The sequence below is a fragment of the Blautia massiliensis (ex Durand et al. 2017) genome (assembly GCF_001487165.1).
Taxonomy (GTDB): domain Bacteria; phylum Bacillota; class Clostridia; order Lachnospirales; family Lachnospiraceae; genus Blautia_A; species Blautia_A fusiformis.
The window spans coordinates 2,851,967-2,909,637 of record NZ_LN913006.1 but is presented as its reverse complement, the minus strand read 5'-3'; the positions used below and the strand labels follow the sequence as shown (position 1 = coordinate 2,909,637).

At 44.7% G+C, this 57,671-nt stretch carries 50 protein-coding genes and 1 riboswitch (1 of these 51 cut by a window edge); of the genes, 6 read left to right on the top strand and 44 right to left on the bottom strand.

Features of this window, described 5'->3' with window-relative positions:
- Positions 1-136 precede the first annotated feature (136 nt).
- From BN3261_RS18420 to BN3261_RS14320, 10 genes are all read right to left on the bottom strand, one after another.
- Positions 137-1,348 (bottom strand): TatD family hydrolase, encoded by a 1,212-nt coding sequence (locus tag BN3261_RS18420; RefSeq protein ID WP_110925827.1) that lies wholly within the window; start codon positions 1,346-1,348, stop codon positions 137-139.
- A gap of 374 nt (positions 1,349-1,722) precedes the next feature.
- The gene (locus BN3261_RS14360; RefSeq protein WP_015526380.1) at positions 1,723-2,211 is read right to left on the bottom strand and encodes a MogA/MoaB family molybdenum cofactor biosynthesis protein; all 489 of its coding nucleotides are present in this window, start codon (positions 2,209-2,211) and stop codon (positions 1,723-1,725) included.
- Positions 2,212-2,214: 3 nt separating this feature from the next.
- The gene (gene moaA, locus BN3261_RS14355) at positions 2,215-3,204 is read right to left on the bottom strand and encodes a GTP 3',8-cyclase MoaA (protein ID WP_059086611.1); all 990 of its coding nucleotides are present in this window, start codon (positions 3,202-3,204) and stop codon (positions 2,215-2,217) included.
- The gene (moaC, locus tag BN3261_RS14350; RefSeq protein WP_059086610.1) at positions 3,204-3,683 is read right to left on the bottom strand and encodes a cyclic pyranopterin monophosphate synthase MoaC; all 480 of its coding nucleotides are present in this window, start codon (positions 3,681-3,683) and stop codon (positions 3,204-3,206) included. Before moaC ends, moaA begins: the two co-directional genes overlap by 1 nt.
- A 12-nt stretch (positions 3,684-3,695) precedes the next feature.
- Positions 3,696-5,675 (bottom strand): methionine--tRNA ligase, encoded by a 1,980-nt coding sequence (gene metG / locus BN3261_RS14345; RefSeq protein WP_015526383.1) that lies wholly within the window; start codon positions 5,673-5,675, stop codon positions 3,696-3,698.
- 313 nt (positions 5,676-5,988) lie between these two features.
- Positions 5,989-6,198: a hypothetical protein gene (locus BN3261_RS14340; RefSeq protein ID WP_059086609.1), complete on the bottom strand. Its 210-nt coding sequence runs from the start codon at positions 6,196-6,198 to the stop codon at positions 5,989-5,991.
- Positions 6,171-6,617 (bottom strand): threonine/serine exporter family protein, encoded by a 447-nt coding sequence (locus BN3261_RS14335; RefSeq protein WP_021653090.1) that lies wholly within the window; start codon positions 6,615-6,617, stop codon positions 6,171-6,173. The genes BN3261_RS14340 and BN3261_RS14335 overlap by 28 nt, the downstream gene beginning before the upstream one ends.
- Before the next feature lie 145 nt (positions 6,618-6,762).
- Positions 6,763-7,518: a threonine/serine exporter family protein gene (locus BN3261_RS14330; protein WP_021653091.1), complete on the bottom strand. Its 756-nt coding sequence runs from the start codon at positions 7,516-7,518 to the stop codon at positions 6,763-6,765.
- A gap of 252 nt (positions 7,519-7,770) precedes the next feature.
- On the bottom strand, positions 7,771-8,196 hold the full coding sequence (locus BN3261_RS14325; RefSeq protein ID WP_059086608.1) for a flavodoxin: 426 nt from the start codon (positions 8,194-8,196) through the stop codon (positions 7,771-7,773).
- A 30-nt stretch (positions 8,197-8,226) separates the two neighbouring features.
- Positions 8,227-8,820, bottom strand: a complete 594-nt coding sequence (locus BN3261_RS14320) for a DUF3793 family protein (RefSeq protein ID WP_022426572.1) — start codon at positions 8,818-8,820, stop codon at positions 8,227-8,229.
- 381 nt (positions 8,821-9,201) lie between these two features.
- On the opposite strand from BN3261_RS14320, the gene BN3261_RS14315 reads away from it, so the two are divergent.
- Both BN3261_RS14315 and BN3261_RS14310 read left to right on the top strand, forming a co-directional pair.
- Positions 9,202-9,606 (top strand): Fur family transcriptional regulator, encoded by a 405-nt coding sequence (locus tag BN3261_RS14315; protein ID WP_015526389.1) that lies wholly within the window; start codon positions 9,202-9,204, stop codon positions 9,604-9,606.
- 107 nt (positions 9,607-9,713) lie between these two features.
- Positions 9,714-10,259 (top strand): NADH peroxidase, encoded by a 546-nt coding sequence (locus BN3261_RS14310; protein ID WP_015526390.1) that lies wholly within the window; start codon positions 9,714-9,716, stop codon positions 10,257-10,259.
- 71 nt (positions 10,260-10,330) lie between these two features.
- Here BN3261_RS14310 and BN3261_RS14305 read toward each other — a convergent pair whose 3' ends face one another.
- The 4 genes from BN3261_RS14305 to BN3261_RS14290 all read right to left on the bottom strand — a co-directional run bounded on the left by BN3261_RS14305 (position 10,331) and on the right by BN3261_RS14290 (position 15,909).
- Positions 10,331-13,414, bottom strand: a complete 3,084-nt coding sequence (locus BN3261_RS14305; RefSeq protein WP_199874129.1) for an Ig-like domain-containing protein — start codon at positions 13,412-13,414, stop codon at positions 10,331-10,333.
- A gap of 15 nt (positions 13,415-13,429) precedes the next feature.
- The gene (locus BN3261_RS14300) at positions 13,430-14,380 is read right to left on the bottom strand and encodes a hypothetical protein (RefSeq protein WP_059086606.1); all 951 of its coding nucleotides are present in this window, start codon (positions 14,378-14,380) and stop codon (positions 13,430-13,432) included.
- A 232-nt stretch (positions 14,381-14,612) separates the two neighbouring features.
- Positions 14,613-15,272 (bottom strand): hypothetical protein, encoded by a 660-nt coding sequence (locus tag BN3261_RS14295; protein ID WP_059086605.1) that lies wholly within the window; start codon positions 15,270-15,272, stop codon positions 14,613-14,615.
- A gap of 70 nt (positions 15,273-15,342) precedes the next feature.
- Positions 15,343-15,909 carry an HD domain-containing protein gene (locus BN3261_RS14290; protein ID WP_059086604.1) on the bottom strand — a complete coding sequence of 189 codons (567 nt, stop codon included), beginning with the start codon at positions 15,907-15,909 and terminating at the stop codon, positions 15,343-15,345.
- Between the two features lie 291 nt (positions 15,910-16,200).
- Between BN3261_RS14290 and BN3261_RS14285 the strand changes: the two genes are divergently transcribed.
- On the top strand, positions 16,201-16,695 hold the full coding sequence (locus BN3261_RS14285) for an HD domain-containing protein (protein ID WP_059086603.1): 495 nt from the start codon (positions 16,201-16,203) through the stop codon (positions 16,693-16,695).
- Between the two features lie 99 nt (positions 16,696-16,794).
- Here the strand turns inward: BN3261_RS14285 and BN3261_RS14280 are convergent, their stop codons facing one another.
- Complete coding sequence (locus tag BN3261_RS14280; protein ID WP_059086602.1) at positions 16,795-19,257, bottom strand: glycogen/starch/alpha-glucan phosphorylase; 2,463 nt, start codon at positions 19,255-19,257, stop codon at positions 16,795-16,797.
- On the bottom strand, positions 19,257-22,421 hold the full coding sequence (gene ileS, locus BN3261_RS14275; protein WP_059086960.1) for an isoleucine--tRNA ligase: 3,165 nt from the start codon (positions 22,419-22,421) through the stop codon (positions 19,257-19,259). Before ileS ends, BN3261_RS14280 begins: the two co-directional genes overlap by 1 nt.
- A 791-nt stretch (positions 22,422-23,212) precedes the next feature.
- Here ileS and BN3261_RS14270 point away from each other — a divergent pair.
- A complete protein-coding gene (locus BN3261_RS14270) occupies positions 23,213-24,502 on the top strand; it encodes a D-alanyl-D-alanine carboxypeptidase family protein (protein WP_059086601.1) in 1,290 nt (429 codons plus the stop codon).
- Here BN3261_RS14270 and BN3261_RS14265 read toward each other — a convergent pair.
- From BN3261_RS14265 to BN3261_RS14160, 22 genes are all read right to left on the bottom strand, one after another.
- Positions 24,479-25,435 carry a 3'-5' exonuclease gene (locus BN3261_RS14265; RefSeq protein WP_059086600.1) on the bottom strand — a complete coding sequence of 319 codons (957 nt, stop codon included), beginning with the start codon at positions 25,433-25,435 and terminating at the stop codon, positions 24,479-24,481. The genes BN3261_RS14270 and BN3261_RS14265 overlap by 24 nt on opposite strands.
- A 70-nt stretch (positions 25,436-25,505) precedes the next feature.
- The gene (locus tag BN3261_RS14260) at positions 25,506-26,468 is read right to left on the bottom strand and encodes a nucleoside hydrolase (protein ID WP_059086599.1); all 963 of its coding nucleotides are present in this window, start codon (positions 26,466-26,468) and stop codon (positions 25,506-25,508) included.
- 404 nt (positions 26,469-26,872) lie between these two features.
- Positions 26,873-27,310 carry an Hsp20/alpha crystallin family protein gene (locus BN3261_RS14255; protein ID WP_015526401.1) on the bottom strand — a complete coding sequence of 146 codons (438 nt, stop codon included), beginning with the start codon at positions 27,308-27,310 and terminating at the stop codon, positions 26,873-26,875.
- Between the two features lie 418 nt (positions 27,311-27,728).
- On the bottom strand, positions 27,729-28,475 hold the full coding sequence (locus tag BN3261_RS14250; protein WP_059086598.1) for a YibE/F family protein: 747 nt from the start codon (positions 28,473-28,475) through the stop codon (positions 27,729-27,731).
- A complete protein-coding gene (locus BN3261_RS14245) occupies positions 28,472-29,572 on the bottom strand; it encodes a YibE/F family protein (RefSeq protein WP_059086597.1) in 1,101 nt (366 codons plus the stop codon). The genes BN3261_RS14250 and BN3261_RS14245 overlap by 4 nt, the downstream gene beginning before the upstream one ends.
- Before the next feature lie 194 nt (positions 29,573-29,766).
- On the bottom strand, positions 29,767-31,239 hold the full coding sequence (locus BN3261_RS14240) for a PTS transporter subunit EIIC (protein WP_059086596.1): 1,473 nt from the start codon (positions 31,237-31,239) through the stop codon (positions 29,767-29,769).
- A 113-nt stretch (positions 31,240-31,352) separates the two neighbouring features.
- Entirely contained in the window at positions 31,353-31,832 is a 480-nt protein-coding gene (locus BN3261_RS14235; RefSeq protein ID WP_015526406.1) for a PTS sugar transporter subunit IIA, read from the bottom strand.
- A gap of 251 nt (positions 31,833-32,083) precedes the next feature.
- Complete coding sequence (locus tag BN3261_RS17805; RefSeq protein WP_022426562.1) at positions 32,084-33,043, bottom strand: AP2/ERF family transcription factor; 960 nt, start codon at positions 33,041-33,043, stop codon at positions 32,084-32,086.
- 75 nt (positions 33,044-33,118) lie between these two features.
- Positions 33,119-33,904, bottom strand: a complete 786-nt coding sequence (locus tag BN3261_RS14225) for a Spy0128 family protein (protein WP_022426561.1) — start codon at positions 33,902-33,904, stop codon at positions 33,119-33,121.
- Between the two features lie 7 nt (positions 33,905-33,911).
- Entirely contained in the window at positions 33,912-34,685 is a 774-nt protein-coding gene (srtB, locus tag BN3261_RS14220) for a class B sortase (protein WP_059086595.1), read from the bottom strand.
- A gap of 30 nt (positions 34,686-34,715) precedes the next feature.
- A complete protein-coding gene (locus tag BN3261_RS14215) occupies positions 34,716-35,696 on the bottom strand; it encodes a DUF7601 domain-containing protein (protein WP_059086594.1) in 981 nt (326 codons plus the stop codon).
- Between the two features lie 105 nt (positions 35,697-35,801).
- Positions 35,802-36,347, bottom strand: a complete 546-nt coding sequence (gene lepB / locus BN3261_RS14210; protein ID WP_110925826.1) for a signal peptidase I — start codon at positions 36,345-36,347, stop codon at positions 35,802-35,804.
- 42 nt (positions 36,348-36,389) lie between these two features.
- Positions 36,390-36,719, bottom strand: a complete 330-nt coding sequence (locus BN3261_RS14205) for a hypothetical protein (protein ID WP_161209597.1) — start codon at positions 36,717-36,719, stop codon at positions 36,390-36,392.
- Between the two features lie 11 nt (positions 36,720-36,730).
- Positions 36,731-38,287, bottom strand: a complete 1,557-nt coding sequence (locus tag BN3261_RS14200; RefSeq protein WP_199874128.1) for a DUF7601 domain-containing protein — start codon at positions 38,285-38,287, stop codon at positions 36,731-36,733.
- 394 nt (positions 38,288-38,681) lie between these two features.
- Entirely contained in the window at positions 38,682-39,824 is a 1,143-nt protein-coding gene (locus BN3261_RS14195) for a tyrosine-type recombinase/integrase (RefSeq protein ID WP_059086590.1), read from the bottom strand.
- 360 nt (positions 39,825-40,184) lie between these two features.
- Positions 40,185-41,153: a PD-(D/E)XK nuclease family transposase gene (locus BN3261_RS14190; protein ID WP_110925825.1), complete on the bottom strand. Its 969-nt coding sequence runs from the start codon at positions 41,151-41,153 to the stop codon at positions 40,185-40,187.
- Between the two features lie 288 nt (positions 41,154-41,441).
- Positions 41,442-43,442 (bottom strand): CHAP domain-containing protein, encoded by a 2,001-nt coding sequence (locus tag BN3261_RS17800; protein ID WP_059086589.1) that lies wholly within the window; start codon positions 43,440-43,442, stop codon positions 41,442-41,444.
- Positions 43,443-43,473: 31 nt separating this feature from the next.
- Complete coding sequence (locus tag BN3261_RS14180; RefSeq protein WP_044960348.1) at positions 43,474-43,995, bottom strand: cysteine hydrolase family protein; 522 nt, start codon at positions 43,993-43,995, stop codon at positions 43,474-43,476.
- A gap of 525 nt (positions 43,996-44,520) precedes the next feature.
- Positions 44,521-45,162 (bottom strand): YczE/YyaS/YitT family protein, encoded by a 642-nt coding sequence (locus BN3261_RS14175; RefSeq protein WP_059086588.1) that lies wholly within the window; start codon positions 45,160-45,162, stop codon positions 44,521-44,523.
- A 341-nt stretch (positions 45,163-45,503) separates the two neighbouring features.
- A complete protein-coding gene (ttdB, locus tag BN3261_RS14170) occupies positions 45,504-46,136 on the bottom strand; it encodes a L(+)-tartrate dehydratase subunit beta (RefSeq protein ID WP_021977663.1) in 633 nt (210 codons plus the stop codon).
- Positions 46,137-46,156: 20 nt separating this feature from the next.
- Positions 46,157-47,062, bottom strand: coding sequence for a L(+)-tartrate dehydratase subunit alpha (ttdA, locus tag BN3261_RS14165; RefSeq protein WP_059086587.1), 906 nt, complete (start codon positions 47,060-47,062; stop codon positions 46,157-46,159).
- A 217-nt stretch (positions 47,063-47,279) separates the two neighbouring features.
- On the bottom strand, positions 47,280-48,545 hold the full coding sequence (locus tag BN3261_RS14160; protein ID WP_059086586.1) for an SLC13 family permease: 1,266 nt from the start codon (positions 48,543-48,545) through the stop codon (positions 47,280-47,282).
- A gap of 331 nt (positions 48,546-48,876) precedes the next feature.
- Between BN3261_RS14160 and BN3261_RS14155 the strand changes: the two genes are divergently transcribed.
- Complete coding sequence (locus BN3261_RS14155; protein ID WP_059086585.1) at positions 48,877-49,776, top strand: LysR family transcriptional regulator; 900 nt, start codon at positions 48,877-48,879, stop codon at positions 49,774-49,776.
- A gap of 171 nt (positions 49,777-49,947) precedes the next feature.
- Positions 49,948-50,055: riboswitch (glycine riboswitch) on the top strand.
- Position 50,056: 1 nt separating this feature from the next.
- Positions 50,057-51,469: an alanine/glycine:cation symporter family protein gene (locus BN3261_RS14150; RefSeq protein ID WP_059086584.1), complete on the top strand. Its 1,413-nt coding sequence runs from the start codon at positions 50,057-50,059 to the stop codon at positions 51,467-51,469.
- A gap of 126 nt (positions 51,470-51,595) precedes the next feature.
- On the opposite strand, the gene BN3261_RS14145 is transcribed toward BN3261_RS14150, so the two are convergent.
- The 6 genes from BN3261_RS14145 to BN3261_RS14120 form a co-directional block, all read right to left on the bottom strand.
- On the bottom strand, positions 51,596-54,115 hold the full coding sequence (locus BN3261_RS14145) for a beta-mannosidase (protein WP_059086583.1): 2,520 nt from the start codon (positions 54,113-54,115) through the stop codon (positions 51,596-51,598).
- A gap of 80 nt (positions 54,116-54,195) precedes the next feature.
- On the bottom strand, positions 54,196-54,753 hold the full coding sequence (locus BN3261_RS14140; protein WP_015526428.1) for an LOG family protein: 558 nt from the start codon (positions 54,751-54,753) through the stop codon (positions 54,196-54,198).
- Complete coding sequence (locus tag BN3261_RS17795) at positions 54,750-54,956, bottom strand: hypothetical protein (protein ID WP_015526429.1); 207 nt, start codon at positions 54,954-54,956, stop codon at positions 54,750-54,752. The genes BN3261_RS14140 and BN3261_RS17795 overlap by 4 nt, the downstream gene beginning before the upstream one ends.
- Positions 54,957-55,171: 215 nt before the next feature.
- On the bottom strand, positions 55,172-56,641 hold the full coding sequence (locus BN3261_RS14130; RefSeq protein ID WP_059086582.1) for a S1C family serine protease: 1,470 nt from the start codon (positions 56,639-56,641) through the stop codon (positions 55,172-55,174).
- A 96-nt stretch (positions 56,642-56,737) separates the two neighbouring features.
- A complete protein-coding gene (locus BN3261_RS14125; RefSeq protein ID WP_015526431.1) occupies positions 56,738-57,535 on the bottom strand; it encodes a metal ABC transporter permease in 798 nt (265 codons plus the stop codon).
- Positions 57,532-57,671, bottom strand: the final stretch of a protein-coding gene (locus BN3261_RS14120; protein ID WP_015526432.1) for a metal ABC transporter ATP-binding protein. The gene runs 523 nt beyond the window's last position; only the last 140 of its 663 coding nucleotides appear in the window; its start codon lies beyond the right edge, outside the window — the gene reads right to left on this strand; its stop codon occupies positions 57,532-57,534. Before BN3261_RS14120 ends, BN3261_RS14125 begins: the two co-directional genes overlap by 4 nt.

The window sequence follows — 57,671 nt, the reverse complement described above, 5'->3', positions numbered from 1 at the left end:
CTTGTTAATTCGAAAAGGAGTCGTTGCTGAACAGCTGATTTATTCATCTGTCACGCAATGGCTCCTTCTTCACTTCATATGCCAAAATCAATCAAGCATTCACTACTTACTCATAGTCCCATAATATCTCTGCGATTTACTTAACCAACCCCAACACCTTCAACGCATTACTCTCCGTCACAGCCACAACCTCCTCGCAGCTGATTCCCTTAATCTCCGCAATGGTCTTCACAACCTCCGGCAGATACAGGGAGCTGTTTCTTTTTCCACGGTTCGGCACAGGTGCCATGTAGGGGCAATCGGTTTCAAGCAGGATCTGATTCAGCGGCGCATACTCTGCCACCTCTTTCAACTTCCGGGAATTCTTAAAAGTAACCACTCCGCCGATTCCAAGATAAAGTCCCATATTCAGATACTCTCTTGCAATTTCTTTGCTATAAGAAAAGCAATGGATAACTCCACCATACATCCCATCCTGCATATATTCTTTCACAATATTCAGCGTATCCTCTGCTGCATCACGGCTGTGGATCATAAACGGGAGCTTTTTCTCACGGGCGATGTCCATCTGCTGGCGGAATACCTTCTGCTGGAGAAGATGCTCCTCCTTCTCCTTATGCCAGTAATAATCCAGGCCGATCTCGCCTACGGCTACCGTTTTTTTCATGTCGCAATATCTGCGGATCTCATCCAGAACTGCTGCATCCACCTTATCCGCATCATCCGGATGAACACCCACTGCGCCATAAACAAAAGGATACTTCTCAACCAGATCATAAACCCGATCAAAATGCCCCACAGAAGCACACACATCCACAATATGCCCGATCACGTTCTCCTGCATACTATCCAGCATGGCAAAACGATCCTCATCAAAAGCCTCATCATCGTAATGTGCATGAGTATCAAAAATCATAGCTTTATCCACAGTCATCTCGTCACCGACGGAAACTTTTCCACCTTTCAGTACTCTTGTAAACACACCTTCACGGGGCATGATGCACTCACCCATCTTCTGAAAAATGGCACAGCCATTGTGGCACTCCTTTCCGATCTGAGTCAGCTCCAGCACAACCTCACCACAGCGAAATCTGGTGCCAACCGGAAGCTTTGCGAAATCAATCCCTTCCACAACCAGATTCTCACCAAAAGCACCATCCTCGACCTCTGCGCCCTTCGCACGAAACGCATCGATCTTTTCACCGGAAAGAAGACTCACCTGCCGGTGCCACTTTCCGGCATGAGCATCCCCCTCAAGCCCCCAGTCCTCCACAAAAACTGCAGACCCAACATTCTTCTTCTGTGTTCCTTTCTTCTCACTGATACAAACCGCAAGTACTTTTCCCATAACAGACTCCTATTAATTACACATCGTTACCAAATTTATTCCTATATCACACCAGCAATATTGATTTCCAAAACCTACCACATGTAACTCTCAAGCCTCAGGAATTATGAATCGCTGGAGATGAATTTTAATCATAAAACCTACCACATTCAACAACCAGCCCAACGGAGGCAGGGCCAGTACGGTGACGTTAGCGGAGCGGCCGTCGAGAGGCGAGTATAGCTGCTGCCACCGAGCGCCCTGTTTGAGCCGCAGGCGAGTTGGCGCGAATGGCAGCAAACCAGCGACGCAGCCGAACAGGCCGCGCAGCGTGTCACCGTACTGGCCCTGCCTCCGTTGGGCGTCCGTTCGTTAATACAAGTATACACCGCACACTACCGTCCGCATTCTCCAGCATCGCCAGTCAAAATCTCAATCCCATGCCCCAACGCCTCAATAATAACCTCCAGGCACTCCCTGACAGCCTTAGGACTCCCCGGCAGGTTAACGATCAACGTCCCCTTCCGGATCCCGGCCGTAGCCCGGCTCAGCATCGCCCGCTTCGTGATCGTCAGACTAAACGCCCGCATCGCCTCCGGAATCCCCGGCACACGCCGCTCGATCACATCCTCCGTAGCCTCCGGTGTCACATCCCTCTGAGAAAACCCGGTACCACCCGTAGTCAGGATCAGCTCCGCAAGCCCCAGATCTGCGATCTCAGCCATCCGGCTTCCAAGCATCCCACGGTCATCCGGCAAAACATCCACAGAAACAACCTCATACCCGGCCGCCTCCATAATCTCCTTCACAGCAGGACCACTAAGATCCTCCCGCTCTCCTCTGTACCCCTTATCACTAGAAGTGATCACAGCAACTCTCTTCATCACTCAACCTCCGATCTGAGCCATACAAAGCTTCTCCGTCTTATCATCCTTCTGTTTCTCCAGGCCTACGCCAAAAGCATGCCCGTCCGGTTTCTCCGCCAGAGCCTCCAGGATCACAGCCTTCAGCACCTCATCCGAACCACCACTGCGGATCACCTCCCGAAGATCCCTTCCCGCCGCATACTGCAGACAGGTCTTCAAAAAACCCTGAGAAGTCAGCCGGATCCGGTTACACTCCCCACAGAACTTATGGCTCACCGCGCTGATAAACCCGATCTTTCCGGAAAAACCATCCACATCATAATAATGACACGGTCCATTCCCAAGGGGCTCCCCAACATACGGCGAAAACCGCGGAAGCTTTTCCCCAAGGATCCGAAGCAGTTCCTCCTCCGACACCCCATGAAATTCTTTTCCCATCCCAATGGGCATCATCTCAATAAACCGCACATGCACCCTATGATCCCTGGCCAAAAGCGCCACCCGGCAAAGATCCTGCTCCTGGATCCCAAGAGGCACACAATTGATCTTCAGTGAAATCTCCGGATACTTCATTGCCTCCGAAATCCCTTCCAGCGTCCGCCCCAGTTCATCCCGCCGCGTGATCCTCCTGCTGCAGGCCTCATCCAGCGTATCCAGGCTGATATTCAATCCGTCCAGCCTCGCCCGGGCAAAATCACTCATCTGATCTTTCAGAAGCACACCATTTGTAGTCAGAGTCACCTTCTCGATCCCCGGCATATTTTTCAGTTTTTCCACCAGCTGAGGCATCCGCGGCCGTACAAGCGGTTCCCCGCCGGTCAGCTTGATCTTCCGGATACCCAGCTCTGCCATCACCCGGCAGATCCTCAAAATTTCCTCTTCCTGCAAAATGAGGGAGCGCTCCACATGCTGCACTCCCTCCTCCGGCATACAATAAATACACCGCAAATTACATCTGTCAGTTACGGAAATCCTGAGATAATCAATATTTCTTCCGCACCTGTCTATCATTATTTTTCCTCAAAACGAAAATCTCCGCTTTTGCCTCCTGTTTTTTCTTCCAGATGGATATCAGACATGACCATGTGCTTGTCAATTGCCTTGCACATGTCATAAATGGTAAGAAGCGTCACCTGAACACCTGTCAGCGCCTCCATCTCCACGCCTGTTTTTCCCTCTGTTTTTACCGTGCAGAATACACGGATCACTCCCGCATCCTCATCCGTCTCAAAATCCACAGAACACTTCTGGATGGGAAGTGGATGACACATGGGGATCAGCTCAGAAGTACGCTTCACACCCATGATACCTGCCACACGGGCCACACCAAGTACATCACCCTTTTTCACATTTCCGCTTTTTACCGCGGCCATGATCTCCGGGCTTACCTGAATGGAACCCGTGGCTGTTGCCGTACGGTGAGTGACCGGTTTGTCGGACACATCCACCATAACAGCATTGCCGTTTTTATCAAAATGATTCAATTCCATATCTGTCTATACTTAGCAGATCTCAGCGCCTGCAGGCATCTCTTTCTCCGGTACCATCAGGGAAAGATTTCCGTCTGCATCCTCTGCACAGAGGATCATACCCTCGCTGAGGATTCCGGCAAGCTTAGCAGGCTTCAGGTTTGTAACGACCATAACCTTTTTGCCCACCATTTCCTCTGCGGAATAATGAGCCTTGATTCCGGATACGATCTGACGAACCTGACTTCCGATCTTAACCTGAGAGCAGAGAAGTTTTCTGGATTTCTTAACCTCCTCACAGGCGATGATCTCACCAACCTGGAACTGCAGCTTCTCAAAATCATCGAAAGTGATCTCCGGCTTTGCCTCGATATCGATCACATTCTCTGTTTTCTCCTCTTCTACCTCTTCCTTCGGCTCTTCTTTCGGCTCTTCTTTCTTCGGATGAAGCTTCTCAACCTTCTCAAGAACCTCTTTCAGGTCAAGTCTCGCAAAAAGGATCTCCGGTTTGTCAGTTACGCGGTTTCCTGAAGGATAAAGACCAAACTGCTCCATCTCCTCAAGAGTTCTCTCGTTTGCGTTGAGCTGTACAAGAATACGCTCTGTTGTACGCGGCATAAAGGATTTCAGAAGAGATGCGCCGATGCAGATTCCCTCAACCAGGTTGTAGAGAACGGTTGCAAGACGATCCTGCTTTGTCTCATCCTTTGCAAGTGCCCATGGCATTGTCTCGTCGATATATTTGTTGCAGCGTTTAAACAGAGAGAATACCTCTGTGATAGCATCTGCCACACGAAGCTTGTCCATTTTTGCGGAAACGTTCTTCGGAACCTGAAGGATGAAGCTCTTAAGATCCTCATCAACCGGCTCAATAACATTCTTATTCTCAACGACTCCGTTAAAATATTTGTTGGACATGGAAATTGTACGGTTTACAAGATTTCCAAGTGTGTTTGCAAGGTCGGAATTCAGTCTCTCAACCATCAGCTCCCATGTGATCACACCGTCATTCTCAAATGGCATTTCGTGGAGTACAAAATAACGGACAGCATCTACACCGAAGAACTCAACCAGCTCATCTGCATAGATTACATTTCCTTTGGATTTACTCATTTTTCCATCGCCCTGAAGCAGCCATGGATGTCCGAATACCTGTTTCGGAAGCGGAAGATCCAGAGACATCAGGAAGATCGGCCAGTAAATGGTATGGAAACGGATGATATCTTTTCCGATCAGGTGAAGATCTGCCGGCCAGTATTTGTTGAATTTATCGCTGCTGTTTCCGTCGCAGTCATAGCCGATACCTGTGATATAGTTTGTCAGGGCATCCAGCCATACATATACAACGTGCTTCGGATCGAAATCTACCGGGATTCCCCATTTAAAGGATGTTCTGGATACACAGAGATCCTGAAGTCCCGGAAGAAGGAAGTTGTTCATCATCTCGTTTTTACGGGACTCCGGCTGGATGAAATCCGGATGTGTGTTGATGTAGTCAATAAGCTTATCTGCATATTTACTCATTTTGAAGAAATATGCCTCTTCCTTGGCAGGTACGCATGGACGTCCGCAATCCGGACATTTGCCGTCTACAAGCTGGGACTCTGTGAAGAAGGACTCACATGGTGTACAGTACATTCCTTCATAATGACCCTTGTAGATATCTCCCTTTGCATACATTTTTTTGAAGATTTTTTTGACCTGCTCTTCATGGTCTTTATCTGTTGTACGGATGAATTTATCATAGGATGTGTTCATCAGATCCCAGATGCGTTTGATCTCACCGGAAACGTTATCTACGAATTCCTTTGGTGTAACACCAGCCTCCTCAGCCTTCAGCTCGATCTTCTGGCCATGCTCATCAGTACCTGTCTGAAAATATACGTCATAACCCTGCTGTCTTTTAAAACGTGCGATCGCATCCGCAAGAACGACCTCATAGGTATTTCCGATATGCGGTTTACCGGATGTGTACGCAATGGCAGTGCTGATATAATATCTCTGCTTTTCCATCTTTTCTTTCCTCCATAAATATAAAATAAAAAACGTCTTCTCATACCATAATGATATGAGAAGACGAGTTATTACCCGTGTTACCACTTCTTTTCGCTCCTGCCTCGCGGCAAAAACCTCATCAGGTACAGCAAGCTCTATACCCTTCCGCTATAACAGGCGGTCCTGTCACTGCCTGCCGGTGTCCGTTAAATCGGACATTCGCACTTCGCTTATCGCGTTTAAACCGGTTCAGCAATGCCTCTCCGAAGCCATCTTCCATCTGTGCCTGCACATCCCTCTCAGTCTCGGAACTCCTGCATAAAGTGAACCTTTACCATTCACTCTGCCGCAGATCTATGACCGCAACTGCGTCACAGCCTGCATCTAAAAAGTCCTCCGGGGATTTCCCTGTAGTACGGTGTACACATGTACTCTCTTCTTCCATGAGTTTTCCATATGGGAAAATCGTAACACATTTCCGATGGTTTGTAAACGGGGAATTTCGATACTGTATTACATTCTCCTCTGCCTGTACATCCACCGCCACGCCATCCGGAACGCAATGGTTGTCAGCGTCATTCCTGCTGCCATGCTCACCGCAAAAAGGATCGTATAGATTCCGTCTTTCTGGAATTTCGCCCAGTCCTTCATCAACATCCAGTTCATTGTCCGGTAAAGTGCTGCTCCCGGAATCAGCGGAATTGTCGCGGAAACCAGAAATACAGTTACCGGCGTTTTATGAATTCTTGCCATACATTCTGCATACAAAGTAATAGCTACTGTTGACCAGAAACCGCACACATACGGACTTGGCGTTATGAACTCTACTGCCAGATATACAGCCCAGGACAGACATCCACCCAATGCCGCAAACCAGAGTTTTTTTCCATGGATATTAAATAATGCCGCAAAGCCGAGGGATCCTGTGAAGGATACAACCAGCTGTATGATTTCCCGCATATTTTCCTCCTGAATAAATCATAACTACTATCAAATGCTCCCATTATCTGCTGCATTTCGCTACTCCGCAATTGATACAGTATGTAAACTCCTCATTCACTGCTTATTGCTTTTCGTAACCTTCAAGAGAACTTCCCTGATTCGGTTAAAACAACAGATTTGCCACCGTAAAACCAAGGCCCACGACCAGTGCCAGCAAAAGTGCCTCCATACATCGGATCAAACCTGTAATGGTATCTCCTGAAAACATATCACGCAATGAATTGGTAAATGCAATTCCCGGTATCAGAAGCATGATATTTCCGATACTGATCAGATCCGCATGATGTCCAAGCCCGATCAGAACTGTAAGATTGGAAAGTACTCCGCCGGCTCCGCAGCAAAGAAGCACTGTCAGCAGCGAGTTTAATGCACCTTTTTTTACAAAAGCCTCAAACAGCTTCAGGGCGATACCAATCAGCGCAGAAGCAATCATATCGTTGACATCTCCTCCGAAAAACACGGAAAAAGAACCTGAAATTACAGCATAGATCAAAATCTGCGTTTTAAAAGAATATCCTTGTTTATCCCGGATCTTTTCCAGCCCCTTCTGGATCTCCTCCGGCTTCGGCCGATACTCACAGATGTATCTGGAAAGCTGGTTCAGGTCATCCAGCCGTCCCAGATCATTGGACATTCCCGGCACACGCCGCGTCTGGGTGCAAATACCGAAATCCTCTCCATAAATAGTCGTCACAATACTGGATGTGATAGAAAAAACATCTGCCCGGGTGGCTCCATATGCCAGGCAGATCCGCCGTATGGTATCTTCCACACGTCCAACCTCTGCTCCGCAGCAAAGAAGCTGTTCACCAATTGTCATCGCATAATATAAATACTGTTCCGCTTCCTCCCGCGTCATCCGGCATCCCTCACTTTCCTGCTTTATTTCATTTTTATCTATTTTAGGACACGTAAATATTAAAATCAACAAGGATTTTTTGTCTTAATATTCATTTCTTCTATATTTCCTCAAAGTAATAAGCAGATATTTTCGCTCAAAATAAAACACCACCCGGACAAAAAAGATATCTATCCCTTCTGTCCGGATGGTGTTTGTGTTTGAAAATCCAATGCTCTGCTCAGTTTTTATTTATTTGAAATCTAATAGATCTTATGCAAGTTTTCCGCCAAGTTCACGGCAAGCTGCAAGTCCTTCATCATCAGGTGTGTTGTTTACAATGAGTCCTTCATCATCAACAAGCTCTGCGCCTGCGTCTTTTGCTCTGCCGCACCAGGTTCTCATCCACTCTCCGTCGCCCCAGTCATAGGAACCAAAAAGCGCAACTTTCTTACCGGAAAGTTTGCCTTCCAGATCAGAGAAGAATGGCTCGAACTCACCCTCCTCAAGCTCCTCATCTCCCATTGCCGGACAACCAAGAGCCAGAACATCAAAAGAAAGCGCTTTATCCACATCCGCATCAGCCACTTCCATAATCTCAACATCCGCACCGGCAGCCTTGGCACCTTCCTCAACAGCCTGCGCCATAGCCTCTGTGTTACCTGTAGAAGACCAGTAAATAATTCCTACCTTGCTCATCTCAAAAACCTCCTGTTTTTAAACTTTATATTATACGCACATCTGAGATGTACAGAGATGCTTCATACCAACAACCTGCAAAATCGAATACCCCGCACGGATCTGCGCCGCAGTAAACTCCCGGCACTTATCATAGCTGTCAAAAATCCTGCGAGCCTGCTCCACATCATCATAAACCTTCCAGTAACCACACATCTTGCAGCCACTGCCTCCGAACTTCCGGAAGCCCTTCACGTCTTCAATGGGATAACCCAGGAAAAGTCCGATCTCATGAGGAAACTCCGTCTTATGAAAAAATCTCTCCTTCAAACGGGCGATCATCTCATCCAAAGAACTATCTATATTATACCCATCCTGAAGCAAAAGTTTCCTGGCTTCATCCTGCTTAAGATATTCCTGCAGCATATCCGGCCGGTACACCAGAAGAAGATAATGCTTCCTGCATCCACAGATGATCTCCATACGGATACCTTCCCGTTCAAGACTCTCCTCATAATCCGAAATGATCTCCGGCAGCTCCGGCATTTTTTCCTTGGAAAAGGAAACAAGATTCGCCGGTTTCATTCCCATTAATACAGGGGAACAATGATAACCCATGACAGATTCAAATTTTTCACAAGTCATTTGCATTCTCCTTTACATATTAGTTAGATTTCTCTAACTGTTGTAAATATACTACTAAAGTTAGTCTCTGTCAACTTATTTTTATAAATTTTCACCGAGAATTTTTACTGATAAAATCCTATCATTAAGGGCACAATATTCCTTATAACAAACACTCTGTCAGACATCCGACTGCCAGTTCTCACCATTTAACTGAATCAAGTAAGTCCTCTGCAGGGTTGCAAATATCTCCTACACCTGCAGCGTAAAAATACTCATTTACATCCAACTCATAAAATGAAAATATTTCAGGATAATCATATCCAAACCTCTTGACAAACCTCCCTCTGTCATGTATTATAATATCAGTAATAATTACTATTACTGATAGGAGGAAACATTATGGCAGCACTTAAATACAGCCGTCAGCGAGAGTCCATCAAGGAATTTCTGAGATCCAGAACAGATCATCCAACGGCAGATACAGTATACGAGAATCTTCGACAGATCTACCCGAATATCAGTCTCGGAACTGTCTACCGTAATCTTTCTCTTCTCAGTGACATCGGTGAGATCCGGAAGCTGACCAATTTCGGAAGCGCGGATCGCTACGATGGAAGGGTCGCACCACACTCACATTTCATGTGTACCAGATGCAACCGGGTGATCGATATGCAGTCAGACAGCCTTAACGGAATTCTTGAACAGGCAGCTGCAGAATTTATCCACGGAAAAGTCTTTGACGTAGATGCAAGCTTCTATGGAATCTGCAAGGAATGCCTGAAAAAAGAAGAAAAACAAGCTTGACAAAACAAAGATCACATGATATTATAAAATAGTAATAATTACTATTATTAATTTAGAAGAAACAAAAACAAACAATATATTTCAAAAAAGAAAAGGAGATCATTACTATGGCTAAATGGGTATGTACAGTATGTGGATATGTTTATGAAGGCGAGCAGGCACCGGAAGCCTGTCCAGTATGTAAAGCACCAGCTTCTAAATTCCAGAAACAGGAAGGCGAGCTCTCATGGGCAGCTGAGCATGTTGTAGGTGTAGCTAAAGGCGTTAGCGAGGACATCCTTGCAGACCTGAGAGCGAACTTCGAGGGCGAGTGCTCTGAGGTTGGTATGTATCTTGCAATGGCTAGAGTTGCTCACAGAGAAGGATATCCGGAAGTTGGTATGTACTATGAGAAAGCAGCTTACGAGGAAGCAGAGCATGCAGCTAAATTCGCAGAGCTCCTTGGTGAGGTTGTAACAGACAGCACAGAGAAGAACCTTCAGATGCGTGTAGAGGCTGAAAACGGCGCTACAGCAGGTAAATTCGACCTTGCAAAACGTGCGAAAGCAGCTGACCTTGACGCAATCCATGACACAGTACATGAGATGGCTAAGGACGAGGCAAGACACGGAAAAGCATTCGCTGGTCTGCTTAAGAGATATTTCGGTAAATAAGAAATCCGCATAAAATAAGGATTTTTTAAGGGGGAATCACAGAAGTGATTCCCCCTTTTTTCGTACAATTTTTATTTAACTGTAACTTTACAGGTTGTCCTCTTTGAGCCGCTTCGGATTGTGATCGTTGCGTTTCCTTTTTTCAGACCTTTGATCACACCACCGGATGTTACTGTCACAATTTTTTTGTTGGATGATGTGTATGTAACTTTTTCCTGGCTGGTTACAGGAGTGACTTTAACTGAAGATGCCAGTTTACGGTAAGTAGTTCCTTTTTTGAGTGTCACAGATTTAGTGCTTACAGTAATTTTCGAAGTTTTTACTACTCCTCTCTGTACGGTAACTTTAAAAGATGCTGACTTTTTGCTTGCAAGAATAACCTTAACTGTAGTACTTCCTGCCTTTTTACCTGCTGTCAGTCTGAAAGCTCCCTTCTTTGTCACAGAAGATACTTTTACGATTCCTGTATTTCCGGATGTCACTCTTGTAACATAATCACCTTTCGCCAGTCCGGCTGCTTTAAATGCAGTGGTAGACTGACCTGCTTTCATTTTCAGGGAAGATGCAGTCAGGGAAATCGTCGGTTTCAGTTTGGCAACTGTAATTTGTTTTCTGAGCACTTTGCCACATACTTTACAATGACTTCCTTCCTTCTTTCCTGCTTTAAATACTGTCGCTGCAACTGCTGCATCTTTTACAGCGGTATGTTTTGCCGGAAGTGTTACGGTTCTTACACCATCACAGGAAGTACATTTATCGGTTCTGCTTCCTTTTGACGTACAGGTTGCCTGAACAGTTTTTACTGCTTTCCAGCTGTGACTGTGTTTTGAACTGTTTTCTCCAATCTCAAAATGTTTTCTTACAAGCCGCTCCCACTCCCCGTTTTTGTTTTTTCGCATGGCAGACAGTGCAAGCCTTGTATTATCATCGGACTTTCTCGTCATGATCGGAAGCTCCTGGCCGGAAACTTTCTGCATGTTCCATGCTTCATCATCGTAATCATATTGCAGTTTACCGGATTCTGTATCCTTCCAGCTCATCACTACGATTTTTATATCATTTCCTGTAATCTCAACGGGATCACCTTTTCCGTTTATATACTGAACCAGTTTTACTTTTAAATTGGCGAGATTAATGGATTCTCCAACAGCCGGATTAAGCAGCTTTCCATTCTTATCTGTCAGATTCTCCGGTAACAGCATAAATTCGCTGACTTCAAACCATATATCTTTTCTGAAGGCTTCTTTATATTCACCGGTTTTATCCAGAAGTTTTACTGCTACATAACAGCAGCCAACACCGGTTTTATCGTTGGATTTAATTATAAGCTTCTTTCCATCCGGAGAAACTGTAGCTTCTGCCAGTTTTGACTGTTCTATGATTTCCAGCTTATAATCTTTTACCGGATGCTGGCCACTGGTTTTATCCAGTATGTCTGTCACAATGGTCGTTTCATTGTTCGGCAGCATGGCTTCATTTCCTGCTGTGCCTTCCAAATCGTATGTCAGATTATAAAAGCTTTTTTCCTCACTATCATCACTGTCATGACCACTGTCACCGAAGTTTCCACTGTCATCGCCATTATAACCGGGCAAAGTATCCAGCTCATACATCCGTCTTGCAATCTGGTGCCAGTTTCCATCTGCACTTTTTTCCATTGCAGTAAGCCCAAAATATGTACCATATCCTGATGTTCTCTCAAGGATTGGGAGCTCCTGCCCTGGAACATCGATCCATTTCCAGACGTCTGTATCATAATCAGGGTACACTGTGCCTGTACTTTCATCTGTCCATGAAGATATTACGATTTTATAATTATCTCCTGTTACCGGAATCGGATCTCCTTTTCCATCTTTGTAACGGACAAGCTGCGGCTTCATGTCTTTTGCTATATCCAACTGCTGACCTACTTCAAGGTTGATTTCATTACCACTTGTATCTGTGATTTTTTCCGGCAGGATCACATACTCACTGACGCTGAACCACATATCTTTTCTGAAGGCTTCTCTGTATCCGCCTTTTCCATCCGGTATCTGTACAGATATGTAACAGCAGCCCTGACCGGTTTTATTGCCAGATTTAATAACAAGTTTTTTTCCATCTGCAGAAACTGAAATATCTGCCAGCTTTGACTGTTCCAGAATTTCCAGTTTATAATCATCTACTCTCTGATAATCCTTTGTTTTGTCCTCCAGATAAGTGGTAGCTGTCATCTGACTGTTCGGCAGCATGGCTCCGTTTCCTGTCGTATCCTGATAATCATATATCAGCCTGTAGGAGCTTTTCTCTTCGCTGTCATCGTTATGACCATTGTCACCGAAGTTTCCACTGTCATCGCCATTATAACCGGGCAAAGTATCCAGCTCATACATCCGTCTTGCAATCTGGTACCAGTTTCCATCTACACTTTTTTCCATTGCAGTAAGCCCAAAATATGTACCATATCCTGATGTTCTCTCAAGGATTGGGAGCTCCTGACCTGGAACATCAATCCATTTCCAGCCGTCTGTATCATAATCAGGGTACACTGTGCCTGTACTTTCATCTGTCCATGAAGATATTACGATTTTATAATTATCTCCTGTTACCGGAATCGGATCTCCTTTTCCATCTTTGTAACGGACAAGCTGCGGCTTCATGTTATTTACAATGTCTACCTGCTGGCCTACTTTAGGAATAATTACATTTCCATTTGCATCTGTGATTTTTTCCGGCAGGATCACATACTCACTGACGCTGAACCACATATCTTTTCTGAAGGCTTCTCTGTATCCGCCTTTTCCATCCGGTATCTGTACAGATATGTAACAGCAGCCCTGACCGGTTTTATTGCCAGATTTAATAACAAGTTTTTTTCCATCTGCAGAAACTGAAATATCTGCCAGCTTTGACTGTTCCAGGATTTCCAGTTTATAATCATCTACTCTCTGATAATCCTTTGTTTTGTCCTCCAGATAAGTGGTAGCTGTCATCTGACTGTTCGGCAGCATGGCTTCATTTCCTGTCGTATCCTGATAATCATATACCAGTCTGTAGGAGCTTTTCTCTTCGCTGTCATCGTTATGACCATTGTCATAATCGTTGCTGATCAAAGAAGTAAGTTCATAATGATGTCGGGTAATATAATGCCAGTCTCCATTTTCTGATCTCTCCATAGCCAAAAGTGCAAACTATGTAGAATTCTCTGTTGTTCTCTCCAGGATTGGAAGATCCTGTCCCGGAACCTCTATCCATTTCAGGCCATCTGCATCATAATCACGAAATTCTTCACCTCCAGGACCTGTCTGTGACATGACGATCTTGTAATTGTCCCCTGTTAACGGAATTGGGTCTCCTTTTCCATCTTTGTAACGGACAAGCTGTGGTTTCATGTCTTTTGCTATATCCAGCTGCTGACCTACTTCAAGGTTGATTTCATTACCACTTGTATCTGTGATTTTTTCCGGCAGGATCACATACTCACTGATGTTAACCCAAAATTCCCTTTTTGCCACTTCAGTTCCATTTATGAATGCCGTTGCGGAAATTCTGGCGTCTCCGGTTTTATTGTAAACATCCAGCACAATATCCTGGCCATCTAATGATACGTCTGCCATTTTGGCACCATTTCCACCCGTTACCGGAGCAACTTTCAATTCATATGCAGAAACATCACTATAGCCAATTGTATCAACCAGACGGGATTTTATTCTGACACGGCTGTTCGGCAGTAAATCCTGGCCTCCACTGGCACCTTCAAATATCAGATTAAGCTGATATTGTTCATTTGCTGCGGCAGACTCTCCAGCTTCTGAACCGTCACTGAAGGCCTCCTGGTTTTCGGTGTTATCCCCGAATAGCTCCGTAATTTCTGATGTGTTTTCTTCTTCTGCAATTTCTTCTTCCGCATTCTCTGCATCATCCTGAAGACTTAATTCCTCCTCGTCTTCCAGATCAGGCACTGAAGCTACTTCCCCTGTTGTTTCCGAACCACCGTTCTTCTGAACTATTTCTTCTGTCTCTGCAGTTTCCTGTCCGGTATCTGCTGTCAGTTCCTCAGCTGCTACCGGTATGACCGCGCCCATACTCTGTGAAAACGTAAGTGTTGCGACCAAAAGCATTGCAATCCTCTTTTTCTTCATATGATTCTCCCATTTTCGTTTTTTCTGCCATAATTATACTATATTCACTGAAGCACTGGCTATCATATTCTTCCTTCTACTGGTTTAAAAAAATATATTCCTAAAAAATCACCCAGTGTGCTAATATAAAGCAAATAAAAACATTCCAAAAAGCCTTGAAATACCAGCACTCAGAGATGTTCTGAAATCACCAAAAAAGGAACCGGTCTCCCGGTTCCTTTTTTCGTCATCTCTACATACTATATCCATCCAGATATACCGATGATACATAATTTTTGCTGGTATTCTTATACAATATCTGCAGATAATGTTCTCCATCCAAAATGACTGTGCTTCCATTTTTGATCTTTCTCTGTCTTCCGGTTCCGTGTTCACTGTAATATATTGCAACTATCTTGTAGCCCTTCTTTGCAGTGATACATACTTTTGCCTTTCTGGGATAACCTTTTGCAACCGGGACCATGGTCTTTTTATCAAAGGATTTTTTATAATCTTTTCTTCCGAATTTGCACACGTTTAACGGATTTGAATAATTATGTACCGTAACTTTAGATTTGAAAGAATATGTTTTTCCATTCTTTCTTTTTACTTTGAAGGATACAATAGAAGTTCCTGTTTTTTTTGCCTTCAGCGTAATGGTATAATCATCCAGAAACGGCATTTTTTTAACTGATACCACACTGGTATTACTGGATTTCAGTCCCAGAACTTTGTCGGATCTGACGGAGTTTATGATTCCATATCCGATTTCCTCACCTTTCATAAGAGCAACAGACTTAGTAAATTTGAGTGTACCCGCCGCCTGCGCTGTGACCGGTGCTACTGCAAGATCTGTCACGATAAATGTAAGTGCCAGAAATAACACCAATAATCTCTTTACTGCTTTTTTCATTACTTTTTCCCCCTTTTATAAGCATTTTGGACTTATTCCATACATATTAGTATACATGAGTTATTCATATTCAACAACCTTTTTTCTGAATTTTCTGTACACTATCTTCCCGAACCTTTGCGCGAAGCTCTGTCAGATATTCTGAGAATTTCACCTGTTCATTTCCGTAAGTCATCTGCAGATCATACTCCAGCGGAATCCAGGTTTTAATATCAGATTCATTGTGCTGGATCAGGGCTTCCAGCTTGTCCAGAGCTTTATAGATCCTAGCCTCCAGAGTCTGCTGCTCTTCCATTTCCTGATAAAGCTCAGCCATTTCTTTATCAAAGGGCTCCGGCAGAGTCTTCACCCATTTTCCCAGCACATCGGCTTCTTTCTCCGAATCCTTATCCGTTTTTTCAAAGGCCGGGATATCACCGGTAAAAGCTTCTCCCAGATCATGGATCAGGCACATTTTCATAATTTTCAGAAGATCTGCCTCAGGAAACTCATCACTGACAAAATATGCCATCAACGTGATCCTCCAGGAATGCTCTGCAATGCTCTCCCGCCTGCCACCGGAAGTATAACTATGACGTACCGCATCCTTTAACCGTTCTGCAACGGAAAGTACTTCGATCAGTTTTTCTGGTTTCATATATAATATTATGCTCCTTTCCCTGCTATTACAGCAGCTATCCTAAATCACCATTTCCAGCCTATCTTATATAGCTGTCCATAAAACCGTTATAGCGTTTTCACTTTACTATACCATAATTTTCCAAAGAACAGACCCCCAAAAAACATTCTCCTTACTTCTGCGCGCTGACATTTCCCATCCCAAATAAATTTGTCCAAGCTAATTTCTAAAAAAACTATAAACCATATTGCATTTTTCTCCATAATCGTCATAATGAAATTATAAACAAAAGAAAGAAGGTGATTGCCGATGGATATCACGGTGTCGGATGAGGTCTCACAGGAATATCATGCGCTTGTGAAGAACATCCTCTGTAACAGAGAGTTCCTGAAGCTGAGCCTGTACACCCACCACCAGTGGACCACACGGCTCATGCACAGTATCAATGTTTCTTACCTCTCCTGGTTCATTGCCAGGAAGCTGGGATGTGACGAGAAAGCCGCCGCAAGGGCAGGACTTCTCCACGATTTCTGTCCCTATGACTTCAAGGCGGAGACACCGACCGGTGAGCATCAGGCGTTTTATCACCCGAAGGCTGCCGCAGACAACAGTGCCGCACACTTTGATGTCACAGACAAAGAGCTGGATGCGATACTCTCACATATGTTCCCTCTGGGACCTCTTCCACGCAACAGGGAAGCCTGGATCATCAGCTTTGCCGATAAAGCCTGCGCCATCGCGGAAGGCTGCCATATCGCCATTGCACTGGCCAGACGGAACCGGATCGTCATCAATCCGGCATAATTTCCACACAAAAAACAGGGCCGTCTCCACTTCTGACGAGCCCTGTTTTTGTGTGAAAATTTATTTTATGGTAATACTTTGCAGATTACTTTCTATATCTTAGTTCTCTTTCACAATAACCTTATCCAGATGCCAGATATCATCTACATACTCCTGGATAGTTCTGTCGGATGTGAACTTACCGCTGCATGCTGTATTGAGAAGTGCCATCTTAGCCCAGCGTTTCTCATCCTTATATGCTTCCTCAACACGCTTCTGTGCCTCTGCATAGGAACGGAAGTCGCCAAGGATGAAGTACTGGTCAGGTCTCGGCATGTTGCGTTTGTCGAGAAGTGAATTGTAGATGTCACGGAACATCTCTGTATCGCTGGAGAAGGTTCCGTTGATCAGCTGCATCAGTACCTGACGGATCTCCGGATCTGTGTTGTAGATGAAGTCCGGATCGTAACCGCCGTTGTTCTCATAGTTGATGATCTGGTCGGAGCTCATACCGAAGATAAATGCATTCTCCTCGCCAACCTCCTGTACGATCTCAACGTTAGCACCATCCATGGTTCCAAGTGTCGGAGCACCGTTCAGCATGAACTTCATGTTACCTGTACCGGAAGCCTCTTTACTTGCTGTGGAGATCTGCTCGGAAACATCTGCTGCCGCAAAGATGATCTCAGCGTTGGATACACGGTAGTTCTCGATGAATACAACCTTCAGCTTACCGTTGATGGAAGCATCATTGTTTACAACATCTGCCACACAGTTGATCAGCTTGATGATCTTCTTTGCACGTGCGTAAGCTGCGGAAGCTTTTGCACCAAAGATAAATGTTCTTGGATAGAAATCCATCTCCGGATGTGCCTTGATCTGGTTGTACAGATAGATCACATGCAGGATGTTAAGAAGCTGACGTTTGTACTCATGAAGTCTCTTAACCTGGATATCGAAGATAGAGTGCGGGTCAACCTCAACACCATTGTGCTCCAGGATATATTTTGCAAGACGCTCTTTGTTCTTGAACTTGATGGTCATGAACTCCTGAAGAGCCTTCTCATCGTCTGCGTAAACTTTAAGCTTGGAAAGCTGGGAAAGATCTGTGATCCAGTCCGGTCCGATCTTGTCTGTTACCCAGTCAGCCAGAAGCGGGTTTCCATGAGCAAGGAAACGTCTCTGTGTGATACCGTTTGTTTTATTGTTGAACTTCTCAGGCATCATCTCATAGAAATCCTTCAGCTCCTGATTCTTGAGGATCTCGGTATGAAGGCGTGCAACACCGTTTACAGAGTAGCCTGCAACGATCGCAAGGTGAGCCATCTTAACCTGTCCGTCATAGATGATCGCCATCTTCTTGATCTTCTCGAAGTTTCCAGGATATTTCTGCTGGATCTCAAGAATGAAACGACGGTTGATCTCCTCGATGATCTGGTATACACGCGGAAGCAGTCTGGAGAACAGCTCGATCGGCCATTTCTCAAGTGCCTCGGACATGATGGTGTGGTTGGTGTAAGCACAGCATTTTGTTGTGATATCCCATGCCTGATCCCAGCCAAGACCTTCCTCATCGATAAGAATACGCATCAACTCTGCAACTGCAACTGTCGGATGAGTATCATTCATCTGGAATACAACCTTCTCATGAAGCTTGGTAATGTCGTCGTGTGTTTTTTTGTATTTGGCAATCGCTGCCTGAAGGCTGGCAGATACGAAGAAGTACTGCTGTTTCAGACGAAGCTCTTTACCTGCCATATGGTTATCATTCGGATAAAGCACCTCTACGATAGTACGTGCAAGGTTCTCCTGCTCTACTGCGTTGTGATAATCACCCTTGTCAAAAGAGTCAAGGTTGAAGTCTACGATCGGCTCTGCATCCCAGATACGAAGTGTGTTTACAACATCGTTGTTATAACCTGTGATCGGCATATCGTAAGGAACAGCCTTAACTGCCTGATATCCTTCATGGATGAATTTATTCTCGTTCTTCACCGGATCCCACTCAACACGTACATATCCGCCGAAATGAACCTCTTTTGCATACTCCGGACGACGGAGCTCGAAAGGATAGCCGTTCTTCAGCCAGTTATCCGGTGCTTCTACCTGATAACCGTCACGGATCTCCTGCTTGAACATACCATAACGGTAACGGATTCCGCATCCGTATGCACAGTAGTTCAGAGTTGCAAGGGAATCCAGGAAGCATGCTGCCAGTCTTCCGAGTCCACCGTTTCCAAGAGCCGGATCCGGCTCCTGGTCTTCGATGCAGTTAATGTCAAGTCCAAGCTCCTCAAGAGCCTCCTTAACCTCACCGTATGCACCAAGGTTGATCAGGTTGTTTCCAAGGGCACGGCCCATAAGGAACTCCATGGACATATAATATACAATCTTCGGGTCCTGTTTTTCATACGCCTTCTGGCTCTTGAGCCAGTTGTCAATGATCACGTCCTTCACAGTGTAGCTTACAGCCTGAAAGATCTGCTCCTGTGTAGCCTCTTCCAGTGTTTTTCGATAAAGGAATTTTACGTTTTCTTTTACACTTTTTTTGAATTCCTCTTTCTCAAACTGCTTGTCAATCATTAGTTTTCCTCCTGTACTTTGGATACTCCCAGTGTTACAGCCTCTTTATTGATGTTCCACTCCTTGGTGTAACCCTCTGCTTCTCCCAGAATAATGTTTTCTGCCAGTACTTCACGTTTGATCTCATCCTGGTTTGCTTTCATGATATCCATGATCTTATCGTTATCTTTTGCATAGACAATGATCTTGTCCATGACTTCGAAACCAGCCTCTTTACGCATGGTCTGAACCTTGCTGATGATCTCGCGGACAAAGCCCTCCTGGATCAGTTCAGGTGTAAGGTTTGTATCAAGGACAACGGATGTCTCACCGTCTGTCTCTGTCACATAGCCCTCGCTCTGGGCTGTTTCGATCAATAAGTCTTCCTCTGCAAGCTCGACTCTGTTTCCGGCAATGTCAAGAACGAGAACACCATTATCTCTCAGCTCTTTCATTGCTGCGGTTCCGTCGATCTCGGAGAGTGCGGTACGGATGCCGTTCAGAAGCTTGCCGTATTTCGGTCCTACTGTACGAAGCTGCGGCTTGAAGCTGTAGGAAATGAAGGACTCTACATCATCTGCGAATTTCACTTCTTTTACGTTAAGCTCATCTGCGATGATATCTGTGTAGAATTTATCCATAGCTTTCTCAGCTTTTACATACATGGTTCCGATCGGCTGACGGTTCTTGATATTTGCGGTATTTCTGCATGCACGTCCGAGAACAACGATCTCAAGAAGCTCTTCCATGTTTGCCTCAAGATCCTTGTCGATCCATGCTTCGTTTACCTCCGGGTAATCGCAGAGATGGATACTCTCCGGAGCGTCTGCATCAATGCTTCTTACAAGGTTCTGGTAGATATCCTCAGTCATGAACGGGATCATCGGAGCTGCAGCCTTGGCAACTGTTACCAGTGCTGTGTAAAGTGTCATGTAAGCATTGATCTTATCCTGCTCCATGCCCTTTGCCCAAAAACGCTCACGGCTTCTTCTTACATACCAGTTACTCATATCGTCAACAAATTCCTGGAGTGCTCTTGCAGCCTCCGGAATCTTGTAGGAATCAAGATCCGCATCGACAGTCTTCACCATGGTATTCAGCTTGCTGAGCAGCCATTTATCCATAACCGGAAGCTTATCGTAATTTAAAGTATATTTAGTTGCATCAAAATTGTCAATGTTCGCATACAGTACGAAGAATGCGTAGGTGTTCCACAGAGTGCTCATGAACTTTCTCTGTCCCTCTACAACTGCCTTGCCATGGAAACGGTTCGGAAGCCATGGAGCACTGTTGATGTAGAAATACCAGCGGATCGCATCTGCACCGTATTTGTTCAGTGCATCAAACGGATCTACTGCATTTCCCTTGGACTTACTCATCTTCTGTCCGTTCTCATCCTGTACATGTCCCAGAACGATTACATTCTTATACGGAGCCTTATTGAAAAGCAGTGTGGACTCAGCAAGAAGGGAGTAGAACCATCCTCTTGTCTGGTCAACAGCCTCGGAGATGAAGTCTGCCGGGAACTGCTGCTCGAACAGGTCTTTATTCTCAAATGGATAATGATGCTGTGCAAAAGGCATTGCTCCGGAATCGAACCAGCAGTCGATTACCTCCGGTACACGGTGCATGGTCTTGCCGCAGTCCGGACACTTCATGGTGATATCATCAATGTATGGACGGTGAAGCTCGATGGTCTTCGCACGCTCGTCACCACTCTTCTCATAGAGATCCTGGCGGCTTCCTACGGATTCCATATGTCCGCACTCACACTGCCAGATGTTCAGTGGTGTTCCCCAGTAACGGTTTCTGGAAATACCCCAGTCCTGAACGTTCTCAAGCCAGTCACCGAAACGACCCTTACCGATGCTCTCTGGAATCCAGTTGATAGTATTGTTGTTACGGATCAGATCATCCTTTACTGCAGTCATCTTGATGAACCAGGACTCACGTGCATAGTAGATAAGCGGTGTGTCACATCTCCAGCAGTGCGGATAATCATGCTCGAATTTCGGTGCGTCAAAAAGCTTGCCCTCTTTGTCAAGGTCTGTGAGGACCATCGGGTCCGCTTTCTTTACGAATACACCTGCGTATGGTGTCTCTTTGGTCATGTTGCCCTGTCCGTCTACGAACTGTACGAACGGAAGGTCATACTCACGTCCGACACGGCTGTCATCCTCACCAAATGCAGGTGCGATATGAACGATACCGGTACCATCACTCATGGTAACGTAGTTGTCACAGGTTACGAAATGAGCTTTTTTGTGCTGTTTTGCTGCTGCCTCTCCTGCACATGCAAAAAGCGGCTCATATTCTCTGCGCTCAAGGTCTGTTCCTTTATATTTCTCAAGGATCTCATATGCAGGCTCATCATCCTTTGCAAGCTTGCCGAGAACCTTGTCCAGAAGTGCTTCTGCCATGTAGTAGGTATAACCATCTGCTGCTTTTACCTTACAGTAGATCTCATCCGGGTTTACACAAAGTGCAACGTTGGATGGAAGTGTCCATGGTGTTGTTGTCCATGCCAAGAAGTATGCGTCCTCACCAACAACCTTGAAACGTACGATCGCAGAGCGCTCTTTAACAGTCTTGTAGCCCTGAGAAACCTCCTGTGCGGAAAGAGGAGTTCCGCAGCGTGGGCAATAAGGAACGATCTTAAAGCCTTTATAAAGAAGACCTTTTTCCCAGATCTCTTTCAGCGCCCACCACTCGGACTCGATGAAATTGTTGTCGTATGTTACATACGGATGCTCCATGTCAGCCCAGAAACCAACGGTAGATGAGAAATCCTCCCACATTCCCTTGTATTTCCATACGCTCTCCTTACACTGCTGAATGAACGGCTCCATTCCGTACTCCTCGATCTGCTCCTTGCCGTCAAGGCCAAGCTTCTTCTCAACCTCAAGCTCAACCGGAAGTCCGTGAGTATCCCATCCTGCTTTTCTCGGAACCATGTACCCCTTCATTGTACGGTATCTCGGGATCATATCCTTGATAACTCGTGTCAGAACGTGTCCGATATGTGGCTTACCATTTGCGGTAGGCGGTCCGTCATAGAATGTGTATGTCTCGCCCTCTTTACGGCTGTCCATACTCTTTTCAAAAATCTTGTTGTCTTTCCAGAATTTCTCGACTTCTTTTTCACGGTCAACAAAATTCAGATTCGTGTCAACTTTACGATACACAATATTTACCTCCTGTGTCTGATTACTGGCTGCTGCCTCATCTGTAAGGCCACAGCGGATTGTTTCTTCACAGATACCTGTTCGTGCCAATGCTTCGGGCACTTATAAAAAAAGACCCCATCCTGTAAAAGGACGAAGTCTGATTCGCTGTACCACCTGTTACATTATACGGGCCTGTGTCCGGATCCCTGCGTCTTCTGCTGTGTTCTTATGCTCTGTGTTATGGCGCGGGCTGTTGTTCCATGTCTGTTCATGGCGGACAATTCTTTGTATCTGCCGATATATGTTCCCTGTAACGGAGGAAATCCGTCAGTTCTTACTTAATGATCATCTGTATATCAGATATTCTTCCGGCTGCTGCCGGACAACTTCGGAACTGAAGCTCAGGAGTGATATTCCGCCATATTTACTCGTCCCGGGCTCACACCATCCCCGGTTCGCTGCAAGCTTTCTATATGGCCTACTGTCTCCATCACAGCTTTTTCTATATACGCTGTCTATTATAGGTTGGGGAAAATCCATATGTCAAGTGTTTTCATGGATTTTTCTTATTATATGTCTGTTCACTTCTTCTTAATGGAATTTTCACAGACTGCAAGTGGTTTTTCCGGGAGGAAAGTGGTATACTACTACAGAATCTTGAGGGCAAAAATACAGCGTTTCATTAATACAATGCTATAATTAATGAAATACTGCACCTCATCACAAAACGGGCAAGATTTTTTCGGTTACTGATTCTCAAATGAATAATAACCTTCTCGCCCGGATTTATCACTGAAAGGTATCTTGTTATGAAAAATATGAAAAAACAATCCTTGCGCCGGATCTTTGCAGGCATTCTCGGCATAGGGATCCTGCTCACAGGCGCAGCTCCCTGCGCGGCGGCTGCCTATGGATACGATGAATATGGTGATCCTATCGTCACTGCCACACCGGTTCCTGATGGTCAGGCCGCAGCAGTCACGCCTGCCCACTCCAGCTATTATTCACAGGCTGCCGACACCGATTCCATTGACGGGTGGCCCAAAGGTCCCGGCATCGAAGCACAGGCTGCAGTCCTTATGGATGTAAATACAGAAGCCGTTCTTTATTCCAAAAATGCGGACACACAGCTCTACCCTGCCAGCATCACGAAGATCCTGACTACACTGCTTGCCTGTGAAAATCTGAATGCTAAGACAAACATTACCGTATCTGAAAAAGCTTCCACCAGTGTAACTGCCGGAGATTCCAGTATTTATGCTGCTCCCGGTGAAAAATTCACCAGGGATCAGGCCCTGATGGCTGTCATGCTCCAGTCCGCTAATGAAATGTCTGTCGCCGTTGCGGAAGAAGTTTCCGGCTCTGTAAAGAAATTCGCAGAACTCATGAACTGGCGCGCCAAGCTTTTTGGCTGCAAGAACACACACTTTAACAATCCCAACGGTCTTCCGGATGAGAATCATTACACTACAGCCTCCGACATGGCAAAGATCGCCAAATCCGCCTGGCTAAATCCTCTTTTCCGGCGATACTGCACCAAACGTTATTACGAGATCCCGCCTACCAATAAATTTGCGGAAGCCCGCCAGCTGCTCAATCATCACAAGATGATGAAAAACGGCGAATATTATTATGAAGGCGTCCGTGGCGGAAAAACAGGTTACACGGATGCATCCGGCAACACACTTGTCACCTACTGCAAACGAGGAAATATAACGCTGGTAGCCGTGATCCTGAATTCTACTTCCGCGGCAAATGCTTACAGCGATACCGCTTCTCTTTTTAATTATGGTTTTGAAAATTTTGAAAAGGTGGATATGAAGGTGTCCATGGAGCCAGTCCCGTTTAAGGTACTCCCTTGTGACAAATATATCCTTAAGAATAACGGAAACACCTATCCGTTTTATTATCAGACAAAGGTTTATGTGACTCTTCCAAAAGGTATCAAAAAATCACAGCTTAACAAACGCCAGGCCGTTCTTCAGAATGCTGTCGGCCCACTGCGTCTGAAAAGCAAATATTATTATAAGAAACAAATGGTCGGATGGGGAATGCAATACGAACGAAACATCGTATCAGATCTTCTCCTGGCTTCGTAACATTTTCCTGCGGCGGAGAGATTCGTGCTTTTCACGGATCTCATCCGCCGCTTCTGTATCTTCTGCTCTCAGGGTCTTCACCCCGAAATATTTTCCCTCATCGGTTTTTCGGATCCGGATCTTTCCGGCAACAGGTCCATGCTCATGGCAAAGGGCAAGGCTGTAATACACCTTGGAATTGTTGGTACTGAACCAGCGGATCTTCCTCTTGGCAGGGCATCTGCAAATAGGACACATGGTACTTACCATGGTACGGTCCTTCATCAGACGCTCCTTTGATACAAATTCCCTGGACACAAACTTGTCATGGTCTGTATAAGAAATATAGATCTCGCTGTCTCTGGATTTTGGATTCTGATATACATCCAGGGACGGATGGCGGATCATGCAGGCTTCATCGATCTCCAGGAGTATCCTGGCAGTATAGCTGGCGTCTGCCAGTGCCCGGTGAAAATCCCGGTTTTTGGGAAGTTCCAGATAATCTGTAGCATATTCCAGAGATCGCCTGGATACTCCGTCCTCGAATTTTATGCTGAAAAGTTTCTGCACATCGTAGTAATGCACCGGCCCTGGCATCAGCTTCAGAAGATTATAGTATTTCATATTGCGCTGAAGTTCCATCACATCCTGGTCTCCCCAGGTAAAAAAGCGATACTCCTCCCCGCACCATTCCAGAAATCTGCGGATTGCCCTTGGAAAAGGGATGCCTTTTTCCAGTTCATGATAATCCACGTGGATCACTTCGTGGATACTGTCGTGGATCCAGTGGTACACTTTGGGCTTGATCAGGCACTGAAAGGTATCAACGATCTCTCTTTTTTCATTTAATTTTACTGCCCCGATCTCTATGATCTCAAACGGGAGCCGACTGTCCGGATGTCTTCTTCCATCCGGATTCTGGTTCCATTCCAGGTCAAATACAATATAGTTCATGGGTTTTCTGTCCTCTTATCTGACTGCTCAGCTGCTTCATAAATGCAGCTGTTTCCGGATCGTTGTCCGGCTATTTCATATTTTTGCATTCGGACACAGAATAAATCGCTTCAAACAGCTCCTGCTGGAAGCTTTCTGTATCTGCATCTGTCAGAATCATATCTTTCATTTCGTCTTCTTCGTGTAGCCACCAGCGGAAATCGCATAATGTGGCACCCCGTCCGGCACCGTCTGAACACTCCACATCCAGGAATACTTTTTCTGTTTTAAAGAACTCCGGATGGATGAGATACATAAACGGTACAGCAGCATGGATACTTGCCACGCAGCGATATTTGGAAAAATTTTCAAGTACGTAGCCAGCCATATCTCCACAGGCTCTGGCTGCCGGATCACCGGACTGGCACAGCTTCATAATCTGGTTTCTGGTGAGATTACATTTCAGGGTAGCATCCAGTCCACACATGATCAGTGGGATTCCGGAATCGAATACGATCTTTGCCGCCTCCGGATCTGCGTAGATGTTGAATTCCGCTGCCGGTGTGATGTTTCCGCCTTTTGCTGCGCCGCCTGTAAATACAATTTTTCTGATCTTATTCTTTATTTCAGGAAAAACCTTCAACAGAAGTGCAAGATTAGTCATTGGTGCAGTTTCGATCATTACTACCTGCTCGCCCTCAGGAATGGCATTCAGAATATCACGTATAAAAAGCACTGCATTATCAGAAGCAGCCTCTGATTTTGCTTCCGGCAGTACGCAATGGCCAAGCCCTGTCTCTCCGTGGAATTCTTCCGCATAAATTGCCGCTTTCACAAGAGGACGATCCTGGCCTCCTGCCACCGGAACCTTCAGTCCGTAAAAATCCACCAGCTTCAGTGCATTTTGGGTCACTCTTTCTATCCTGGTACTTCCTGCAGATGTCGTCACTGCAAGCAGCTCCAGTTCATCCTGATGTGCTGCCGCATATGCCAGTGCGATCCCGTCATCGATTCCGGGATCACAGTCCATGATAACCTTGATCTTATCTCCCATATATTCACCTCTGTGAAAACTCTTTCCCCAATTTTATAGTATTGCCGAATTTCCGCTGTTTACCTGTTCCAAGTATAACAGAGTGAGGAAAGAGTGTAAAGTTAATCAGAATTCGTTACTGTTCACTCCGTTCTCAGCAACACGCTTCGCGGAATATTACCAGTAAACAGTAATCAGAATTCACCTCTGTACTTCAGGCTGAAACGTAAAGAACCCCTCTGCCGGACATTGGCAGAGGGGTGGAAAAAAGGGGGTTATATTCATTTATATAAACAAATGCAATGTGCAATTTGGAGCTTTAATATTTGCAATATCCGTTTGGGTTGTTCCGGATATTGTTATTATGCTATATCCCATCACCCGGAGCTTGCAATCCAGTACCGGGGCTTCACAATAAATGCTGATCAATCAATAGAAACAAATTTCTTCTCTTCTGCTTCTTTCTTGGTCTCTTCCTTCGGGAAGGTTACATGAAGGATTCCGTTCTCATATTTCGCATGGATATCTTCATGCTTAATGCTCGAGCCTACATAAAAGCTTCTGTTGCAGGTTCCTGTATAACGTTCTCTGCGAACATATTTACCTTTATCATCCTTCTCGTCCTTCTTCTCTTCTCTGGTTGCCTGAATGTTCAGATAACCATTCTTCAGCTGGATCTTCACATCCTCTTTCTTAAATCCCGGAAGATCGATCTCCAGTTCATAATTGCCATCTACATCACGGATATCTGTCTTCATCATATCCTTCACCTGAGGATAAGCATTGGCAGCTGCCTGACGGCCTGTCGGATATCCCATAAAATCATCAAATAAATCTTCTCCGAAAATACTTGGCATTAACATAACTCATTCCTCCTGATCTATATTCGCTGCGTGCTGCGCAGGCGTTTTTAATTTACTGTTTCTGAAAACATCTGCAAATTCTGTAAGAACTTTCTCCGGAAGATTTCTTTTTTCTCTCTTCCTTTGTTCTGTATGTACTATAACACGCATTATTAGCACTGTCAAGAGGTGAGTGCTAATTTCACACTTTCTTCACATTTTCCGTAATTTTACGATCCATTTTTCCGATACATATGTCTTAAGCGCCGAAGATAGAAGGACTCCCAGGATCAGAAATGGAACTGCCTGAAAAAACACTCCCATAAATACATAAATATAATAACTGCTTTCATAAAAAAGAGCCCACGTCTGCTGAATACAGAAAAGAACATCTGTATCGGGACCATGGATTCCGTATTCAGTGCAGTGGAGATATGCTTCATGAGATCTGTCGAATAATACATTTAATCGATACCGGGACGGTAATAAGGCAGGCTACCGCACCAGATAGCATGGCTGCAACATCCTGGAATAGGAACTGGGAATTAAGAATGATCTCTAGGCTATATTGCTGTGTCTGAATGTATGAAAATAATAAAATAGTTCCTCCAAGATAAGCAAACAGCAACGTATTTACCGTTGTACCGATAATTTCTTTCCCAACCTGATAGCCAGAAGCTGTAAGCTCTTTCGCTGTCAGACTGTTTTTATGAGTCCAGACTTCATATACAGAAGATGTTACAGATAATGCTGTATCGATAACAGCCCCAAGAGTACTGAAAACAGTTACAAATATTCCTACATGAAGCATGTTAATATGAAGGTCCGTACTGTAATAATACATAAAATCGTCTTCCGAAATCTGCAGCTCATTTAACCCGTAACTTCCTGATCTCCATGTAATAATATAAATCGGAATAAACAAAAGTAACATTACCAGCAGTGTAGCCAGAAAAGCCGCCCGCGTCTTTGGATTATTTCCGTTCTGATAAAACAGAGAAATATAACAGACACCTGCACCTGCCACCAATATCAGGAGCAGTACAGGAAAACCGGCAGACATCAGCATAATTGAAAAAAATAAAATTACAATATTCCCCGCCAGTGTCATAATTGACATGGCTCCACGCTCTCCGCCAATCAAGATCACCAGAAAAATTAAAATCAATGCAAGAAAAATGATCATTCTCTGACACCCCTTTTCCGTGATGGTATTTTCATAATCACTGAAGCAATAAAAACAGATACCGGTATTGCCAGTACAATTCCAATACTTTCTATCAGAAAACGACAGATATCATATGGAATGTGGTATCTCACGATCGTTACAAAGCTTATATCATTATTCATCTTAAGTATGAACATGGGAATCATGCCGCTTGCCAAAACAAACAGCAGTACATTTATCATGGTTCCCATAATATCATATCCGATTTCACGACCGGAATGTATCAGTCTTCTCAGAGAAACCGATGGATTTTTCCGCACGATCTCTCCTACTGCTGCGCTGATCGTCACCGTCACATCCATAATTGCACCAAGTCCTGTCAGCATAATATCTGCCCAGAATATATCTGCTGAATTGCCTGTACTTCCAAGGTATTCCAGATTGGAATAATCCAGATCTCCGTACATATAAATAGAAAATTCAAACAATGCCATGATCAGAAACAGAACACACAGTGTTGAAAGAACTGAGGAAAATGTTTTTCTATGAATTCCATTTAAGCAGATCAATGTAGTCAGTGAAAAAAGAACTGCGATGACATTACAGATATTTAAAATATTTTTCCCTTCTGTAAAAGCCTGAAATCCATACGCAAATATGACTGTATTCAGTATCAGTGATATGATCGTGTAAAATCCCTGCTTTCCTGTAATGCAGATCAGAAGAAAAAATAATCCTCCTGCCAGTAATGCCAGATACCCATCCCTTTTTACAGAACGTATCGTTTTTCCGGGGCTTTCCTTTGAACCGCTTAAAAGAACGGTGTCTCCTTTATGATATTTCTTGGTCTGAACCTGAGAAGATGTATATTCATTAGAGACCGTTATTTTTTCCCCTTTATGCGAACCGTTTAATATCCGTGCCGTAATATTCTGAGTATAGTAATATTCTTTTGAGCCCCTGGTTCCTTCTCTGCTCAGAGTCTGTTTTTCTGTTACGGAACATATTTTTGCCAGCGGTGTATGATAAAATCGGGAATTACAGCAGGTAAACAGAACAAAAATAATATATATGCCGGCTAAAAGATATTTTTTGTGAAATATGCAGGATTTCATTAACTTCATTCCCCCTGTAGAAATATTGCAATCGTAAACGCACTGACCGGTTGCCTTTTATCGAAGTAACATTGTACGCTTTTTGAAAGTATCGGTCAATATAAGGTATACAAAAAACAGCAGCAGAACCGTTTTTACAGTTCTGCTGCTGCCCCCATAATTATTTTAACAAATACCTGACTTCAAAAAAGCCATTATTTACAAAGCGCAGAAAATGCATCTGCAACAAACTGAACCTTGGTTCCGATAATAACCTGTACAGAAGTTTTTCCAGGTTTGATCACGCCTGCAACACCTGCAGATTTGATCACCTTATCATTTACAGCTGTAATATCCTTAACCTCAAGTCTCAGTCTTGTGATGCAGTTATCGATGCTTGTGATGTTCTCTTTTCCGCCACAGCCTTCAAGGATCTTCGCGGCAATAGCAGTATAGTCATCATTTGCAAGCTCGATATTCTTCTCTGCCTCAAGATCGTCATCGTCTTCTCTTCCCGGAGTCTTCAGATCAAATTTCTTGATGGCAAAAAGGAATACAACATAGAATACGATAAATGCTGCAATTCCAAGAGGAAGGATGAGCAATGTCTTCTGTGCTGCCGGAAGTGAGGATGAGAAAAGTAAATCCATCGCACCGGCAGAGAAGCTGAAGCCTGCACGGAATCCAAGAGCAACTGTGATCATGGTGAAGATACCGTAAAGTAATGCATAAATTACATAAAGGCCAGGAGCAAGGAACATAAATCCAAACTCGAACGGCTCAGTTACACCACAGATAAATGCACAGATCGCTGCAGATGCAACAAGACCGATGGCAACTTTTTTCTTTGCAGGTTTCGCACATTTAACCATTGCAAGTGCTGCACCAGGAATACCAAACATCATACATGGGAAGAATCCGGACATGTACATTCCAAGGCTCCAGGATACATCTGCAGAGGTTTCACCTGCCCAGAAGTGCTGAAGATCACCAAGTCCGATGGTGTCAAACCAGAATACATTGTTCAGTGCGTGATGTAATCCGGTAGGGATCAACAGACGGTTCAGGAATGCATAGATACCTGCACCAACAACATCCATACCTGCGATTGCTTTTCCTAATGCTACAAGTGCACTGAAAAGTAATGGCCATACAAACAGTAATACAACAGATACGATAATGGAAACCACTCCTGCGATGATCGCTACGCAGCGCTTGCCGCTGAAGAAGGAAAGCCAGTCAGGAAGTTTGGTGCTCTTGAATTTGTTATAGCATGTAGATCCGATGATACCGGCAAGGATTCCGATAAAAGGATTCGCAATTTTGTCAAACGCAAGAGTTTTTGTTGCACTGTCAGCGATTGATGGCATGATGGTTGTAACAAATCCTGTAGAAAGAAGTGTTGTGAGCATCAGCCAGGATGCAAGTGCAGCGATTCCGCCGGTTCCGTCATTCTTTTCTGACATACCGACACCAACACCGATAGCAAAAAGGATTGCCATGTTGTCGATCAGAGCTCCGCCTGCCTTAACCAGAAACAGACCGATCAGATTGGCTGCGCCATGAATGTCTCCACCCTGCATAGTTGCCGGACATAACCAGTATCCGATACCCATGAGGATACCACAGATCGGCAGTACTGCCACTGGAAGCATTAACGCTTTTCCCAGTTTTTGAAGAAATTTCATATATTTCCCCTCCCTTAAAATAAATATATTTGACCGGATTACTCCGGTTATAACACCCCGAAAATTGCTACTATCTCCGGGCTGCTATAAGCCTGTCAGCTGCATGAAGATGATCATGAAAGCTTGAGGACGGCTTCATCCGCCGAAACATCCCCCTCCTTCTGGAGGCTTATCTTTCCGTAATCATCTGTGTTGCAGATCAGAACCGGGATAATCGTGTTTAAACCGGCTTTCTCAATTTTGTCCAGATCAGCCTCTATCAGAAGATCACCCTTTTTAACCTTGTCACCTGCTGCAACGTGCGCTTTAAAGGGTTCGCCCTTAAGTGTGACTGTATCCAGTCCGATATGTATCAGTATTTCCGCGCCCTGAGTGCTTGTCAGCGTAACTGCATGAAGCGTATCAAATACCATTGCCACCTCACCGTCTGCCGGAGCATATATCCTGCCGTCTGCCGGGATCACTGCAAAACCGTCACCCAGTACCTTGTCCGCAAAGACAGGGTCCGGAACCTCCGCAAGGGGAACCACTCTACCCTTGCAGGGTGCATAGATTAAATTTCCTTTATCTTTTCCTTTAAAAAATTTCAGCATATTCTCTTCCTCCCGTTATTTCACCACTTCTTCCGGTATTGATATCCGCGATGTCGATTTGTAAATATGTCTATATATTTTTTATCCGTTCCGGGTTTATATTATATATTTCGTATAATTTTCATTTTTTGATTTTTAGGCATGTGTATATATTAACCATTATTTTCGGTTTTGTCCACATTTTTATCGGTATTTTTCAAAAAAATAAGCTGTAGCACATTAACGCGACAGCTTATGTGAGAATATTCAGTTTACTTCAGCAGTTCTTTTTCTTTCATATTCGTTGTCACCTGAAACTCTCCGTTGATCCGTTGGATCTCGTATACCAGGGGATTATTTCTGGCCCAGCCGGGATCTTTTTCTGCCTGCCGGTTCCAGCTGTACCAGGCGCGGACAAAGCCTTCGTGGATGGTAGATTCCGCTTCCTGGCGGGCCTGGACCGCATCCTGATAATCCACAAAAGTTCCGATATAAAATCGTTTCCCCTTGAATCCGATGGTAGCACGGTATTTTCCATTCCGCAGCTGATAGACGCCACGGAATCCGCTGGTATTATCACTGCGGTGCTTTCTTTTTTCCAGCATCTCCACACAGGTTCCATCTACCATATGCAGCTGCCCGGGAAGTTCCTTCCATATCTCCTGTCTCAGACAGCCACAGCTTCTGTAATTACCATGAAGAAGGCCATCCTCTGTCACATCCACTTCATTTCCGCAGTCACACCGACAATGCCAGAACACAGAGCCCTTTTTGCTCCTTTTATCTGTATGATAGAGAGCAGTCAGCCGCCCGAAACGCTGTCCGCTGATGTCGGTGATCCCGCGACCTCTGACATAATGGCCGCAACCGCAGCTGGTACATTTTCCGGCTTTCAGGCTGTGTGCAGTGGAAATATGCATATTCCCGCAGTCACAGCGACATTCCCACCTGGTCCTGCCGTTTTTACTTTCCAGTTTTTTTACTGCCACAAGTTTCCCGAAACGCCGGCCTGTAAGGTCTTCTGCCACCGGTCCTCTCTTGGCACTGTTTTCCGGAATACATCCACAGTCCTTTACAGTCCCACGCATCAGATGTCTGGTATTTACTTTTATCTCATTTCCACAATCACATCTGCACAGCCATACAACATACCTGTTTTCCCGCTCATCCAGTTTTTTCAGTACCGTCAGATGACCAAATCTCTGACCTTCCAGTTTAAGTCCGTTTGCCATCCTCTGTCCCTCACATTTCGTCAAAAAAAGCGATGCGGTAGAAATTTTTCCTGCCGCACCGCTGTCCGGATCCTGTTATTTATCCGTTTTCTTTTTTCTTCTGACAAATACTGCTGCCAGTAATACCACACATCCGGAAACGCAGATCACTGCGATCCATTTTGCAATGTTTGTGTTATCTCCTGTTTTTGGCATAGCTTTTACATGACTGGAACCAGTATTTCCTGCATAGGAAGAAGTTCCCGTATAGGAAGAAGTTCCGGAAGCAGGCGGATTGCTGTCAGGTTTTATCGGCGTGTTCGTTATGGTCGCTGCCGGAGTTCTGGTCGGCACTGCAGTCGGAGTTTTTTCCGGAAGTGGTGTCGGTGTATTTTCCGGTACAGGTGTCGGCGTATCCACAGGATCGTAGGAATTCACAAAGCCGATATCCTGTTTCTCGCTGTTCATCTGTGCATCGGTATGTGCAACCACAACTGCTTCCAGATCACCGGACTCTCCGTTCGTTACTGTTACTTTCACATAATAAACGGTATTGTCATAATGTCCGTTTTCCAGCTTTCCAGGCTGCTGGGAAACGCTGTAAGTGTATACGCCAGGAACAGCATATTCCACTGCAGGAAATTCTGCTTTCCCCGCACCTGTGATCGTGATCGTATTTTCTTCCGGCATGGGTGCTTCGTCCTCACCCTGAAGAATGATCGTATAAGTTTCGTCCGGAGATGGCTTCTCACCTGACAATTCCACGCTGACAGGAATCTTTACTTCCGCAACTCCAGCTGCCATAGCTGAAATCGGAAAAACTGTCAGGCACAGAACCGCAAGCAGGAGCACTGCCGGAAATTTTCGTATATTCGTCTTCATCCCCTCCTTACGTCTCCGGCGAATAAGGTTTCATTACCGCCAGAAGAACTGTTCTTGCATCTGTAAATTCCGAAGAGCAGGTTGACATTGCCAGTATCTGGGAAAAATCTTCGGACTTTCCAATGTTGTCCATCGTCTGCTGATGGACATGTTCCGCGTTTTTTCTGACAAAATCCACAAGTCCGCTGGTGTCCGCCTGCCATTTTCCCGTTGCAAAAATAGAATCCTCAGATGCGGAAACCTGCATACATGCAAAGATTTCCAGCTTGTAGGAACGGTCAGGCAGAATCAGTGTACCTGTAGTGTTTTTGTCAAAAAATTTCTTTTTTCTGTAAAGATCCAGATCTCCGAACATCTTATGCTCTGCCATGTGATGACCATACAGAAGAGAATATTTCCCCTGAAAATTCCTGTCACAGCCGGAATCCAGAAAGATGCTTCCTGACAAAGCAAAATCACCGTATACATCGGTATTGATGTAAGTCAGGTTATCTTCTCCCTGAAGGATCGGATAGTCGATCTTTGTGTGGTCCAGTGTGATCCATCCACAAACGTCCGGATTGATCTTTCGGAGCTCTTCAAAAGAAGCGCCTCCGTCTTTCTGTTCCGGGTCGGGCTTCAGTTTTAAGAGCTGTGACTGAATGTCGTCCACAGCGCCATAGACCTGTGCGTTATCCCAGAGTGCATACCCGGAATACGCCGCCGCCAGGATCAGAAACAATGCTACAATGGCAGTGACCAGAGAGTTGGCTGCTTTCAGAAAAAACTTAGATGCGTTCATACTGCCTCCTCTCTGCTGCCTAGATGATCATTAGTCTTCGTATTTACGTCTTCTGGTGATGAATGCTGCACCTGCGATTACGATCACGCCTGCGAATACGAGGATGTATGGGAGGGTTGTAAGGTTGATGCCGGTGTCAACTTCACCGTTTCTACTGTTTTCGAATGCTGCTGTCTGATTAGCTGCGTTTACACTACCTATGTCACCGCTCTTTGTTGTTGTGTAGCCATCTGCTGCTGTCTCGGTAACAGTATAGGATACTCCATATGGAAGGTTAGCAATGCTGATTGTCTCGCCATGTTTCAATAAGAATGTTGTTTCTTCACCGATTCTAATGGATGCAGGATTTGCTGTATTGCTACCACCGGATACAGCATAAGAACCAGCATATGTTTTTCCCTTTTCACCTGTTAAGGTTACTTTGAACTCGAAGTATTTAGACTGATCACCAAGATTACCTTTAACTGTTTTGGAAATGTTTAATTTACCTGCGGAGTAGGTATTTGTAAATGTAGCAGATTTTTTTCCTTCAGATTCTGTATGAACTGCTGCTACACGAAGTTTTCCATTCTCTCCCTGAATAACAGTTACAACGAGTTTAATGTCATTTCCGTAATAAGTAACACCTGCTGTATGATTATCATCTTTTTCTTTTAATGTGTACTCATAAATACCAACATGTTCATAAGTAGGCAGTGCAACTGTAATATCCCCAGTTGCTCCCTGAACAGTCGCTGCATTCTCAGCAAATGCAGCACCTGTGATTGTTCCAAGTGCCGGAGCTGAAGTTGCCTCGCTATCTTTTACTTTTCCGTCTCCATACTGAACTAATGTGAAAGTCTCTGCTGGAGAAGTTGTTCCCTCATTTGTAAGCTTGTAAGCTTTCTTAATAGTAACCGTTGACTGATCAGTGTACGTAGTGCCTGCATCTGCCGCAAACGCCGTACTTCCCATGGTAAACATGGTGGCTACTGCGATCAAACATGCTAACAGTTTCTTTGTCTTTTTCATAAGAAAATCCTCCTAGAAATATAAATTTATTTATAAGCTCATAAAAAGCAGCTTATACATTTTGACTGTGATGTTCTCCTGAAAATGGGAGAACAGTTACTTTTTTTACAGTTCCCTTCTTCGAAGTATAGTGATCACTTTTGCTTTTACATCCTCTGTGGAGATGGGGCCGAATTCACGGCTGTCTTTTGCATGGGTTCGGTAATCTCCCAGAATAAATACACTGCCTTCCGGAACTGTATAGGGATATGTGATCCCTTCCTTTGCATATGTAGGAAATGCAATTTTTCCTGTCTGGGCTGTTCCGTTTACGAGAAGCGTTCCTGTGTCATCCATTGTGATCACGTCGGTTTCGCATCCCAGAATACGCCCTACGTGAGTTTTGCCGCCGGCTTCATACACGACAACATCTTCTTTTTCAAGATTCTGTTCCAGCCGATAACCGATGAGAAGATCTCCGGCTTCCACTGCCGGGAACATTTCATTATCCGGTGCCTGGCCTATAAGAAAAACCTGTGTAAACAGCAGCCAGCCAACGGCCACGATCAACACGATCCGCCAGAAAAGACGGATGTAGCCTTCCTTTATTTCTGTAGAATATCTTCTTTTCCGGATTGTCTGAGAACAGGTTTGATCTTTTTCAGCACGCATCACCTCCGCACCTCTTCTCTGGAACTATATCCTGTGAACAGTTCAGACATTTGTATCCTGTCCGGTAGTCCCTCTTTCAGCAAGTTCCTTATATTTGCGAATCATGGCATCACAGCTTTTCTGATGGTCAGCGATCAGTGCATCATACCGTGCACGTTCTGCGCTTAAGGATGTTTCATAAATCTGATTCAGCTCTTCCAGCTTTTTCCAGAGATGAACTTCATCCACTCCGCCAAACAGCACCTTCCGAAACCTGACTGTCAGGAACCACTCTTTCAGTTTTTCGTGCTCATGATTTAACGCCTCTGTTTGTGGAAACTGCTCTGCTTTTGGCTCACGATTTCCTTTTTTCCCTGACTGTTTCTTCTTCATCACAACCGCCTTCAGCTCCAACGCTTCCTGCGCCCGAACAACAGTACACCCGCTCCGGTAGCCATAATACCTAACATCAGAATGTATGGTGTTGAGTTAAGATCCACGCCTGTGTCCGGAATGGCTTCTTTGTTGTTGGTGAATTCAACTTGATGCGCCACATTATTATCCATTCTCGAAATAGAGGTTATTTTCGCCTTGCTACTCTCAACAGAAGAATTACCGTCTATCTTATAGGAAGTCTTATATCTGCTACTATTATAATCATCCTCTATAATTATCACCGTTGCTCCAACCGGAACATCTGTCAATGTTATTGTCTCTTTATCAGACAGTGAAGTTTCTGCTGAACCTGAATACGGTTTATCACTGATTTTAAATGAAAGATCCGTATTTCCATTTTTTACAGAAACTGTAAAATGGAATTTTTTACTCTTATCTCCCATACTTCCGGTTACAAGCTTTTTAATATTCACTGATGTATAAAGCAGTGTGTAATGGGCGTAGAAGTTTACGGTACCGTCTGCCAACTCTGCGTCATTTGGTGAATATGGCCACCCTGCATCTAGGATTTTTGAGCTACTATCATTTCCTTCTGGATCCCTTTCCGGATACCATCCATCCAGAATGTAGGTTAATCCATTGACATCTTTTGTACTGCCTATCGCAACTTTTGTTGTTTTATCAACATAATCACCTGTTTTATAGTTTTTCGCATAAACCTGTGTGTAATCCGTCGCACCTGGCTCTTTTACCCAGAATTTTGCAGTAAATGCTTTTTTACTTTTTATACTTAATGCACAGTCTATATGGTACGGATATGTTCCACCGTTATCACGTGAAATTTTACGGGGAGTTAATTTAATTTCAAGAATATCTGATTTGTCAAGACTATCAATATCAATTCCCGTATCTTTACTGATTGTGTTTTTGTAATTCTCCCAGATTGAATTCAATATAAATGTAAAATATGAATCAGTAGTCGTATTTCCACTCTTTACTGTCCAAGTTGTGCCTGTACTTCCATCCGGCCATGAGACAATATACTTCGACACATTTGATTTAATATTCTTATTTTTGTAAACTGTATCTTCTACATAACCATCTTCCCAGGTTGCCCCATCTGTATTAATACTTCCTAAAGTGTTACTGGTTTCCGTTGATGGAGCCCATGCTCCTGTATCATTTGTCCATGGATCTCCTACCGGGTCAGAAAGATAATAAATCGCAGCTTTTCCAGAATATGCTGCTGGTGTTGTAGGTATAGGCGTCGCTGTTGGCCATAGCCATTTAGCCGCCTGCGCTTCCATCTCCACATCCTGCACCTCATCCGATGATGAATCCACATCTTCCGCCGGTGTCACACTCGGCTCTTCCGTAACTGTCGGCTCTTCCGGCAGCTCAGTTACAGTGGGGTCGGCGGGTTGTTCGGTGTCTTCGCCGGGTTCTGCAGATGGCTCTGTTGGTTCTTCTGTGTCTTCAGATGGAGCTTCGATAACATCTGCCGGTTCCTCTGTATTTTCATCTCCGGTTGTCACCGCAGGTTCTTCCGATTGCGATTCATCCACCGACTGCTCATTTTCCGCTTCTGTGGCTGTCAGCTCTTCTGCTTCCTCCTCTGATCCGGGCTGTACTGTTTCAGCATTTTCATTGGCTGTTTCACTGCTGGCCTCTACCGCAAACGCTGAGATGGAAACACTGCAGATCATCGCAAACGCAATACAGACTGCGAGGATCTTCCTCCACAGACGGTGTTTTCCAGATGAATGATTATGTATCATACTTCAAACCTCCTTCTTGTATGCTATGGCAGTCAAAAACAGGCACTGCTCATTACATGTCCATGCCGGTATTTCTGCTCTTTCGCAGAGCACAATACTCTGTGAAAGATTCCCTGCGATCCGTGTAAATTCAACGGTTCTTTCTTCTCTGACGGCGGTTTTTGACGGTTTATTAAAAAACTTAGGCTCCCGGAAATTCTTTTTCCACGGTATCTGCGATCTTCAGTTTTTCCATATTTTTACGTTTCAGGTTCATGGATGAATGTACATAACATTCCAGTGTGATCCGTGTGCTGGAGTGCCCCAGGATCTCCGAAAGACTGCGGATCTCAAATCCGGCCTCCACACACCGTGTCGCAAAACTATGCCGCAAAGTATGGAAATGAACATTTTTCAGATTACAATCTTTCGTATATTGCCTCATGCGATACTGCAGGGTTCTGGGCTCTAGGAAATACCCTGCTTTTCCGGTCAGAACATATGCTTCCAGATCATCTGCTCTCCATTTGTTACAGAGCTTTTCAATATCCTGGTTCATGGGGATTATCCTTACCGACCTTCCACTTTTAGGAACCCCGGTTATGATCCGGGTCCTTTCTTCACTTGCAGGATTGAGATTTTTCAGGCGCTGCATGGTATGACGTACAAAGATGACTTTATTTTCCAGAGAAATATCTTCCCATTTCAGAGCACATACTTCTCCGATGCGCAATCCTGTCAACAATGCCAGCAAAACCCCAAATTTACACGGATCCATGTCCTGTAAAAGATATTCCGTAAACCTTTTCTGTTCTTCACAGGTCAGCACACGCATTTCTTTTCGATCCTGCCTGGGGTATACGATATCCACCGGTTTTGCCAGTGGATTCTGCTTTGTTGTATAATTCAGAATGGAATGCAGCACGGAAAGGATATCCCGCACTGTTTTTGGTGACAATCCTCTTTCATGGACAAGCCTGTAGCTGAATTGTTCTACAAGTATTTCTGAAACAGCCTCTGAAAAATACTGCCCGAGATCAGGCCTGATATATTTTTCCAGGATCGTTGTATATTTTACAAAAGTGGATGGTTTCACGCTGCTTCGTTTCAGATACAGCCATTCATTACAGTAATCTGCAAAGCGATTCCGTTTTCCTCTCACGGGCAGAAGCTGATCATTCATCAGCGCATAACGTGCCTGATTGACCTTATCTCTGGCTTCATGATATGTTTTTCCGTAACAGTAGCCATAGTGTATCCTTCCGTTTATCCGATGCTCTTTGATATATCTGGCTTCCCATCGTCCGTCTTTTCTTTTGTAAATGTTTTCTCCTTTTCTGCTCATTGATCTTTCCTCCTGTTATGCTGAATCTTATAGTCTGTTCACAAATAAGAGTTTTTATCCGCCGGTCTTTTATCCTCTGACGATGACACTGACGGCGAATAGTGTCCTTTTTCGGACACCACAATATTTGCGCCCTATATTATCCGTAAAATATGGCGAAAAACCACGATAAAAAAGCCGGTTTTCAGGAACTTGCACCTTGAATTTCCGAAAAATTTATGGTATTTTTATAGAAACAGAGTATTGTGCTCTGTGAAATTTACCAACTATAATCTAAATAAATAAGCCGTTTTTTAAGCAAAAAAACTCCCTCACATATCAGTTTTTTCTGATATATGAGGGAGTTTCTGATCTTATATTTTATTTCTGTTCTTCAAGCTTTCTTTTTAACATCTGAATTTCTTTTTCCTGAGCTGCAATTTTCTCCTTTTGATTATCAATCTGCTCCTGCATCTGATCAACCATATACTTCACTGTGTTTCTGTCAAGAATCTTTAATTCCTCTGAATACATTTCCATCATCCCTTCCACATTCCGGCATATATTATATATGTGCTCGTACATGACCGTAAACTCCGGATATTTTTTTATTAATTTCACGATTACTTCCGGAGAATCCATACTCAAAAATGCCAGCCATGCATCCAGTTTATCTGTGATACCTTTATTGTGCATATTCTCACGAAAGATGTCAAGCGGAAGAAATACATATTTCTGAAGCAGATTAAGTTCCAATCCTGTATCTGATCTCTGTTGAAAAATATGGCAGTATCTATCTTTATATTTATGAAAATCTCCTGTACTTTTATCAATCAGTACAATTGTATATACACTTTTTATATCCTTATAGGAAAAATTCTCTTTTCTGGTACTTCGGGCATTTTTATATTGCCTTAATAATAGATCAGAAGAATAACATGCGCATCTTTCCCCAGGAAAAGCGTAACCTATTTTTTGCACTTCCACGTTACAATATGAACCATCATCAAATCGTACCAGAATATCCATGATCAAAAGAGACTGCTCATCTGCCAGTCTTGTAGAATCTCCTGGTAAAACTTCGATAATTTTCACCTTTCTCTGAAGCAATACTTCAAGAAAATCCTCTAATCTTTCCGGTACTGTTTCCGGATTCATAATTTCCTTAAAAAATGCATCATACAGCATTTTCACCCCCTTCACTCCCGTACAGAAATCCAGAAATTCCTCTCGCTGTTCTTCTTTCCAGCTATAAAATCTCTCTGTCAGATTTATGTTCTGCTGAATGTCCCGCAAAATCTCCTCGCGGGTTCTTATCATTGGAAAATAAGCCTTTAATTTCGTATTCAATTAATCTTCTCCTTGTCTGATAAAAATGGAACTTTCGTTTCAGATCTGAAACATCTGTGAATGCCATACGGCTAGAATAAGTCTTATAAGATACTTATAGAATATCATATTTTTATCTTACATCCAAGATTTTTCCTTCCTGTTGTTTCTCTGTATTTCGACACAATATTTTATGGCAATCAACCAGATACGGCGCAGACTACAAATATCCTTCTGCAAAAAAACTCCCTCACATATCAGTTTTTTCTGATACATGAGGGAGTTTCTGATTTATGACTGATCTATGATCTATTTTGCTTTATAACGGTAAACGGTTTTTACTGCTGTGCTGTCTTTACCGGTTGTCCAATCACTTTCGGAGGTTGTGGTCTGAGTCTGGAGTTTTTTGTTCTGGTACTGGTTCATGCGGTACCAGGCCTGGCCTCTGGCTCCGTGGCTTCCGTATGCGCCGTTACAGGTAGTTCCGCTGGAGCACCATACCCGGCTGCCGTTCCCGTTCCAGTTCAGCAGATAATAGGTAATGCTCGAGTCATCTCCATCTGCGCCGGAAGCAACTACGGTTACCTGACTGGCTGCTACACTGTCAAAATGTACATAAGAGCCCGTCTGCGCAAAGTTTACATTCTGTCCGGTATTCGGTCCGCAGAAATGATAGTAATAATAGCCCACCAGCTGTCTGGAAGCAGATGTCTCCAGTGGTCTTACAGACTCATAAACACCACCATCATTGACATAGCTGGAGGTTGTTTTCTGATAGGTGTGTTTATACTGGATCGTATATTTATCGGAAGTGATATTCTTGGGAAGCGTATCCACATAAACCCAGTTTTTAGGTTTCGCCTTGATCTTAAAAGTCTTTGTTACGGTTCCGCTGTAATTCCCCTTAAACTTCACCGTTACCTTATAAGTACCAACATTTTTTCTTCCACGGGAATATGACACCTTATAATTGCCGGAACTGATGGTTTTATTATTCGCACCAGTTACTTTTACCTTCGGTGTTTTTACTTTTCCGTCGTATGTATAGCTTGTTGCAGAAAGCTTTATTGTCTTCGGATAATAGATTGTTTTCTTTCCGGTCACCGCACCGCAGGAGCAAAGATACTGGACATATCCGTTCCTGGATGTAGTTGCTTTCTTCACCTGTTTTTTGTAGCTGTGTTTATGAGCTTTTCCGGTAATCTTAAAGGTTTTTGTAACGGTTCCCGAGTAATTGCCTTTAAACCGAACTGTTACCCGGTAAGTTCCAACATATTTTCTTCCGGCAGAATAGGTAACTGTATAGTTGTCTGCACTGATCACCCTGTTGTTGCTGTCTGTAACCTTTACCGTTGGCTTTTTTACTTTTCCATTATAAGTATAGCTTGTTCTGGAAAGCTGTATTTTTTTCGGATAATAGATAATCTGTTTATTCTGTATACTTCCGCAGCTGCACTGCTCCTGTGTATATCCGTTGGCAGTGGTGGTTGCCTTTACTGTTACTCTCTGATAGCTATGTGTATGTGTGACCGGAGCTGCCTGGACAGTGAAATTCACAGAATCCGAAAATGTATATGCATACTGTGCATGATTCACAGATGCCACCGCTACTCTGTAATTCCCCGCCGGCAGTGTGCAGGACCAGTTTGTTCCATTCACTCCATACTGAACTTGCGTCGGATTGGATTCTCCTGCTTTATACACATATACATCATAATATCTGGCATAGCTTGTTGCATTCCAGGAAAACGTTGTGGTCTGATTCGCTTTTCCCGGATTCACGCTCACATATGGCTTGCCCGGTACACGAACGCCCGGATAGATAAAGCCAAGCAGCACCTTGTTGGAATCATAAGGGCGCCTTCCTCCGACTGCATTGGTCAGTGTATATCCATATGCAACTCCATGAGAGGAGGTCTGATCTTTGTCCGTTCTTCCTCCCTCATCTACCGTAAATCTGTTGTTTCCAAGATTAGCTGTTACATAAGCAACATGTCCGTAATAATCTCCGCTCCATACAGCAATAGAACCGGGAACAGGCTCATTTCCTACTGCATAGCCCTGATTGATAGCATTTTGCCACCAGCTTACCGCATTTCCCCATGCAGGCAATGCGATTCCCTGTCTGTCATACACGCACTGCCATGCAAAGCGTGTGCAGGGGATCTCGTATAAGCCATCTCGATCCACATCCTGTGTTGTAGGATAAGGATTACCTGCTGCTGTTACCGTTGCTGCCGGTACCGCACTGAAGGCAGTTACTGCGGACAGCGCAAGGACCATTAATTTTTTCAGAAGCTTCTTTTTCATAGTTTTCTCCTTTCCTGCGGTTTCATCCTTCTTACCGGATAATCCTGATCTGGCACGCCTCCATGGCTTTCAGTGCATTCTCATGACTCTCCGGTGTTACACCTGCGCAGCATGTGGCATCAACACAGATCGGCACTTCCGGAAGGGATGCCTTGATCAGCAGAGCATTGGAGATCACACAGATATCTGTGCAAAGTCCCACAAGAGTAATACTTCCGATTCCTTCATCTTCATCGATCATAGTCAATTCCCCGGCAAGATCGGTGGAGCCGAAGGTTTCTTTATCAATGGGTTCTGTTTTCCTTAAGGCGTCCAGCTCTTCCCGGATCTGCCATCCAGCTGTGCCCCGGATACAGTGAGGAACCGGAAGGTTTTTCCCTTCCTGTGTCTCCAGATAATACGTTTCATGGGTATCCCTTGTAAAAAATACCTTTCCTTCAAAATTCCGGATCTTCTCCTCCACCTTCGGAACAATGGCAGCTGCCTCCTTCGTGCCAAGTGCACCGTCGATGAAATCATTTTGCATGTCTACTACAATGAGAATGTTCTGCATGTTTGTCACCCCTTGTTTCATAATTTATTTCTGTCCGGCAAATTTATGATACCTTTATTGTGCATACTCTCACGGAAGATGTCAAGGTAAAAAGATCCAGTCAAGTGGAGATTCGCATCGGTAATTTTTTTCGGCCACTTACTGCAAACTTAGCCTTTCCTCCCAGCTATCCAGCGTAGCGCTGATAGCTCAGCCAACTACCGAGCAGCCACACTACCCTACCGCCCTGAAAAGCCAGCCCGTGAGGCGTGTGCTGCCTGTCGCCGGACTCTGCAGGAGGGGAGCTGATTCTTGGCTGGCGGAAATCTGCGTTGTTTTACAAAAGTCCGCTGTCTGAGCGGCTGCAAGACGCGAGTTCGGACTTTTGTAAAACGCTTTTAGCAGATTCCCGCCAGCCTAGAAGCCAGCCCCCGACGAAGCCCCGGCGGCAGGCAGCACACGCCTCACGGGCGTCCCTTTTCACAAAAAAAAGCCGAACCAGCCACATCCCGCAGCCAGTTCAGCTCACCCCATACAACTACAAACTCACTCACCATCAACCCAGGCAAGCAGCTTCCCGGTAAAAACCCTATTAAAGAAATGGATCACCGGTCCCAGCCCAAAAGCCGTCACCAGTGTACCAATACCCACAACACCACCAGTCAGATAACAGATCAGCGCACAAAGCACATCATTAGACATCCTGTGCCAGAAATAAGGAATCTTCGGCCATCTCTCTGTCATGATCAGCGAAAGACTATCATAAGGCGCAACCCCCTCATCCGGCATCTGATACATCGACAGTCCCAGACAGCAGATCACAACACCCACACACAGTGCCACCAAACGTACCGGCAGCGTCACAAGCTCCAATCCAAAAACACCAGTATAAATATTATAAAAGAAAGTAGTAATATAAGCCAGACAAACCGCATTCACAACCGTACCGATCCCCAGGAACCTTCTGCCAAAAGCAATCTCAATGATCAGCAGCACAATATTTACAATCAGCTGGAAATTACCATACGCCATACCAATCATATCCGCAACCGCCATATTCATTCCACTGAACGGATCCGTTCCAAGCCCGGCCAGCTTGAAAATTCCAATCCCCATACCTGCAAAAACATTTCCGATACACATGATCAGAACATGCTTCCAGTTAATGTTCTTCAAAAAATCCCCCATAAACCTCATACCTCATCCTCTCTGAAAATATTGTCAGGCAGATATCCACGATCCACCTTCACTGCGCAAGATCCATACCAGATAATACCTTAATAACCAGCCTGCTGCAACGCTTATATTCTATCACACCCCCTCACCCCTGTAAAACATAAAAACCCCAAGAAACAACAAAAAACAACAAAAAAAGACATCCTGCAGACCACATTATATGATCTGCCGGACATCTCTCTTTTTTATATCACGCTGTTAATTCAATTTCACAATCACCAGTCAATCCCGAAGCTCTCATGGCAGAGCCTCGTTATTTCAGATATCCCGAAAAATTTTTTCAATATCCAATATTATTTAATGAACTTAACCTCAGGATAAATTGCCTGCTTGGCAGCCTCTTTACGCTCATTAAATACAACCTTGTTCTCCTCAAACAGGTTACGTCCTTGTGCATCGATAGATACGATCAGCGGCCCAAATTCTTTAACCTTGTTGCACCATAAAGTCTCAGGCATACCAAGCTCATCCCAGTGATGCTCAACAATCTTCTCAACCTCTGTAGCAGCCACAACTGCACATCCAGCCGGGAAAACACAGTGGATAGCACCGAACTCTTTACAAGCACGCTCCGTATTCGGGCCCATACCACCTTTACCAACGATCACTCTGACACCAGTCAGTTTTGTAAACTCATACTCGAACTTCTCCATACGCATGGAAGTTGTCGGTCCTACAGAAACCATTTCATAATCATCCTCTGTACCCTCGATCTTACGAACGATCGGGCCGGCATGGAAAATCGCTTTGTTGCGGATATCATACGGAAGCTCTCTTCCATACTCAACCAGACGACGGTGAGCAACGTCACGGCAGGTCATCAGATCTCCGTCCAGCCATACAATATCGCCGATTTTGATATCAGCCAGGTCTTCTGCGCTTATAGGTGTAATAAGAACTTTTTTATCTCCTCTGATTTCGATCATGATTTTTCCCTCCGTTTATATTAAGCATTAAATTTCCATGTGGAATGAGTATCACAGGTTACTGTAAGATCCGGATTTACAACCAGATGTCCACGACGGTGAGACCAGCATCCAACGTTTACTGCAACACCGATGGTAGATGGATGACGTGCGGTATTCTCAATGTTGACACCCATTACAGAATACTTTCCGCCCATACCCTGCGGTCCAAGGCCGATGGCATTGATACCATCCTCGAGAAGCTTCTCCATTTTTGCTGCGTTTGCGTTATCGTTGTGAGAACCGATCGGACGCATCAGCGCTTTCTTGGAGTTCAGAGCAGCTGTCTCTACAGATGTTCCTACACCAACACCAACAAGAAGTGGAGGACACGCATTCAGTCCGTAAGTTGTCATCTGATCCAGAACGAAATCGGTAACACCCTCATAACCGGCACCTGGCATCAGAACCATTGCTTTTCCAGGAAGGGTACATCCGCCGCCTGCCATGTATGCGTAGATCTCACATTTATCGCTGTTTGGAACAATATCCCACCATACAGTCGGTGTTCCCTTACCAACGTTTTTCTTTGTATTGTACTCATCAAAAGTCTCAACGGAATTATGTCTTAACGGTGCTGCAAAAGTAGCCTGAACAACAGCATCTTTCAGGAGTGCCTCCAGCTCATTGATATACGGGAAATTTGTTCCGCATTTCAGCCAGAACTGAAGAACACCTGTATCCTGACAGCTTGGGCGGTTCAGCTCTACAGCAAGTCCCTGGTTCTTTGTCATGGTCTCATAAAGAACCTTTGGAAGTGCAGCTGTTTCCTGTGATCCAAGCTCTTCAAGTTTATTAACTACGTCATCCGGTAATTTTTTTCCAATATGGGCAACAAAATCTGCTACCATGTCTGTTAATACTTTAACTCCATTTTCCTTAGTCATGATTTACCTCCTGATATGGTTCGATGGTTTAATGTTTTTTAGTTACATAGGTTTTTGTTGGTTGTTTCATCATTAATTTTGGCTGATTAATGGTTAAGATGGCTTTTTTGGCTTATTTATCATTTCTCCTTCACTGTATGGTCAGTGCAGAAGGGAATGAACTTAATCAAAAGTGTTGCTGGTCACAAAGTGAACAGTAACTCAAAAGTTTCTCTCCTTACGGATAGAACGGAAACAGGATCGGCAACAGGATCATACAGATCACAAAGGATACCAGGATCAGCGGCAGACCGGATTTCACATAGTCCTTGAATTTGTATCCTCCAAGACCGACTACCATGGTGTTTGCTGGCATACCGATCGGTGTTGCATATGCACAGGAACCTGCGATAACAGTTGCGATAACAACGGCTCTCGGATCTGCTCCGAGGTTGTTTGCAAGAGATACCGCAATTGGAATCATCAGTGCTGTGGTTGCTGTATTTGACATGAAATTTGTCAGCACACAGGTTACAATAAAGATCACCAGAAGAAGAAGGATCGGACTCGGATCTGCTCCAAGAAGTCCTACGATCTTATCTGCGATCAGTTCTCCGGCTCCGGTTGTATCCAATGCTTTTGCAAGTGTCAGAGAACCGCCGAAAAGGAATACAACTTTCAGGTCAATAGATTTCAGTGCTTCTTTTTCGGAAATAACTCCTGTCAGAACCAGGAGGATCGCTCCGATACATGCGGAAACCTCAATGCTGATGCCGATCTCTTTCTCAAAGATCATTGCAAGGATCACAAGGATCAGTACTACCAGGGAAACAGTCTGTTTCCACTTCGGTACATGGCTGAAATCCTGCTGATCTTCAAGAGCTGCACCGGATGCATTCTTTCCATCCGGAAGGAATTTATATCCGATAAGGACAAAGTAGAGGATTCCGATCAGAAGCATCGGAACTCCAACCGGCGCATACATAAAGAAGCTTGTGGAAAGCCCCATCTCCTGAAGTGCATTCACACCCATCAGGTTTCCGGGTGCACCGATAATAGAAAGGTTTCCGCCAAGTGCTGCGGCAAATACCAGCGGCATCAGAAGACGGCTTCTGGAATAGCCGGACTCATCGGCGATTCCACAGACTACCGGGATCAGCACTGCTGCAGTACCTGTATTGGATAAGAATCCGGACATTACACCTACGATCACCATGATCGCAATGATCAGTGTTTTTTCTGTTCTGGCAAATTTCGTGACCAGTCCTCCGATCTTATTTGCCATTCCTGTTTCGAACAATGCCTGGCCTACTACAAACATGCCAACGCAAAGGATTACGTTACTGTTTACATACTGTGAAAATGTTGTTGTTGCATCCACAACTCCTGTAAGGGTCAGGCCGATCGCACAGATCGAAGCCGTCAGACCAAGAGGAATTTTTTCAAGGATGAAACTGATAATGGTGAACACAAGAAACAGCAATGTGATAGTTGTCTGAGACATTTCTGTACTCTCCTTCCATTTGGTTTTTTCCTGAAAAGTATAGGCCGTACACGTTTCTTTTGATGGTTCCATTATAACCGGTGTACATATAAAAAAACAAATTAATGAAACATATATCCGCATAAAAAATATTTATAGTATCAGTTTTTAATGATAATTTTTGTACATTACTAACATAAAATCAGCGTATCAGCAAATGAATCTGGCAAAAATTATATTTCTATGCTATTTTTATGTAGACACCAAAATACTCTGTCACATCTTTTCCGGACAGAAATGAAAAACTTTACTAAAAAATTTAATCTGACAATTCATCGAGAGAAGGTTTATCATGACACTGAATCAACTACGCTATTTCTGCACAGCCAGCCGCTGCCACAGCATCACAAAGGCAGCCGAAGAATTATATGTGACCCAGCCCACCATTTCCATGGCTATCCGCGATCTGGAGATTGAATTCGGGATCAGCCTTTTTTCCAGAAAAGGAAATCAGCTGAGTCTGACCCAGGAGGGAGAGTCCTTCTACAAAAAAGCTACCTATATCCTTCAATATTGTAATGAGCTTCAGGCCGATTACTCCAGCATGTCCAGGATAAAGCCCCCTCTTCGCATCGGGATCCCTCCCATGCTGAGTACCGTATTTTTTCCGGAGCTGCTTACGGCGTTTCACGAAAAGCACCCGGAAATTGCCGTAGTACTGGAAGAATACGGATCTGTCCGTGCCTGCAATCTGGTACAGGATGACACCCTGGATGTAGCTTTGGTCAATATGGAACAGTATAATATAGATAAATTTCACAACACCGTCCTGGCCAACGACCAGGTGGTTTTCTGTGTGAGCAACGACCACAGGCTGGCAGAAAAAAAATCAGTCACAACAAAAGATATGGTGAAAGAGCAGCTGATCTTTTTCAATGCTGACTCCGTCCAGAATCAGATCCTGAAAATGCGTTTTGAGATGGATGGCCACACACCCAATATCGTTATGCGGAGCAGCCAGATCTACACCACCCTACAATTTGTAAAAACCGGAAAATATGGCTGCTTTCTCTACTCCAGCATGACCGATAACTTTTCCACTTCCAATGTTACCGGTATCCCGCTCAATCCACCTGTCCGCATAAAAATCGGCATGGTATGGAAAAAAAGCAAATATATCAGCGGCGATATGCTGACATTTCTGCATTTCACCCGCATGTATTACAAAGAACATCCGCTGATAGAAAAGTAAATCCCCAAACTTCCAATTATATGTCGATTAATTTTTCTAATAAATGCATTTTTTTTTAAAAAACCATTGAAATCCATCAATTCATGTGATACTCTGTGTTACAGTGTTTTTCTACACAGAACGAATGACCGCCACTACCGTACACAAAAAGGTCCTGGCATCATTCAAAAATAAAAAAACTCAGGAGAGTCTCTTCAAATCAAAAGGGAAGAGCGCCGAAGGTGTACGCAGCACACAAAATGCTGTAAATCTCTCAGGCAAAAGGATGGAGGAAAGAGTAATGTTTACACAAATCAACAACTTTATCACATGGTTTGACGGAGTCGTTTGGGGACTTCCGCTGATCATTCTGATCCTGTTCACAGGAATTCTGTTAACCACTCGGTTAGGTCTTTTACAGGTAAGGCACCTCGGAAAGGCACTGAAATTCATGGTAAAAAATGAAGAAGGCGGCGATGGTGAGGTCACAAGCTTCGGAGCTCTGTGTACTGCGCTTTCAGCAACCATCGGAACCGGAAATATCGTAGGTGTCGCAACTGCTATCGCAGCCGGCGGACCAGGAGCACTTTTCTGGATGATCGTAGCCGCATTCTTCGGAATGGCAACCAAATACGCAGAAGGACTTCTGGCGATCAAGTACCGTACCATTGACAAAGAAGGCCACGTTCTCGGCGGACCTTTCTACTACATCGAAAACGGTATGGGAAAACAATGGAGATGGCTTGCCAAGATCTTCGCATTTTTCGGAGCAGGTGTGGGACTTTTCGGTATCGGAACCTTTACACAGGTAAACGGTATCTCATCTGCAGTTACCAATTTCTTTGACCCGGATAAAGCACACACAGTAGCACTTTTCGGAAATACATATTCCTGGGCAACTGTAGTTGCATGTCTGATACTTACCGTATGTGTAGGACTTGTCGTTCTCGGCGGAATCAAGAGGATCGCAAAGGTATCCCAGGTCGTTGTACCGTTTATGGCAGTTCTCTATGTTGCACTGGCACTGATCATCGTGATCACAAACATCACTGCAGTACCTACAGCGATCGTAACTATCGTAAAATCTGCTTTCACAGGAAGCGCCCTTGCAGGTGGCGCAATGGGAACCATGGTCGTAGCTATGCAGAAGGGTATCGCCCGCGGTATCTTCTCCAATGAGTCCGGTCTTGGTAGTGCCCCGATCGCAGCCGCTGCAGCTCAGACAAAGGAGCCGGTACGTCAGGGTCTTGTATCCATGACAGGTACATTCATCGATACCATCGTGATCTGTACCATGACAGGTCTTTCCATCGTCATCACAGAGACATGGAACACAGGTCTTGAGGGTGTTGCCATCACAACAGCAGCTTTCCAGAAAGGACTTCCTTTCCCGCCGGTTGTAGCATCCTTCTCACTGATGTTGTGCCTGGTATTCTTCGCATTCACAACAATCCTCGGATGGGATTACTACGGTGAAAGATGTCTGGAATACCTGTTCAACAGAAACAAAGCCGCAGTTACAACATACCGCTGGCTGTACATCATCTGCGTATTCATCGGACCATATATGACTGTAGCAGCTGTATGGAACATCGCAGATATCTTCAATGCCCTGATGGCATTCCCGAACCTGATCGCTCTTCTTGCCCTGAGCGGTGTGGTTGTAAAGGAAACTAAGGATTTCTTCAAAAGACATAAAAATTACGAATTCTGATCCCAAATATCGTAATCAAATGTAAACACACACAAACCCATGTTGATCCCCTAATATCATATAAAAAAAGACGCGAACCTTTTTATCTTCCGATAAAAGGCCGCGTCTTTTTTATTTAAAAGCTTTCTATGCCAGCGTCAGGATCTCCATCTGCTGTGTCAGATCCGCTGCATCCAGAATCTCTCCATTTCGGATATCTTTCTTATCAAGCCGGACACACATTTCCTCTCCATCTGTCATATGGAAAAAATTATCCTCCAGAGTAACATCCGCATCAGTAAATCCAATAGCTGTAAACGGGCTGAAGCAGCTGCTTTTTAAATGGATCACAAATGCATCACCTTGCTCCTCCACCTCGGCAGTGATCTCCGGTTTATCCAGCTCCAGATATTTATACGGAACAAGGGTCTCCACATCACAGAGCACATCTCCGTCAGCAAGTGTCACTTCCGCCTCAAGAAAGATCTCATACTTCTTGTCTTCCCATCCGGAAACATCCACCGCCAGGATCGGAGCGGACTCCTGCACACCCATAGTGCCCGTTCCGGTAAGCTTCTCAAGAATCTCGCATTCCATATTTTTCACATAAAAGGCAACCTGATATGACTGTGCGTCCATACTTTCATTTGCCAGATACACCTGCATGATATCCCCATCCATGCACATACTCACCGCCTGTGGCCCATAGAATTTTTTTGCCATATAATGAAGTGCCTTCCAACGGCCAAAGTAGTCGATACTTGCCCAGGATGCCACCGGCCAGTTGTCATTGATCTGCCAGTAAAGGGTACCCATACAGCGGCCTCTGTGACGTCTCCAGTGGTCTACTCCATACTTCATGGCCATTCCCTGAAGGATCTGGCTCACATAGAGAAGCTTGCGGAAATTCTCCGGATAACGGAAATTCTCGGAAAGATAATACAGGATCTTTCCGTTAGCTGCAGGATTTTTCTGGTGGTTCTCCATCACCCTGGAAAAAATATTCCTGTCTTTCTCTTCCGTAAAGCTTTCCACAGTTTTCAGGCACGGAAAAGACTGGAAGCCAAACTCCGAGCAGAAACGAAAATAATGCTTCTGATAATCTGTAAAAGGCTTCTGACCATGCCATACATCCCAGTAGTGACAGTCTCCTCTGTTCTCATCGTCCGGATCATCAAAGCAACCTCCGGAACTTGGGGAAGACTGCCAGAAAAAGGTCTCGCTGTCTGCCGCCCTCACTGCTTTCGGAATCACATACTCAAACATTTTTATGTAGTCCGCACGGAGATATTTCGACTCACTCTGTACCTCCGGCCAGTGATCCCAGGCAGACTCCATCTCATTGTTTCCGCACCACAGGCCAAGGGATGCATGATGACGGAGACGTTTTACATTTTCCGTGATCTCCTTCGTGATATTATCTTCAAATTCTTCTGTAAGATCATAAACATTACATGCGAACATCAGATCCTGCCATACGATCAGTCCCATCTCATCACAAAGATCATAGAAATGATCCGAAGGATAATAACCGCCGCCCCACACACGGACACAGTTAAAATTGGCACGTTTGCAGGATTCCAGAAGATACTTCTGGACCTCCGGTGTGATCCTGGAATAGATGCAGTCCTCCGGAATATAATTTCCCCCCATGGCAAAAATTTTCACGCCATTGACACAGAACGCGAACTCTTTTCCCCAGAGATCTTTTTCCTGGCTGATGGTAAGGGTACGGAGACCGATGCGCTTCGTTATGGTTTCCAGAACTGTGCCATACTCGTCCAGAAGTTCCACCTGAACTTTATATAACGGCTGATCGCCGTAGCCGTTTGGCCACCAGAGCTTCGGGTTGTGGATCGAAGATGTCAGCACTGCTGGATTATTATTCGCTGATACAGTCTCCCCCACTTTGCATACATGGGCTTCCGTTTTTCGGTCGTTAGCACCTGTTCTATGTCCACAGACGCTCTCTGCATCCTCCTGGATCGTCACCCTCACCTGACACTTATCCACAGCATCTCCGCTTACAGCCACAGTTGTACACACATCCACAGCATTATCCCCATGCACCTGTGTGATCTTCACATCCTCAATTCTCGGATGACTGTATGCTTCCAGATAAATATCCCGAAAAATCCCGGCATCAATGGTCTGGGGGCCCCAGTCCCATCCAAACATACAATGAGCCTTCCGGATCAGCTGGTTTCCTTTCATTCCACCGCAGGGAACATAGTGGATCTCTTTATTATCTTCATACTCATAAGCTTCGATATACTTGAATACCGACCGGAATACGATCCGGATCTGATTCTCCCCGGAATGAAGAAATTCTTTCACATCCAGCTTCCAGGTACGATGCATGTTATCTGCAGATCCGGCTTTTTGCCCATTGATATAAATATCTGCAAGAGTATCCAGCCCCTCACAGACCAGAATTATTTTTTCTTCTTTTAGGATATCCTCTGCAGCCACAAATGTTCTGCTGAATTCATAATCCTTCCGGAACAGTTCCCTTGTCACATCCTCATTTGTCCGGTAAAAAGGATCTTCGATCTTCCCGGCACCATAGAGCCCGGAAAGCACAGATCCCGGAACCTGTACCTCACATAATCTGTCATTTCCTGCTTCTGCCAGCTCCCACTGGCCATTTAACATTATTTTCCTCATAAAATATATCTTCTCCTGTAAAAATCCCCTTCGCACGATCTTATATACAGGGCTGTTGTATCAGCCGTACTGTATTTTATTTATAGCCTTCCCCCATAATTCCGGTAATTCTCAATATAATCCAGGATCTCCTCCGGGTCTTTCATGAACCGGCACATACCCACAACATCTCTGGACATAAATTTTTCCCCTGCTGTGTATTCCAGGAGTGCCTGCATGCTGTCGTAATATCCCTGAATATTATAAAGAACGATCGGCCTGTCGATCCGTCCCAGACTCTTCAATGTCAGAATCTCAAAAAACTCCTCATAAGTACCAATTCCCCCAGGTACCACGATGGTCGCATCCGAGCGGCTTTCCAGCAGGTGCTTCCTCTCACGCATATTTTCAGTAAAAATGAACTCTGTACAATGCTCATACAACACTCCCGGCTGGTCAAAAAATCTCGGTGCGATACCCAGGATATAGCCTTTTTCTCTGTCAACACCCCGGGCTGCCGCCCCCATCAGCCCCTCTTTTCCACCTCCGAAAACAAGGCCGTGTCCTCGCTTTCCCATCAGCTGTCCCAGCTCTTCCGTTTTCTCATAATAGATCTTTTTCAGCTCTGCGCTGGACGCTCCATAGATACAAATATTCATGCTTCCGTCTCCTTCCCTGCTGCCTCCACAAATGCCCGTAGAAGCTTCAGCTGCTCCGAAGAATCATACATCATCTCCGGATGCCACTGCACAGCTACTGCAAATGGATGATCGTTTATCTCTGAATATAACTTTTGCCGGCCTCTGCACATGATACTGGCAAAGACCGGCTTTCCGTCATTTCCGATACATCTGGAATGCATCCGAAAATGCCTGTTATTTTATTATAATCTGACATACACATGGGGTCAAGCAATTGCCGCTGCCTGAAGCTCCCGTTTTATTATACGAGAACTTTTTCTACTGCGTCTTTCCATCCGCTGTATTTCTGGTTTCTTTCCTGCGGATTCATGGAGGGGATGAACTGATTGCGGTTCTTCACCTCGAAAATGCTCTCCATCTATAATTTAGGGACTGATCAGTCATACAAGCCATTCTGCTCAAAATCTCTGAACAGGCTAGCTTCTCCATCATCAGCAAATGCATCTGCATCCCCCTGATCGGAGTCATCCTGTCCTCCCTGGATATCTGGGACATCTGCATCCTGGGAATCCTGGGACGTGCTATCCTCAGAGCTGTCCTTGCTATCCTTGCTGGAACTGTCATCTTTACCAAGTTTTACAGTGAGTGTCTTCTCCTTATATTCATTACCATCCAGAACTGCAACCGTCACATCGATCTTTTCCTTCGGCTCATAATACTGAAGCAGCTCAACCAGCTGATCGATACTGGTGATCGTTTTACCATCAAACTCTGTAATGACCATATTCTTGGTAATACCTGCATCATCGGCAGGGCCGCCCTCGGTTACCTTCGAAACAAATACACCCTGCGGGATACCATAAATCTGTACTGCCTCCGTACTTACTGTACTGCCTGTGATACCAAGGATACCATGATTATCCACTTTATCTCTTGCCTTGGCATTCATCATGTTCTCAAGAGAATCCGCAACATCAGAAATTGCAATGGCATAACCCATACCTTCAACCTCAGTAGAAGCAAGCTTGGAAGAGTTAATACCAACAACCTCACCATCCATATTCAGAAGCGCACCGCCACTGTTACCGGGATTGATAGCCGCATCTGTCTGGATCAGGTTCACGCCTTTGTTGATACTGCTGCTGTTATCTGTAGAATCACCCTCGATCTGTCCTGATGCATCTGTCTTACGGTTCTTAGCACTGACAATACCAGTAGTAACGGACTGGCCATAGCCAAGTGCATTACCGATGGCAACAACCTGCTCACCGATCTTCAGATCATCAGAGCTTCCGATCTTTGCAACAGAAATTGCATCCATTGTATCATCCGAAACATCCTTCGTTGCAACAGAAACAACTGCAAGATCCTCGCTTTCATCAAAGCCCTTTACCGTAGCCTCATAAGCATTACCATCTGCAAAGGCAACTGACAAGGTATCGGCACCATCCACAACATGATAGTTTGTGGCGATCAGCAGCTCAGAATCTGTTTTTCCGATGATAATACCGGAACCGCTTCCTTCAACTTCCTGCTCCTGGCTCGGCGCATACTGGGAACCAAACATGCTGTAATAATCCTGAACCTCCTGAACGGACTTGGTTGTGATGGCAACTACAGAAGGCATTGCCTTCTCAGCAACATCTGATACATCCAGACTGCCCTTTGTATCGGAGGATTTTGTATCCTCTGTATCTTCGCTGTCTTTATTTGATTTTTTATCAGACTTCATAAGAGTCAGATTCTCGGAGCTGTCGGTTGCCGCCTGTACGGACTGTGCACCGGAGAAATAATTTATACCTTCATATGCACCAACTCCAATGCCGCCGGCAAGTACTGCACACAGGCTGATGGTTGCACCCTTTTTCATCATTTTCTTTATTTTTAATTTTCTGTTATTGTTCATGGTTAAGTCCTCCCTGGGAAAAAATTCTTCTCTGTTTCCTTTTGATGCTTCAAAGTATATGGGTTAATTGTGTTTACTTTGTGGGAAAAATGTGTTTTATTTGTTAAAACTTTTCACTGTCATCACAACTACAAACCACGCAACCTCAAGAAGAACGATCATTCCACCTGGTTTCAGTCCGGCATAATAGGAAAGAAACAGTCCGGCAATGGTGGTACATACCGCCACGATAATGGCACAGATCAGTGTACCCTTATAGCTTTTTGCCATCTGCATCCCACACGCCACCGGAACTACCAGCATGGAGGAAACGATCAGGGTTCCTACTGTACGGGACGCAATGGAAACTGTCAGAGCCGTCAGAATAGTAAAAAGAAAATTAATATTCCGCACGGAAACACCGGAGATCCTTGCCGCATTTTCATCAAAGCCGATATAAAACAGTTCCCTGTAAAAAAACAGCACTGCTGCCAGTACCAGCACACTGATCACAACTACCAGCGCCAGCTCTCCTTCACTGATGGACACAATACTTCCGAACAAAAAGCTGTTCAGACTGGCACCGTTTTCCACAAAGCCGGACAGCACACCGGCCAGTCCGATCCCGGCAGACATGACGATGGAGATCGCCACCTCCGAATAACGCGGAATTTTTTTGCGGATAGCCTCAATTCCAAGAGCAGCTACGATGCACATCACTACTGCACCGGCTACCGGATTCACTCCAAGTATCAGTCCCAGCACAACACCAGCCAGTGAAGAATGGGAAAGCGCATCTCCGATCATGGACATCCGTTTCAGAACAATGGTGATCCCGATGCAGGGCGTGATCACAGCCAGAAGGATTCCCACCAGAAAAGCCCTCTGCATAAATCCATACTGTAAAATACTCATACTTCGTCGATCCTCCCCTCTTCCGCTTTAAAGAACCGGTTTGCTCCTTTAAACTCACCTGAATTTCCATGAGTAACCATAAGGATCGTCAACCCCTGTTCCTCATTCCGCTTCCTCAGAACTTCTGCAAGTGTTT

Coding starts and splice junctions, on each gene's coding strand:
- BN3261_RS14330 (WP_021653091.1), bottom strand. CDS start 7,518: ATGACGCGGGAGGAAGCGGAACAGTATTTATATTATGCGATGACAATT.
- BN3261_RS14290 (WP_059086604.1), bottom strand. CDS start 15,909: ATGAAACCAGAAAAACTGATCGAAGTACTTTCCGTTGCAGAACGGTTA.
- BN3261_RS14280 (WP_059086602.1), bottom strand. CDS start 19,257: ATGATTGACAAGCAGTTTGAGAAAGAGGAATTCAAAAAAAGTGTAAAA.
- lepB (WP_110925826.1), bottom strand. CDS start 36,347: ATGCGTGCTGAAAAAGATCAAACCTGTTCTCAGACAATCCGGAAAAGA.
- BN3261_RS14225 (WP_022426561.1), bottom strand. CDS start 33,904: ATGAAGACGAATATACGAAAATTTCCGGCAGTGCTCCTGCTTGCGGTT.
- BN3261_RS14160 (WP_059086586.1), bottom strand. CDS start 48,545: ATGTCTCAGACAACTATCACATTGCTGTTTCTTGTGTTCACCATTATC.
- BN3261_RS14235 (WP_015526406.1), bottom strand. CDS start 31,832: ATGCTGAAATTTTTTAAAGGAAAAGATAAAGGAAATTTAATCTATGCA.
- metG (WP_015526383.1), bottom strand. CDS start 5,675: ATGGAAAAGCAGAGATATTATATCAGCACTGCCATTGCGTACACATCC.
- BN3261_RS14260 (WP_059086599.1), bottom strand. CDS start 26,468: ATGGGAGATAAGATCAAGGTTATCATGGACTGTGATCCCGGAATCGAT.
- BN3261_RS14145 (WP_059086583.1), bottom strand. CDS start 54,115: ATGAGGAAAATAATGTTAAATGGCCAGTGGGAGCTGGCAGAAGCAGGA.
- BN3261_RS14360 (WP_015526380.1), bottom strand. CDS start 2,211: ATGAAGAGAGTTGCTGTGATCACTTCTAGTGATAAGGGGTACAGAGGA.
- BN3261_RS17800 (WP_059086589.1), bottom strand. CDS start 43,442: ATGAAAAAGAAGCTTCTGAAAAAATTAATGGTCCTTGCGCTGTCCGCA.
- BN3261_RS14250 (WP_059086598.1), bottom strand. CDS start 28,475: ATGATCATTTTTCTTGCATTGATTTTAATTTTTCTGGTGATCTTGATT.
- moaC (WP_059086610.1), bottom strand. CDS start 3,683: ATGGAATTGAATCATTTTGATAAAAACGGCAATGCTGTTATGGTGGAT.
- BN3261_RS14255 (WP_015526401.1), bottom strand. CDS start 27,310: ATGTTAATGCCAAGTATTTTCGGAGAAGATTTATTTGATGATTTTATG.
- moaA (WP_059086611.1), bottom strand. CDS start 3,204: ATGATAGACAGGTGCGGAAGAAATATTGATTATCTCAGGATTTCCGTA.
- BN3261_RS14180 (WP_044960348.1), bottom strand. CDS start 43,995: ATGCAGAACATTCTCATTGTAGTAGACATGCAAAATGATTTCATCGAC.
- BN3261_RS14240 (WP_059086596.1), bottom strand. CDS start 31,239: ATGAAATTTCTTCAAAAACTGGGAAAAGCGTTAATGCTTCCAGTGGCA.
- BN3261_RS14310 (WP_015526390.1), top strand. CDS start 9,714: ATGGCTAAATGGGTATGTACAGTATGTGGATATGTTTATGAAGGCGAG.
- BN3261_RS14175 (WP_059086588.1), bottom strand. CDS start 45,162: ATGGGGGATTTTTTGAAGAACATTAACTGGAAGCATGTTCTGATCATG.
- BN3261_RS18420 (WP_110925827.1), bottom strand. CDS start 1,348: ATGGGAAAAGTACTTGCGGTTTGTATCAGTGAGAAGAAAGGAACACAG.
- srtB (WP_059086595.1), bottom strand. CDS start 34,685: ATGAACGCATCTAAGTTTTTTCTGAAAGCAGCCAACTCTCTGGTCACT.
- BN3261_RS14195 (WP_059086590.1), bottom strand. CDS start 39,824: ATGAGCAGAAAAGGAGAAAACATTTACAAAAGAAAAGACGGACGATGG.
- BN3261_RS17795 (WP_015526429.1), bottom strand. CDS start 54,956: ATGCATTCCAGATGTATCGGAAATGACGGAAAGCCGGTCTTTGCCAGT.
- ttdA (WP_059086587.1), bottom strand. CDS start 47,062: ATGACTAAGGAAAATGGAGTTAAAGTATTAACAGACATGGTAGCAGAT.
- BN3261_RS17805 (WP_022426562.1), bottom strand. CDS start 33,043: ATGGCAAACGGACTTAAACTGGAAGGTCAGAGATTTGGTCATCTGACG.
- BN3261_RS14155 (WP_059086585.1), top strand. CDS start 48,877: ATGACACTGAATCAACTACGCTATTTCTGCACAGCCAGCCGCTGCCAC.
- BN3261_RS14205 (WP_161209597.1), bottom strand. CDS start 36,719: ATGAAGAAGAAACAGTCAGGGAAAAAAGGAAATCGTGAGCCAAAAGCA.
- BN3261_RS14320 (WP_022426572.1), bottom strand. CDS start 8,820: ATGACTTGTGAAAAATTTGAATCTGTCATGGGTTATCATTGTTCCCCT.
- BN3261_RS14305 (WP_199874129.1), bottom strand. CDS start 13,414: ATGGAGAGATCAGAAAATGGAGACTGGCATTATATTACCCGACATCAT.
- BN3261_RS14315 (WP_015526389.1), top strand. CDS start 9,202: ATGGCAGCACTTAAATACAGCCGTCAGCGAGAGTCCATCAAGGAATTT.
- BN3261_RS14140 (WP_015526428.1), bottom strand. CDS start 54,753: ATGAATATTTGTATCTATGGAGCGTCCAGCGCAGAGCTGAAAAAGATC.
- BN3261_RS14335 (WP_021653090.1), bottom strand. CDS start 6,617: ATGCGGGAAATCATACAGCTGGTTGTATCCTTCACAGGATCCCTCGGC.
- ttdB (WP_021977663.1), bottom strand. CDS start 46,136: ATGATCGAAATCAGAGGAGATAAAAAAGTTCTTATTACACCTATAAGC.
- BN3261_RS14270 (WP_059086601.1), top strand. CDS start 23,213: ATGAAAAATATGAAAAAACAATCCTTGCGCCGGATCTTTGCAGGCATT.
- BN3261_RS14300 (WP_059086606.1), bottom strand. CDS start 14,380: ATGAAGAAAAAGAGGATTGCAATGCTTTTGGTCGCAACACTTACGTTT.
- BN3261_RS14295 (WP_059086605.1), bottom strand. CDS start 15,272: ATGAAAAAAGCAGTAAAGAGATTATTGGTGTTATTTCTGGCACTTACA.
- BN3261_RS14325 (WP_059086608.1), bottom strand. CDS start 8,196: ATGAGCAAGGTAGGAATTATTTACTGGTCTTCTACAGGTAACACAGAG.
- BN3261_RS14265 (WP_059086600.1), bottom strand. CDS start 25,435: ATGAACTATATTGTATTTGACCTGGAATGGAACCAGAATCCGGATGGA.
- BN3261_RS14285 (WP_059086603.1), top strand. CDS start 16,201: ATGGATATCACGGTGTCGGATGAGGTCTCACAGGAATATCATGCGCTT.
- BN3261_RS14150 (WP_059086584.1), top strand. CDS start 50,057: ATGTTTACACAAATCAACAACTTTATCACATGGTTTGACGGAGTCGTT.
- BN3261_RS14215 (WP_059086594.1), bottom strand. CDS start 35,696: ATGAAAAAGACAAAGAAACTGTTAGCATGTTTGATCGCAGTAGCCACC.
- BN3261_RS14130 (WP_059086582.1), bottom strand. CDS start 56,641: ATGAACAATAACAGAAAATTAAAAATAAAGAAAATGATGAAAAAGGGT.
- BN3261_RS14245 (WP_059086597.1), bottom strand. CDS start 29,572: ATGAAATCCTGCATATTTCACAAAAAATATCTTTTAGCCGGCATATAT.
- BN3261_RS14125 (WP_015526431.1), bottom strand. CDS start 57,535: ATGAGTATTTTACAGTATGGATTTATGCAGAGGGCTTTTCTGGTGGGA.